The sequence below is a fragment of the Rouxiella sp. Mn2063 genome, from assembly GCF_049319665.1.
Lineage (GTDB): Bacteria > Pseudomonadota > Gammaproteobacteria > Enterobacterales > Enterobacteriaceae > JBMOUD01.
This window is the reverse complement of record NZ_JBMOUD010000001.1, coordinates 1-57671: the sequence shown is the minus strand read 5'-3', so window position 1 is coordinate 57671 and position 57671 is coordinate 1. Positions and strand designations below refer to the sequence as shown.

The 57671-nt window shown below is 48.4% G+C and carries 53 protein-coding genes, 1 tRNA gene and 1 pseudogene; 10 read left to right on the top strand and 45 right to left on the bottom strand.

Annotated elements, in window-relative coordinates:
* Positions 1–176: 176 nt before the first annotated feature.
* The 11 genes from ACL9RG_RS00275 to ACL9RG_RS00225 form a co-directional block, all read right to left on the bottom strand.
* Positions 177–749 carry a UbiX family flavin prenyltransferase gene (locus ACL9RG_RS00275; RefSeq protein ID WP_422790569.1) on the bottom strand — a complete coding sequence of 191 codons (573 nt, stop codon included), beginning with the start codon at positions 747–749 and terminating at the stop codon, positions 177–179.
* Positions 750–923: 174 nt separating this feature from the next.
* Positions 924–2441 carry an amidophosphoribosyltransferase gene (gene purF, locus ACL9RG_RS00270; protein WP_422790568.1) on the bottom strand — a complete coding sequence of 506 codons (1518 nt, stop codon included), beginning with the start codon at positions 2439–2441 and terminating at the stop codon, positions 924–926.
* A 30-nt stretch (positions 2442–2471) separates the two neighbouring features.
* Entirely contained in the window at positions 2472–2963 is a 492-nt protein-coding gene (gene cvpA, locus ACL9RG_RS00265; protein WP_422790567.1) for a colicin V production protein, read from the bottom strand.
* 478 nt (positions 2964–3441) lie between these two features.
* Positions 3442–4371, bottom strand: coding sequence for a cell division protein DedD (gene dedD, locus ACL9RG_RS00260; protein WP_422790566.1), 930 nt, complete (start codon positions 4369–4371; stop codon positions 3442–3444).
* Positions 4361–5647: a bifunctional tetrahydrofolate synthase/dihydrofolate synthase gene (gene folC, locus ACL9RG_RS00255; RefSeq protein WP_422790565.1), complete on the bottom strand. Its 1287-nt coding sequence runs from the start codon at positions 5645–5647 to the stop codon at positions 4361–4363. The genes dedD and folC overlap by 11 nt, the downstream gene beginning before the upstream one ends.
* A gap of 169 nt (positions 5648–5816) precedes the next feature.
* Positions 5817–6731 (bottom strand): acetyl-CoA carboxylase, carboxyltransferase subunit beta, encoded by a 915-nt coding sequence (gene accD, locus ACL9RG_RS00250; RefSeq protein WP_422791149.1) that lies wholly within the window; start codon positions 6729–6731, stop codon positions 5817–5819.
* 279 nt (positions 6732–7010) lie between these two features.
* A complete protein-coding gene (locus ACL9RG_RS00245) occupies positions 7011–7670 on the bottom strand; it encodes a DedA family protein (protein WP_422790564.1) in 660 nt (219 codons plus the stop codon).
* A 106-nt stretch (positions 7671–7776) separates the two neighbouring features.
* On the bottom strand, positions 7777–8607 hold the full coding sequence (gene truA, locus ACL9RG_RS00240; RefSeq protein WP_422790563.1) for a tRNA pseudouridine(38-40) synthase TruA: 831 nt from the start codon (positions 8605–8607) through the stop codon (positions 7777–7779).
* Complete coding sequence (locus tag ACL9RG_RS00235) at positions 8607–9617, bottom strand: aspartate-semialdehyde dehydrogenase (protein ID WP_422790562.1); 1011 nt, start codon at positions 9615–9617, stop codon at positions 8607–8609. Before ACL9RG_RS00235 ends, truA begins: the two co-directional genes overlap by 1 nt.
* Positions 9618–9787: 170 nt before the next feature.
* Positions 9788–10915 (bottom strand): 4-phosphoerythronate dehydrogenase PdxB, encoded by a 1128-nt coding sequence (gene pdxB, locus ACL9RG_RS00230; protein ID WP_422790561.1) that lies wholly within the window; start codon positions 10913–10915, stop codon positions 9788–9790.
* 129 nt (positions 10916–11044) lie between these two features.
* Entirely contained in the window at positions 11045–11821 is a 777-nt protein-coding gene (locus tag ACL9RG_RS00225; RefSeq protein WP_422790560.1) for an AraC family transcriptional regulator, read from the bottom strand.
* 133 nt (positions 11822–11954) lie between these two features.
* On the opposite strand from ACL9RG_RS00225, the gene ACL9RG_RS00220 reads away from it, so the two are divergent.
* Positions 11955–12863, top strand: a complete 909-nt coding sequence (locus ACL9RG_RS00220; protein WP_422790559.1) for a DMT family transporter — start codon at positions 11955–11957, stop codon at positions 12861–12863.
* Positions 12864–12926: 63 nt separating this feature from the next.
* On the opposite strand, the gene ACL9RG_RS00215 is transcribed toward ACL9RG_RS00220, so the two are convergent.
* On the bottom strand, positions 12927–13775 hold the full coding sequence (locus tag ACL9RG_RS00215; protein WP_422790558.1) for a LysR family transcriptional regulator: 849 nt from the start codon (positions 13773–13775) through the stop codon (positions 12927–12929).
* Positions 13776–13944: 169 nt separating this feature from the next.
* On the opposite strand from ACL9RG_RS00215, the gene ACL9RG_RS00210 reads away from it, so the two are divergent.
* Positions 13945–15471 (top strand): MFS transporter, encoded by a 1527-nt coding sequence (locus ACL9RG_RS00210; protein ID WP_422790557.1) that lies wholly within the window; start codon positions 13945–13947, stop codon positions 15469–15471.
* Positions 15472–15680: 209 nt separating this feature from the next.
* Positions 15681–16715, top strand: a complete 1035-nt coding sequence (gene flk / locus ACL9RG_RS00205; protein ID WP_422790556.1) for a flagella biosynthesis regulator Flk — start codon at positions 15681–15683, stop codon at positions 16713–16715.
* Between the two features lie 20 nt (positions 16716–16735).
* Here flk and ACL9RG_RS00200 read toward each other — a convergent pair whose 3' ends face one another.
* The 4 genes from ACL9RG_RS00200 to ACL9RG_RS00185 form a co-directional block, all read right to left on the bottom strand.
* Complete coding sequence (locus ACL9RG_RS00200; protein ID WP_422790555.1) at positions 16736–17191, bottom strand: rhodanese-like domain-containing protein; 456 nt, start codon at positions 17189–17191, stop codon at positions 16736–16738.
* Between the two features lie 72 nt (positions 17192–17263).
* Positions 17264–17899, bottom strand: coding sequence for an HAD family hydrolase (locus ACL9RG_RS00195; RefSeq protein WP_422790554.1), 636 nt, complete (start codon positions 17897–17899; stop codon positions 17264–17266).
* Entirely contained in the window at positions 17896–18363 is a 468-nt protein-coding gene (locus ACL9RG_RS00190) for a nucleotide triphosphate diphosphatase NUDT15 (protein ID WP_422790553.1), read from the bottom strand. Before ACL9RG_RS00190 ends, ACL9RG_RS00195 begins: the two co-directional genes overlap by 4 nt.
* Positions 18360–19628: an FAD-dependent oxidoreductase gene (locus ACL9RG_RS00185; protein WP_422790552.1), complete on the bottom strand. Its 1269-nt coding sequence runs from the start codon at positions 19626–19628 to the stop codon at positions 18360–18362. The genes ACL9RG_RS00190 and ACL9RG_RS00185 overlap by 4 nt, the downstream gene beginning before the upstream one ends.
* 113 nt (positions 19629–19741) lie before the next feature.
* Between ACL9RG_RS00185 and ACL9RG_RS00180 the strand changes: the two genes are divergently transcribed.
* Positions 19742–20353 carry a TetR/AcrR family transcriptional regulator gene (locus ACL9RG_RS00180; protein WP_422790551.1) on the top strand — a complete coding sequence of 204 codons (612 nt, stop codon included), beginning with the start codon at positions 19742–19744 and terminating at the stop codon, positions 20351–20353.
* A gap of 135 nt (positions 20354–20488) precedes the next feature.
* Here ACL9RG_RS00180 and fabB read toward each other — a convergent pair whose 3' ends face one another.
* A complete protein-coding gene (gene fabB, locus ACL9RG_RS00175; RefSeq protein WP_422790550.1) occupies positions 20489–21712 on the bottom strand; it encodes a beta-ketoacyl-ACP synthase I in 1224 nt (407 codons plus the stop codon).
* Positions 21713–21881: 169 nt separating this feature from the next.
* On the opposite strand from fabB, the gene mnmC reads away from it, so the two are divergent.
* Complete coding sequence (gene mnmC / locus ACL9RG_RS00170; RefSeq protein WP_422790549.1) at positions 21882–23909, top strand: bifunctional tRNA (5-methylaminomethyl-2-thiouridine)(34)-methyltransferase MnmD/FAD-dependent 5-carboxymethylaminomethyl-2-thiouridine(34) oxidoreductase MnmC; 2028 nt, start codon at positions 21882–21884, stop codon at positions 23907–23909.
* A 258-nt stretch (positions 23910–24167) separates the two neighbouring features.
* On the opposite strand, the gene ACL9RG_RS00165 is transcribed toward mnmC, so the two are convergent.
* The 6 genes from ACL9RG_RS00165 to prmB form a co-directional block, all read right to left on the bottom strand.
* Positions 24168–24455: a YfcL family protein gene (locus ACL9RG_RS00165; RefSeq protein WP_422790548.1), complete on the bottom strand. Its 288-nt coding sequence runs from the start codon at positions 24453–24455 to the stop codon at positions 24168–24170.
* Positions 24456–24495: 40 nt separating this feature from the next.
* The gene (locus ACL9RG_RS00160; protein WP_422791148.1) at positions 24496–25053 is read right to left on the bottom strand and encodes an elongation factor P hydroxylase; all 558 of its coding nucleotides are present in this window, start codon (positions 25051–25053) and stop codon (positions 24496–24498) included.
* 40 nt (positions 25054–25093) lie between these two features.
* Complete coding sequence (locus tag ACL9RG_RS00155) at positions 25094–25897, bottom strand: sulfite exporter TauE/SafE family protein (protein WP_422790547.1); 804 nt, start codon at positions 25895–25897, stop codon at positions 25094–25096.
* 54 nt (positions 25898–25951) lie between these two features.
* Positions 25952–26788 (bottom strand): penicillin-insensitive murein endopeptidase, encoded by an 837-nt coding sequence (gene mepA, locus ACL9RG_RS00150; RefSeq protein WP_422790546.1) that lies wholly within the window; start codon positions 26786–26788, stop codon positions 25952–25954.
* A 4-nt stretch (positions 26789–26792) separates the two neighbouring features.
* Positions 26793–27878, bottom strand: coding sequence for a chorismate synthase (gene aroC, locus ACL9RG_RS00145; RefSeq protein WP_422790545.1), 1086 nt, complete (start codon positions 27876–27878; stop codon positions 26793–26795).
* 108 nt (positions 27879–27986) lie between these two features.
* On the bottom strand, positions 27987–28919 hold the full coding sequence (gene prmB / locus ACL9RG_RS00140; RefSeq protein ID WP_422790544.1) for a 50S ribosomal protein L3 N(5)-glutamine methyltransferase: 933 nt from the start codon (positions 28917–28919) through the stop codon (positions 27987–27989).
* Between the two features lie 188 nt (positions 28920–29107).
* Between prmB and smrB the strand changes: the two genes are divergently transcribed.
* Entirely contained in the window at positions 29108–29653 is a 546-nt protein-coding gene (smrB, locus tag ACL9RG_RS00135) for an endonuclease SmrB (RefSeq protein WP_422790543.1), read from the top strand.
* A gap of 113 nt (positions 29654–29766) precedes the next feature.
* Here the strand turns inward: smrB and sixA are convergent, their stop codons facing one another.
* The 4 genes from sixA to ACL9RG_RS00115 all read right to left on the bottom strand — a co-directional run bounded on the left by sixA (position 29767) and on the right by ACL9RG_RS00115 (position 34912).
* Complete coding sequence (gene sixA, locus ACL9RG_RS00130) at positions 29767–30261, bottom strand: phosphohistidine phosphatase SixA (protein ID WP_422790542.1); 495 nt, start codon at positions 30259–30261, stop codon at positions 29767–29769.
* 362 nt (positions 30262–30623) lie between these two features.
* A complete protein-coding gene (gene fadJ, locus ACL9RG_RS00125) occupies positions 30624–32891 on the bottom strand; it encodes a fatty acid oxidation complex subunit alpha FadJ (RefSeq protein ID WP_422790541.1) in 2268 nt (755 codons plus the stop codon).
* The gene (gene fadI / locus ACL9RG_RS00120; RefSeq protein ID WP_422790540.1) at positions 32888–34201 is read right to left on the bottom strand and encodes an acetyl-CoA C-acyltransferase FadI; all 1314 of its coding nucleotides are present in this window, start codon (positions 34199–34201) and stop codon (positions 32888–32890) included. Before fadI ends, fadJ begins: the two co-directional genes overlap by 4 nt.
* Positions 34202–34588: 387 nt before the next feature.
* Complete coding sequence (locus ACL9RG_RS00115; RefSeq protein WP_422790539.1) at positions 34589–34912, bottom strand: YfcZ/YiiS family protein; 324 nt, start codon at positions 34910–34912, stop codon at positions 34589–34591.
* A 400-nt stretch (positions 34913–35312) separates the two neighbouring features.
* On the opposite strand from ACL9RG_RS00115, the gene fadL reads away from it, so the two are divergent.
* A complete protein-coding gene (fadL, locus tag ACL9RG_RS00110) occupies positions 35313–36590 on the top strand; it encodes a long-chain fatty acid transporter FadL (RefSeq protein WP_422790538.1) in 1278 nt (425 codons plus the stop codon).
* 102 nt (positions 36591–36692) lie between these two features.
* Here fadL and mlaA read toward each other — a convergent pair whose 3' ends face one another.
* From mlaA to ccmA, 10 genes and pseudogenes are all read right to left on the bottom strand, one after another.
* Positions 36693–37460: a phospholipid-binding lipoprotein MlaA gene (gene mlaA / locus ACL9RG_RS00105; protein ID WP_422790537.1), complete on the bottom strand. Its 768-nt coding sequence runs from the start codon at positions 37458–37460 to the stop codon at positions 36693–36695.
* A 30-nt stretch (positions 37461–37490) separates the two neighbouring features.
* Positions 37491–38705 (bottom strand): c-type cytochrome biogenesis protein CcmI, encoded by a 1215-nt coding sequence (ccmI, locus tag ACL9RG_RS00100; protein WP_422790536.1) that lies wholly within the window; start codon positions 38703–38705, stop codon positions 37491–37493.
* Positions 38702–39178 carry a cytochrome c-type biogenesis protein gene (locus tag ACL9RG_RS00095; RefSeq protein ID WP_422790535.1) on the bottom strand — a complete coding sequence of 159 codons (477 nt, stop codon included), beginning with the start codon at positions 39176–39178 and terminating at the stop codon, positions 38702–38704. The genes ccmI and ACL9RG_RS00095 overlap by 4 nt, the downstream gene beginning before the upstream one ends.
* Positions 39175–39726 carry a DsbE family thiol:disulfide interchange protein gene (locus ACL9RG_RS00090; protein ID WP_422790534.1) on the bottom strand — a complete coding sequence of 184 codons (552 nt, stop codon included), beginning with the start codon at positions 39724–39726 and terminating at the stop codon, positions 39175–39177. Before ACL9RG_RS00090 ends, ACL9RG_RS00095 begins: the two co-directional genes overlap by 4 nt.
* On the bottom strand, positions 39723–41696 hold the full coding sequence (locus ACL9RG_RS00085) for a heme lyase CcmF/NrfE family subunit (RefSeq protein WP_422790533.1): 1974 nt from the start codon (positions 41694–41696) through the stop codon (positions 39723–39725). Before ACL9RG_RS00085 ends, ACL9RG_RS00090 begins: the two co-directional genes overlap by 4 nt.
* 98 nt (positions 41697–41794) lie before the next feature.
* A pseudogene (ccmE, locus tag ACL9RG_RS00080) lies at positions 41795–42271 on the bottom strand (cytochrome c maturation protein CcmE); the annotation flags it as partial.
* Entirely contained in the window at positions 42268–42534 is a 267-nt protein-coding gene (gene ccmD, locus ACL9RG_RS00075; RefSeq protein WP_422790532.1) for a heme exporter protein CcmD, read from the bottom strand. The gene ccmD and the pseudogene ccmE, both read right to left, overlap by 4 nt.
* Positions 42531–43268 (bottom strand): heme ABC transporter permease, encoded by a 738-nt coding sequence (locus ACL9RG_RS00070; protein WP_422790531.1) that lies wholly within the window; start codon positions 43266–43268, stop codon positions 42531–42533. The genes ccmD and ACL9RG_RS00070 overlap by 4 nt, the downstream gene beginning before the upstream one ends.
* A gap of 231 nt (positions 43269–43499) precedes the next feature.
* A complete protein-coding gene (ccmB, locus tag ACL9RG_RS00065; protein WP_422791147.1) occupies positions 43500–44159 on the bottom strand; it encodes a heme exporter protein CcmB in 660 nt (219 codons plus the stop codon).
* Positions 44159–44785 carry a cytochrome c biogenesis heme-transporting ATPase CcmA gene (ccmA, locus tag ACL9RG_RS00060; protein ID WP_422790530.1) on the bottom strand — a complete coding sequence of 209 codons (627 nt, stop codon included), beginning with the start codon at positions 44783–44785 and terminating at the stop codon, positions 44159–44161. Before ccmA ends, ccmB begins: the two co-directional genes overlap by 1 nt.
* 200 nt (positions 44786–44985) lie before the next feature.
* Between ccmA and ACL9RG_RS00055 the strand changes: the two genes are divergently transcribed.
* The 3 genes from ACL9RG_RS00055 to ACL9RG_RS00045 all read left to right on the top strand — a co-directional run bounded on the left by ACL9RG_RS00055 (position 44986) and on the right by ACL9RG_RS00045 (position 47767).
* Positions 44986–45060, top strand: a tRNA-Arg gene (locus tag ACL9RG_RS00055).
* 160 nt (positions 45061–45220) lie between these two features.
* Complete coding sequence (locus ACL9RG_RS00050) at positions 45221–46369, top strand: tyrosine-type recombinase/integrase (RefSeq protein WP_422790529.1); 1149 nt, start codon at positions 45221–45223, stop codon at positions 46367–46369.
* A gap of 267 nt (positions 46370–46636) precedes the next feature.
* Positions 46637–47767 (top strand): acyltransferase family protein, encoded by a 1131-nt coding sequence (locus ACL9RG_RS00045; protein WP_422790528.1) that lies wholly within the window; start codon positions 46637–46639, stop codon positions 47765–47767.
* Between the two features lie 36 nt (positions 47768–47803).
* On the opposite strand, the gene ACL9RG_RS00040 is transcribed toward ACL9RG_RS00045, so the two are convergent.
* The 8 genes from ACL9RG_RS00040 to ACL9RG_RS00005 all read right to left on the bottom strand — a co-directional run bounded on the left by ACL9RG_RS00040 (position 47804) and on the right by ACL9RG_RS00005 (position 57316).
* Positions 47804–49753: a hypothetical protein gene (locus ACL9RG_RS00040; protein ID WP_422790527.1), complete on the bottom strand. Its 1950-nt coding sequence runs from the start codon at positions 49751–49753 to the stop codon at positions 47804–47806.
* Between the two features lie 59 nt (positions 49754–49812).
* Positions 49813–52266, bottom strand: a complete 2454-nt coding sequence (locus ACL9RG_RS00035) for a host specificity factor TipJ family phage tail protein (protein WP_422790526.1) — start codon at positions 52264–52266, stop codon at positions 49813–49815.
* The gene (locus tag ACL9RG_RS00030; protein ID WP_422790525.1) at positions 52226–52645 is read right to left on the bottom strand and encodes an NlpC/P60 family protein; all 420 of its coding nucleotides are present in this window, start codon (positions 52643–52645) and stop codon (positions 52226–52228) included. The genes ACL9RG_RS00035 and ACL9RG_RS00030 overlap by 41 nt, the downstream gene beginning before the upstream one ends.
* Positions 52646–52650: 5 nt before the next feature.
* Positions 52651–53121: a DUF1833 family protein gene (locus tag ACL9RG_RS00025; protein WP_422790524.1), complete on the bottom strand. Its 471-nt coding sequence runs from the start codon at positions 53119–53121 to the stop codon at positions 52651–52653.
* The gene (locus ACL9RG_RS00020; RefSeq protein WP_422790523.1) at positions 53121–53615 is read right to left on the bottom strand and encodes a hypothetical protein; all 495 of its coding nucleotides are present in this window, start codon (positions 53613–53615) and stop codon (positions 53121–53123) included. The genes ACL9RG_RS00025 and ACL9RG_RS00020 overlap by 1 nt, the downstream gene beginning before the upstream one ends.
* A gap of 35 nt (positions 53616–53650) precedes the next feature.
* A complete protein-coding gene (locus ACL9RG_RS00015) occupies positions 53651–53884 on the bottom strand; it encodes a hypothetical protein (RefSeq protein WP_422790522.1) in 234 nt (77 codons plus the stop codon).
* Positions 53881–56721 carry a tape measure protein gene (locus tag ACL9RG_RS00010; RefSeq protein ID WP_422790521.1) on the bottom strand — a complete coding sequence of 947 codons (2841 nt, stop codon included), beginning with the start codon at positions 56719–56721 and terminating at the stop codon, positions 53881–53883. The genes ACL9RG_RS00015 and ACL9RG_RS00010 overlap by 4 nt, the downstream gene beginning before the upstream one ends.
* A 76-nt stretch (positions 56722–56797) precedes the next feature.
* A complete protein-coding gene (locus ACL9RG_RS00005; RefSeq protein WP_422790520.1) occupies positions 56798–57316 on the bottom strand; it encodes a hypothetical protein in 519 nt (172 codons plus the stop codon).
* Between the last annotated feature and the right edge of the window lie 355 nt (positions 57317–57671).

Here is a 57671-nt window from a genome sequence, read left to right as displayed (position 1 = left end):
CAGCAAATGCTCAGCCAAAAGATTATCTGCACAAAATTCGCTCAGAAAATCAGTCAGCTGAAGGTGTTGTGGCGCTAGCATGCTAAAAATTGCACCAAGATAAAACCAAACAAGATCACTTTTGGTGCACCGCTATCATTTCTGAACAATTTTGGGGCATCTTTAGCAAACTTGGTCTAGTGACTGCCCTGCCAACGAACAAATAAATCTTTTGGCAGTTCAATATCAAATTGGTCAATGACCCGGTTAACCGTTTGGTCAATCACCTCTTCAACGCTGGTCGGCCGATGATAGAAAGCCGGAACCGGTGGCATAATAATGGCCCCTAATTCCGCGGCTTGAGTCATCAACCGCAAATGCCCTAAGTGCAGCGGCGTTTCCCGCACGCACAGTACCAGGCGACGACGCTCTTTGAGCACGACATCCGCTGCGCGGGTAATCAACCCGTCGGTATAACTATTGACGATGCCTGAAAGGGTTTTAATTGAACACGGCAAAATAACCATGCCATCAGTCTTAAAAGAACCGGAGGAGATGCTGGCGGCAATATCACGCGTGTCGTGCACAACGTCGGCTAGCGCCTGGACATCACGCAACGGGAAATCGGTTTCTAGCGCCAGCGTTTGCCGCGCGGCATTACTCAACACCAGATGTGTTTCTATTCCCTCTACGTCACGTAAAACCTGTAGCAGACGAACGCCGTAAATTGCGCCGCTCGCGCCGGAGATCCCGACAATAAGTCGTTTCATAAAAACTACCTCTGAATGGGTCGTGACCTGCGTGACAACCTAAAAAATAATTGGGGGTGACTTTGCCGTAATGATAGCGCATTAGCAAGCCAAGCAGCGGGGAAAGGTGGGGATAATCATAACAATGAAGGATGTGCTTACGCTGACAAGTTGCCAGCGTAAGCACGCGAGGGGTTAGCCCTCGTTATGGATTTCTAGATTTTCAGCTTCTTGCTGGCCACGCAAAGCCTGCGCATCGTCGTTGCGCAGTGCTTCGAGGTATTCCAAGTAATCTTGATTGACGTCTTTAGTGACATAGATACCGTCAAATACCGAACATTCAAACTGCTCAATATCTGGGTTTTCTTCTTGTACCGCTTCAATCAGATCGCCAAGATTCTGGAAGATTAATGCATCTGCACCGATGATTTGGTTGATTTCACTCACTTCGCGACCATGAGCAATTAGCTCATTAGCGCTAGGCATATCGATACCGTAAACATTCGGGAAACGCACTTCTGGTGCCGCTGAAGCCAGATAAACGCGTTTAGCACCGGCTTCACGCGCCATCTCGACGATCTGTTGTGACGTGGTACCACGTACAATTGAGTCATCAACCAGCAATACGTTTTTATCACGGAACTCAGCGCGGTTAGCATTGAGTTTGCGGCGCACCGACTTACGGCGCTCCTGTTGACCAGGCATGATAAAAGTACGGCCGACATAGCGGTTCTTCACAAAGCCCTGACGATAAGGCTTATCCAGAATACGGGCGATTTCGAGTGCGATATCACAAGACGTTTCTGGAATAGGGATCACGACATCAATGTCCAAATCTTCCCAATCACGGGCGATTTTAGCACCTAATTTCTGTCCCATCCGGCGACGTGCGCTGTAGACAGAAATTTTATCGATGAAAGAGTCTGGACGGGCAAAATAGACAAACTCGAACAGGCAAGGGTTATATTGCGGGTTCTCAGCGCACATACGCGTGAACAATTGCCCTTGCTCTGTCACATAGACGGCTTCACCTGGTGCAACATCACGCAGGAATTCAAAGCCCAGCGTATCTAACGCCACGCTCTCAGACGCCACCATATATTCATTGCGACCGTCGGCCAATTGGCGTTTGCCAATAACCAGCGGGCGAATACCGTGCGGGTCGCGGAAGGCCAACATGCCGTGACCGATAATCATCGCCACACACGCGTAAGCACCGCGAATCTTCAGATTAACTGCTGAAACAGCAGCGAAGATGTTGTCAGCTTCCAGCGGGTAATGCTGGAAACGATCTAGCTCACTGGCCAGAATATTCAGCAGGACTTCTGAATCTGAAGAGGTATTAACGTGGCGACGCGCCCCTTCAAACAGCGTGTCTCTTAATTCATGCGCATTGGTCAGATTACCGTTGTGGGCCAAGGTGATCCCAAACGGTGAGTTGACATAAAACGGTTGTGCCTCGGAAGCGCTGGAACTACCAGCTGTAGGATAGCGAACATGACCCAGGCCCATATTGCCCTGCAAACGTTGCATGTGCCGAGCTTCGAATACATCTTTCACCAAGCCATTCGCCTTACGCAGACGGAAGTGGTTGTTGCTATCAATGGTGACGATGCCTGCGGCATCCTGCCCACGGTGTTGTAACACCGTTAACGCGTCATAAATCGACTGGTTTACCGGCATAAAACCGGCGATACCGACAATACCGCACATGTTGTCTTTTCCTCATCAGCGCTGCCAAAACTAAAGATGCTTTGGCAAGAAACTCGACGTGCTCTGCAGGTAGTCAAAGAACCACCTGATGATATAACTAAACTGCGGGATCAATTGCGACTGTTTCCAGTCTTCACTTTGTGAAAAGCCAGTAAACGTATCCAGGAAGAACAGCAGTGCTGATACGATCAACACGCCGCGCAGTGCGCCGAAACACACCCCTAACACCCTATCGGTGCCAGATAATCCGGTACGTTCTACTAACGACCCAATCACATAGTTCACAATCGCACCTACGATCAACGTCGCGATGAACAAGATGGCGATGGCGATCCCGTTTCGAACGACTTCATCTTCGAAACGCGTGAAATAGATGGCGAGGTAACTGTAATAATGACTGGCAACAAAAAAGGCACAGCCCCAGGTTACCAGTGATAAAGCCTCGCGAACAAAGCCCCGTATCAGGCTGACTAATGCAGAAAACCCGATAACCGCAATAATGACGTAATCAATCCAGACCATGACTTATTCCAGTAAAAAACGACTGAGCAACTTAATCCTTAACAGTCCTTAAGTGCAAAATCGCCTCCCGGCATCCGATTCGCGGCGAATTCTAACAGAAAAAGAAAACGTTTGCGTAGCGGAAATCTGCCGGTTGTAGAAATTAATAATGACGATGAAAAAAACATCAATCGCCGCAAAAACATAAGAAACATGACCTCTTGCTTCTTACGAAAAAAGGGCACAAAAAGTTGTGCCCTGATTAACTTATGTTCCCCCCCTACGAACGCAAAAGTCCCCAGGAGCTTAGATAACTAAGTGACTGGGGCAACTAAGGACAGCCAACGACCCTGCATCTCGAAAAATAACGGGGAAATCCCCTATAGCATTCGAGAGGCAGGTAGGCGGCAACCGAACGCCTCCCCAGGAGCTTAGATAACTAAGTGACTGGGGCAAGTAAGGGCAGCCAACGCCCCTGCATCTCGAAGGATGACGGGGATTAGTGAGCTGCGTTATAGGCGCGTATCAACCCACCATTCAAACCGCTCTGACTCTGCAACTCTGGTAGTGAGGCTTCCAGTTTTTGCTTGTTGGCTTCTGGACCGACAAACACGCGGGTTATCTCGCCTTGTACCGGTGTTGATGGCACCGTATAAGCACGGAAACCTGATAAACGCAGCTTGGCAACAATTTCCGTGGCTCTCGTGGCGTTCTTCAGCGCACCGAGTTGTACAATGTAAGCCTGTCCTGCCGGCGCTTTTTCTGGCTGCGTTTTTTCCTGCTGCTGCGGTTTTTCCGCTTGAGGTTTACTTTGCGCAGTAGATTGAGCTTGTGCAGCCTTAAGTTTCTGCTCCTCAATCTTTTGCTGCTCAGCGATACGCTGTTCAACTAAACGCTGCTGCTTCGCCGCTTTTTGTTCCGCTGCTTTCTGCTCAGCCAAACGCTGTTGGGCGGCTTTTTGCTCCGCCGCTTTCTGCTCGGCCGCCAAACGGTTTTGCGCAGCACGAGTATCAGCAGCTTTGGCATCCGCTGTTTTCTGCTCTGTATGCTTCGGTGGTGTGACCGGTTTAGATTGCGTTTGGCGAGATGTCGTCACCGCTGGCGGAGCTTGCGTTGAGGCGTTCTGGCTATCGTCAGGCGCATCATCAACGTCATCAGCACCATTTGCTGGCGCCGTGGTTGATGCCGCAGGATTACCCGCGTTAATCGCCTCTTTGGCTCCTTCAGGCGGCTGTGCCGGTAGAGATTGTGTCACAGACCCCGATGCATCTTGCTCGTGAGGATCACCCGGCTTTGGCACTAAAGGTATTGACGCAAATTCATCTTCATAATGCTTTTTTTTGCCGTCCAGTAATCCTGGCAAAATGATGACGCCCAGCGCCACCAAAATTACGGTACCCACCAGACGATTTTGAAACTTACTTGCCACTGGTATTCCCCGTATCTATTGCAGCCATAACCTGCGCTACCGTGTGAAAAGATCCGCAAACAATCACAATATCCTGACTATCAGCATCCTGCATCGCCTGTTGCCAGGCACTCAGTACATCATCAAATTGATAGCAGTTTTCCAGATGTTGTGCCAACTGCGCAACATCTGCCCCGCGCGGCCCGTCTAATGGCGCGCAATACCACAGATCAATCTGCCCCTTGAGAGTAGACAAGGTACCCGCGATATCTTTATCAGATAACATCCCGACTACCGCACGCACTTTCCCGCCTTGTTTTGGCAACGCCGCCAAACGTTCGGCCAAATAAGCCGCCGCATGGGGATTATGCGCCACATCGAGAATCAGTCTAGGCGAGGTACTGACCGTTTGGAAACGTCCAGGGAGTTGTGCCTGGCGTAATCCTTCTCGGATAGCCTCGTCACTAATATTCAATTCAGAATAGTGCAACGCAGCAAGTGCGGTAGCCGCATTAGCCAATGGAACATTAGGAAGAGGCAAATCGCTTAGTATGCGCGCCTCAGAAGCCGAGATGTCACACTCCCAACGCCATTGGTCATTGTTTTGGCTGTAGCGCCACTGCACGCCGAAGCGCCGCAAGTTTGCACCTTTTTCTTCGGCTACTGTGGCGATAGAGACTGGCATATCCGGGTCACCGACGACCGCAGGTCGGCCAGCGCGGAAAATACCCGCTTTTTCACGGCCAATGCTTTCGCGATCCTTACCCAATAAATCGGTATGATCCAGCGCAATGCTAGTCACTACGGCAATATTGGCATCAACGATATTGGTGGCATCTAACCGACCGCCTAACCCAACTTCGAGGATCACGACATCCAGACTAGCCTGTTTAAATAGTTGTAACGCAGACAGTGTAGCGTATTCAAAATAGGTCAGAGAGAACTCCCCTCTTCCCTGTTCAAGCAGGGCAAAAGCACTGCTGTGCTCGGCCTCACTTAATTCCTGACCTTGAATTCTGACTCTCTCGGTAAAACGCACCAGATGCGGTGAACTATAAACACCCACGCGAAAACCGGCGGCCAGAAGGATAGCTTCGAGTGTGCGGCAGGTTGTCCCTTTGCCGTTAGTCCCGGCAACGGTGAACACTTGAGGTGCAGGAGCGAGCAAATCCAGCTTTTTGGCTACGGCGCTAACGCGATCCAGCCCGAGATTGATGACTTGAGAATGCAGATTTTCAAGATAACGAAGCCACGTGGCCAAAGGCGACGTGGCTTGAGGAGTAGGTTGATTTTGCATAAGTTACGCTACCCAGTTTAGGCTTTAAGAAATAAACAAAGCATCACCAAACTTTGACAAACGGGCGATGTCCTTTTGTCAGAACAGCCTGTTTTGACGCCGTGCCGAGAATGGCACGGCGTTGAGGCAGCGAAATCGCCGCTTTTAATGCAAATACAGGCTGCGTAGATTACGCATCTTGATGATTATCAGCTGCACTATCCGGGGCTGGTGAAATTTCCACTACCTTCGGCTCTGGGCGGCCAGTCAATTTCGACAGTACGCTACCCAGTTTATTACGCAGCTCAGGACGACGAACAATCATATCAATCGCCCCTTTCTCGATCAGGAACTCACTGCGCTGGAAACCAGCAGGCAGTTTTTCGCGAACGGTTTGCTCGATAACACGCGGACCCGCAAAGCCGATCAAAGCTTTAGGTTCAGCCACGTTGATATCACCCAGCATTGCCAGACTCGCCGATACGCCCCCCATGGTTGGGTCGGTCAGTACGGAGATATAAGGCAGGCCACGCTCTTGCAGTTTGGCCAGAGCCGCACTGGTTTTCGCCATCTGCATCAGCGACATCAGTGCTTCTTGCATACGCGCACCGCCACTGGCAGAGAAACAAACTAGCGGGCAGTTGTCTTCCAACGCTTGTTCGACGGCGCGAACAAAGCGAGCACCAACAACAGAACCCATTGAGCCGCCCATAAAGGAGAACTCGAAAGCAGCAACAACAATCGGCATACCGTATAAGGTGCCTTTCATTACCACCAGCGCATCTTTTTCGTCGGTTTCTTTCTGAGCCGCGGAAATGCGATCTTTATATTTTTTCGAGTCTTTAAACTTAAGCACGTCTTTTGGCTCAAGTTCGCTACCCAATTCAACTTCGCTGCCCTCATCCAGGAATGTGAACAGACGCATACGCGAAGACATACGCATATGGTGATCACATTTCGGACAAACCATCAGGTTACGTTCCAGCTCTGCGCGGTAAAGCACCTGACCGCAACTACCACATTTCGTCCAGACGCCTTCAGGAATGCTCGCCTTACGGGTTTGCGAAACGTTGCTTTTATTAAGAATTCGTTCAATCCAGCTCATCGATGACCTTTCTGTTTGAACCTGGCATAAGCCAGTTCGCTGTTCATGCTGTAACAAGTCCCCTGGAAACCTACCCAATACACCAGATTTTACGCGCATCGACTGATGACGAAAAATCTGGAACAGACGGGTTGTTCGCAGGAACAGACCATAAATGCCGCTCATTAAACCATAACAGCCCGACGCTGTGGACAAAAAAATGAATCAGGTCTATAGGTTTAATGTCTGTATATTTAACATTTTCATGTTTTCACTCTGACGCTATCGTCAAAGTGATGCTTATTGCGCCTTGCTTTTAGCTGCCGCGAAGCGGTGACGTAAAACCTCAATCACAGCTGGCAGTACCGATATCACGATAATCGCCAGAATCACATATTTCAGATTGTTCTTTACGACATCGAGATTACCAAACAGGTAGCCAGCGTAAGTCAGTAACAGCACCCAGAATAGCGCCCCAATCACATTAAAGACGGCAAAGTGCTTATAAGACATCCGTCCCATTCCGGCAACAAACGGCGCGAAGGTACGAACGATTGGCACAAAGCGCGCCAGAATAATCGTTTTACCGCCATGTTTCTCGTAAAACTTATGAGTTTGCTCTAAATAACTACGACGAAATATTTTGGAATTCGGATTGCCAAACAAACGATCGCCAAACAGGCGACCAATAGTGTAGTTCACCGCATCCCCCAAGACAGCTGCAACAACCATCAAAAACACCATCATATGTACATCAAGATTACTGCTCGTTGCGGCTAATGCACCTGCTACAAATAATAACGAATCGCCCGGTAAGAATGGCGTAACCACCAGTCCAGTTTCACAAAATAGAATCAGGAATAAAATAGCGTAAATCCAAACGCCATACTGAGCGACCAGTTCGGCGAGATGTACATCAATATGCAAGATAAAATCGATAATGAAGTGGATGTAATCCATGGGGTTTAATTATCCTATTGGCTAGTTGTATTAACCGTTCGGTTATTAGTCGATTTACGTTTTAAAGCAGCATTAATTTAAAAACACTATTCGTTTAAAAAGTGGCTTAATCGGCAAGAAATAGCGGGCCAAGGCTCACCTTAGGCAACGCAAATTTCTCTGGATAGTCCACCGAGACTAAATACAATCCCTCTGCTTTCGCGGTCGCTGCGGCTAAATTCCTGTCTTTCGCCGCCAGCAATTCGGCCATCCAGTTCTCCGACTGATTCCCTGCCCCAACTTCTACCAAACTCCCCACGATATTACGCACCATATGATGGACAAATGCATTGGCTTTAATATCCACCACCACGTAGTTGCCGTGGCGGCTAACCTGCAAATGCATCATATAACGCCAAGGCGTGCGCGACTGGCACTGCACAGCACGAAACGAGGTGAAATCGTTCTCGCCTAGCAATGCCTGCCCTGCTCGTTGCATCTTTTCAACATCCAACGGCATGTGTACATGCGTGATCCCCGAACTGAGGATCGCCGGACGATAGCGATGGTTGTAGATAACATAACGATAGCGACGCGCCGTTGCGGTAAAACGCGCATGAAAATCATGCGGCACGTCTTTCACCCAACGCACGCCGATATCTTTTGGCAGATGGGTGTTCACTCCCATCGTCCACGCCGCATCTTTACGCTTAACCGGCGTATCAAAATGCACCACTTGACCTGTAGCACTGACGCCCGCATCTGTACGTCCCGCGCACTGGACAGTAATTGGCGTATCAGCAACTCGGCTTAAGGCCTGTTCCAAACAGGCCTGCACGCTGGCAACTTCCTGCTGACGCTGCCAGCCATAATAGTGGCTGCCATCATATTCAATCCCTAATGCGATACGGCTCACGCCGGGTGCTGCCATATCCTCAGGGGTTAACTCAACTGACATTAGTACCAATACTCCTGAATCAATTTCTCAGCGGTTTCAACCGCCATCAACGCACCACCAAAACGCACGTTGTCGGCAACTGACCAGAATTGCAGTAATTCAGGGATGCCATAATCATTACGCAAGCAGCCAATACTCAATGACGCATTACCAGACGCATCGCTGACCTGCGTTGGGAAATCATCTTCTTCGCTGAGGATAATATCGTCAATCTGCTCTAGCTCAGTACGCGCTTCTTCGGCAGATAATGGACGTAACCCTTCCAGATGAACGACCTGCGCATGGCCGTAAAATACCGGCGATTGCACACAAGAAACCGATATTGGCAACCCATCATCTTGCAGTACTTTACGCACCTGATCCACCAAGCGGCGCTCTTCTTTCACGCTGCCTTCGTTGTCGCTCAACAGTGGAAGCAAGTTAAATGCCAATTGCTTGCTAAAAATGCCCTCTTCAGCAGGGATACCGTTGAGCAAGCGTGCACTTTGGCCCGCCAAATCATCCACCGCTGCTTTGCCTAAAGCAGAGACAGACAGCAACGATGTCACATGCAAACGCGCCAGACCCGCTTGTTCGGTCAAAGGCTTAATTGCCGTCAGCAACTGGCTGGTCAGGCTATCAGCTACCGCAACGATATTGCGATTACGGTAGTGGGATAATGCATCCGGGTTAACGCCAGGTACTACCAGCGGTACGTCGTTTTCCAGTGCGAACAGGCCGCTGCTGTCAATGACCAGGCAGCCTTGACTGGCCGCTTCTTCGGCATATTTGGCTGAAGCTTCAGCTCCGGCGACAAAGAATGCCAACTGCACCTGTGACCAATCGAAATCGCTCGCATCCTGTACGCGCAGGCTTTTGCCGTTATAACGGATCGTTTGACCTGCGCTACGTTCGCTAGCTAAAGGGAAAAGTTCACCAACCGGGAACTGACGTTCAGCCAGCAGTTCCAGTAACGCATCACCCACGGCACCCGTGGCACCGAGCAGTGCGATATTCCAGCCATCAGACATGTTGGTATTCTCCAGAAAATGGTAAGACAAAATGCAAAGGGGCGATTATTCACCGCCCACAAAAATGGATGTATTGATTAGGCCCGTTCGTCGCCAAAGCATGGCGGCCAAGAATCTGACAGCAAAGAATCTGACAGAAAAGAGTATGGCAGCGAATGCTTAACGCGAACTTAAGATAACTGACTCGTAAAACCGAGTTGTTGCAGTAACTCGACAGTGGCCTGGTTATCACAGTTCACCCGCAGCGATGACCATTCGCGACGTTCTTCGTAGAACTTACGTAGTCGGTCAAACTCACCTGCTATGGCGGCAACCCGACGTAATGGCGCATCGTCGCGGCGCACATCATACACTAAGTGGATAAGACGTAGCAGTTTCGCTTCGCTCAGTTCACCGCGTAGCGTCACTTCAGCAAATTCTGGTGGTGGTAACAGTGTATCCAGCGGCACCTGCTGCGGCTGGCCGATAAACTGGCTAAATGCTTCAAAGACTTGCGTGGTTCCACGCGCTTTACCTTCCAGGCTGTAGCCAGCAATGTGTGCGGTACCGATAGCGACTTTTTCGAGCAACTCCAGTGACAATGCTGGCTCTGGCTCCCAAACGTCGAGAACAGCAGTCAGTTTTTTCGGCCCGTTAAGCGCAGCCAACAGCGCCGCGTTATCGACCACTTCGCCACGACAGGCGTTGATCAAAATACGGCCTTCCGGCAATGCATCCAGCAATTTAGCATCCGCCAGATGATGCGAACGATAAGGGCCGTCAACATTTAATGGCGTATGGAAGGTCAGTACATCAGCTTCGGCCACCAGCTTTTCTAACGGCCAAAATTCCCCGGCATCACCACGATCGGCTCGCGGTGGATCACACAGCAATGTGCGTACCCCCAAGGCATTCAGGCGCGCATTCAGACGGGAACCCACATTACCGACACCGATAATCCCCACGGTTTTGTCACGCAGTTGGAAACCATCGCGCTGGGCCAAAATCAACAGCGCCGAGAAAACATATTCCACCACAGCAATGGCATTACAGCCAGGTGCCGCTGAGAAACCCAGTCCTTGCTGCGCCAGCCATTGATCGTCAACGTGATCGGTCCCTGCCGTCGCGGTACCAACGAATTTTACTGGCGTTCCACTCAGTAAACCTTCATTCACTTTGGTGACAGAACGCACCATCAGGGCATCCGCCGTGGTCAGCGCATCTTGCGGGATTGGGCGTCCAGGCACAGCTTGAACCTCGCCCAATCGGCTAAACAGCTCGACCGCATAAGGCATATTTTCATCAACCAGGATTTTCACGTTGTTCTCCGCCAGCAGAAGTTAGGAACAAAAAGTTAGAAACGAATCGAAAATAGAGAGGCCAGTATTCTGGCATGAATTACCCCGGTTATGCCCGAAATAATTGGCGTTGGGTCAAGGTCCTAAACCTTACTTCTGTTGTAAATAACGCTGGGGCGTTGTGCCAGAGAGTTGCACAAACATGGCGATAAAGGCCGACGAGGAGCTATAGCCAACATCCAAAGCGACTTGTTGTACCGTTTTTCCTTGCTCTAGTAGAGAAATCGCATACAGAAATCTCAGCCGCTGCCGCCATTCGCTAAATCCCATACCGAGCTGCTGCTGGAAGCGGCGCGCTAATGTCCGTTCAGTGGTGTAGATCTGGCTGGCCCATTGTGCCAAAGGCATATTGTTAGCCGGTTCTTTCTCAAGAGCCTCTAATATAGGTGCCAAGAGCTTGTCCTCAGAACCCGGCAGATAGTTGCTTTGACACGGTGATAGCAGAATTTGATCTAACAGCACCTGACATAAACGTAGGTCTGCCTCGGTTTGCGGTTCGTGCATATTACGGGCAAAGCAATCATCTGCAATCGCATTAAAGATGGGTGTTGGCGTCAATATGCAGGGTTCAACAGGCAAACCAAGGCTTAACTCGGCGGAGATATCTAATGCGCAAAAACGCGTAGATTTACGGTTGTGGCTAGAGTGCTTAATTCCCGCCGGTATCCAAATTGCCAATTCACTGGGGGCAAGATATCGCTGCCCCGCGACGGTCATCGACATCACGCCAGATTTGATACAAATGATCTGACTCCAGTTATGGCAATGTTCAGCATACTCAGTATTGGCACTGATCGTTTCGTCACGAAATAGCAGTGTTTTTGGCGCTTGTGTTGGCGGTTGTGAAAAGGATCGCTCTGGAGTCATTAGTTCTGTAATTCTCGTGTATATGACGATTAAAAATGTCAGAATGTCGCCTGTTTTTGTCTGTTTATCACTATATACAACAAATACGACAAAGGTACACTAGCGTCATTATTTATACTTGGACGAATCACTAATGAATTTTCTCTTCCCTCTGCTGGCGGTATTGATCTGGTCAATCAATGCAGTGGTCAGTAAAGCATCAGCCGGCGCTATCGATCCCGCCGCTATCTCTTTCTATCGTTGGCTGTTGGCCTTGATAACTCTGACACCTTTTGTGCTGCCGGGATTGCTGCGTAACGTAAAAGAGGTCAAAAAATACTGGTGGAAGTTATTAGTACTTGGTTTGTTAGGCATGGTGTTATTCCAAAGCCTGGCCTACTACGCTGCGCATACCGTTAGCGCACTCTTTATCGGTATTTTGACATCGCTTATCCCGTTGTTGACGGTATTAATTAGCCTCGTTGTGCTAAGTGTCGTGCCGACAGTCGGCATCGCCGTCGGAGGCATATTATCTTTAGGCGGGTTGATATGGTTGATTAGCGCAGGCGATCCAGGTCAGTTATTGCAGCACGGCATTGGTCACGGAGAAGCCATGATGCTTGTTGCCTCCGCCGCTTACGCCTTATATGGCGTACTGACCAAGAAATGGTCAATACCATTGCCTAACTGGCAATCGCTATACGTGCAGATTATGTTCGGCGTACTACTGCTGTTGCCTAATTTCTTGATGACACAAGATGTCCATCTTAATGCACAGAATATTCCGTTAGTTTTATTTGCCGGGATCCCAGCGTCTATTATTGCGCCGTTCTTGTGGATTAAAGGGATGCATCATCTGGGGGCCAATACGACATCGATCTTTATGAATCTGTCGCCAATCTTTACGGCCATTATTGCCGTGCTGTTCTTGCATGAACAGCTGCACAGCTACCATCTGATCGGGGGTGGCGTCACACTCTTTGGCGTTATTCTGGCACAACGCCTGCGTAAACCGCTGTATGCGTCGCGATCGGTTGCCGAAAAGACCGGCGCTGAACAATAAGCCAACACTCGCCGCCTTCTTAATAGTAGAAGGCGGTTTTCTTTGATAATCGATAAATGTCTCTTATTGCCGCCGCTGATTAAATTCACTAACGATAGCCTTGAGTACTTCTCGCGTTCGGCTATCCGATAGAGAAGAGTAAACCGCAATAGACGCCGCCGGTAGTTCAGGCAGACCATACTTAGCCCCAACATCAATGAGTCCGACTGGCGCTAGCCGGCGAGCGAACACACCAACAGCAAATCCGGCGGATATCGCCGCAATCACAGCCGGCGCGCCACCGCCAATAAAAACTTCTATCCAAGGCAGAGACGCTTGCTCTAACGCGTGTTTGGCCGGTGCTCTCTCTTTGCAACTAGGGGAAAGACTCGCGAGTGGCAAAGGCTCATTCACATCATGCTCAAAACTCGGAGCCGCGTACCAACCAAAATCCTCAGCACATAATAGGGTGCCACTCTGCCTATTATCTTCACTACGCGCGATAACAACATCGAGCAACCCATTGTCCGACGCCTCCAGCAGTTCCCTTGTACTATCGAAGCGTACTTCAATCAGTAACGTGGGGTCGATAGCCTTCAGCTTAGACAAAAGGCTAGGCATCTCCGGCCCCATCACATCATGGGCGATCCCCAGCGTAAACCGTCGGCTCACCGTTGACAGGCTGGCAATCGCTCGCTCATGCGCTTTAAGGAAATCTCGTGCAGGCTCAATGAAAAGCTCACCTTTCAAAGAGAGCCTAACCTGCCGCGGTGTGCGCTCAATCAGGCGCTGCCCTAGTTTTTCTTCAAGCCGCTTGAGTTTCACACTCAGCGCTCCCTGAGTGGTGCCTAATTCTTCAGCCGCTCGTGAGAAACTTTTTAAATCGGAGATGGTGATAAACGCTCTCACCGCGTCGACATCCAAGGTCAGCATGCGAACTATCCTATTTTGTTGTGACTGATATACGAAACCGCCTGGTTATGCAGTCAGTCAGCGAATGTTACGATAAATCCTTAATAGCTATGTCGCTAATTATTCGGTTATTAGCCGGGTTTAAGCAACATAATTTGCTGCCAGTTGACACCGTAGGGCTAGATAAAAAATGGAAATAGTTATCGTCAAATCATCTAGAAACAACATAGCACTTGCCGCCGTATGTTTATCAGCGGTTATGCTTGGGTTGGAGATTACTAGCATCCCTTCCATCCTACCCACGATTGAACGAGTCCTACCGGCCGATTTTAAGCAACTGCAGTGGATCATGAATGCTTATACGCTAGCAATGTGTTCCACCCTCATCGCGATGGGCGCTTTGGCAGATAGCTTCGGACGTAAACGCATTTTCATCATCGGGATCAGCGTTTTTGGTCTCTCATCTCTGATTTGTGGGCTGGCTTTCAGTGCTCCACTACTTATCGCTGCACGATTCTTACAGGGTATCAGTGCCGCTGGCATGCTTGCTTGTCAGGTTGCCGTGCTCTCCCATCAATATCGAGAAGGCAAAAATAGGGTGACGGCTTTCGCTTGGTGGGGAATTGTCTTTGGTTTGGGATTAGGGCTTGGGCCAATAGTCGGCGGAGCAATTATCGCGTTTTTAAGTTGGAAATGGGTCTTTCTAATTCATGTGGTGATTGCCATTATTACGGTGATACTCGCACGTATTGGCGTTTCGGAATCGGTCGATCCTCACGATGGCAAAACGGATATTGGCGGCATGGTGACATTGCCAATTGCCGTTTTTGGCTTAGTGTATCTGATTACTCAGGGCCAAACGTTAAGCCTTAGCAACCCGCTAGGGTTAGCAGTGCTTTGCATCAGCTTGAGTAGCTTGCTGCTTTTTGTCTTTATAGAAAATAAAGCGACACGCCCAATATTCCATTTAAAAGCCTTTCAGATCCGCAATTTCTCAGGCGCTCTGCTTGGGGCAAGCGGTATGAACTTCAGTTTTTGGCCGTTTATTATCTACTTCCCTATCTATTTACAATCCGTTCTTGGCTATAGCAGCGTCATGGCTGGCTTGACCGTGTTGGCTTATACCTTTCCCACGGTGATCGTACCGCCTTATGCTGAGCGTTTGCTGGTAAAACGAGGGCCTAAATTTGTTATTCCCTTGGGACTTTTAGTGATTGCAGGCGGCTTCATGTTTCTGCATCTGATTGCCATCAGTGACTATGCGAGTTGGATAACACTACTGCCAGGATGTTTACTGGCCGGCATTGGCCTGGGTTTAACCAATACCACCGTTACAAACACCACCACGGCTTCCCTGCCCCCTGAGCGCGCAGGCATGGCATCGGGTATGGAGTTCAGTGCCAGAATGATTTCACTCGCGATTAATATCGCCATTATGGGCTTTATATTACTCAAAGGCGTTCAGGCTGGGCTGACTCATTTAGCATCGGACTCGCTTTCCGTTTTAGATATTGCCAAGCTCGCTGATGTTATTGCAGCAGGCAACCTGAACGACGTTCAATCAGTCGGGATAACAGCCTCTGTTGCCCGGAATGCTCTAACCCATGGATTCGAATGGGTAACGCTTTATGGTGCAATTGCTCCGGCAATTTTGGCCGTTATTGCCAGATGGATATTTAGCAAAAAAAAGAAAATGGCCTGCCCCGCAGTAAACTAGACTCAACCTCGACAAATTGACATAAGACGCCATCATCCTCGATCAGGATGATGGCCTGCCCTTCATGAATAAAAAACCGTAATTTATCCGCCTTCATGCAGCATTCACTGTGTAGATCGCTGACAATTACAGGTATGATGTGCGGCATCTGCGCCCCGCGGTTTTATCTTATACGCGGTGTTTTACACCCCAATGAAGGACTGGTCATTATGCAACCTTTAAGTGGCCCAAGCTCGCCAGTTGGTAACAACCGGGCACAACCGAATGATCCAGTCCCTGCCGGCAATGCTGATAAACAACCGCTTAGCCCTGCCCAGCGCACAACGCTCGAGAAGCTGATCGTTAAACTTATCGCGCTGACGCCGATGAAATCTCCTGAGATCTGGGCCAATTTGCGCCACGATCTTGGCTTGCCACATGACGCGGAACTTAGCGCGTCGCAATTTCCGCAGGCCGAAAACCTGCTGCAAGGCAAACTTTCGCAGGCACAAAGCAGTCACGCGACCAGGCAATTGCTGCAACAACTCACCGAGCTGCTGCCGCAGGGTAATAATCGTCAGGCGGTGAGCGATTTTATTCGCCAAAATTTTGGGCATACCGTATTAAGTCAACTGAGCCACGAGCAGCTACAACAGGTGCTGGTGTTAATTCAGTCGCATGAGATGTCAATCCCACAACCTCAGCAAACACCGGTTACCGACCGCCCATTACAGCCAGCAGAACACAACAGCTTGCAGCAGTTTGTCACTAAGTTAAGTGCCGCGACTGGTGAAGCGCCTGCCAAGCTCTGGCACGCACTGTTTGAGTTAGTAGGGCTGAAAAGCGGCGAACCAATCCCTGCTAAACATTTCCAGCTGCTTAGCCAGTTTTTGCAGGTAAAAATTGCAGTTAATCAGCAAACGGCACCGACATTAACTAGCCTGTTAGGGGCTCTAAAACAGCCGGCAAGCAGCGAAGAAGTCCAGCAGCTCAGCCAACATGCACAGGCACAATTTAGCGCCACGTTAACCACCCCGCTCACGCAATATCAGGTAAATGAAATGATTAGCCTGTTATTCCGCCAACGGGTCGAACGTATGCCGCACGAGCACGATGAATTCACCGTTACCTCGCGCACTGTGCCACAGCCAATCGTTAATCCCTTGGTGGCGATGTTGCCCACCTCCATGCAGGCCATGGGCGGAAAACCGCTGATTGCGATTTCCATCATCGTGGTGATACTGCTGCTGTGGGCAATACTATAACCACACGCAATAACCAGCGTTTAATCACATCCACAATCTTGTGCGGCAAATTCGGTTGGATACTGTCCAACCGCGTTTCCGGTTGCTTGTGGATGACCATCTCGAATCCAGAAATCTAATCCGCCAATCAACTCTTTAACGCGAAAACCCAGTTTCGCCAATTTATAAGCGCCTTGCGTCGAACCATTACAACCAATGCCATCACAATAAGTGATATACACTTTGCTACGGTCAAGCTCGGCGGTGCTATGTGCATCCATTAAGCGATGCGGAAAACTAATAGCACCAGGAATATGCCCTGCCTGATAGTGCGCTTCTGAACGGGTGTCGATCACCACAATGTCACTAATTTGATGGCGCAGATCCTCGGCAACATCCCAAGCATCGGTATAAAAACTCAGCTTATTGGCTAAATAGACTTCGCTGATTTCAGCCGCAGGTGGCAATACGGCTAATACTTTAGATACATGGTTCATCAACACTCTCCTGGGGGATGGAAAACAGAGTTATCTTGGCATAACAAGCGTCTATTTATTACCCCAGGAATATTACCAGAAACTTGAACGGGCCAATTGGTAGGCATCCCACAGGTTATCGCCTTGATAACTGACTTTCGCCAGCGAAACGATACTGGCAGAACCGTTGATGGCGAGCGTATTTTGCATCATCTGGAAGAGGGGAATATCCGAACCAGAATCACCATACGCAACGCACTGTTCAGTACTAAGCTGCAACTGTTCAATAAACGCCGTTGCGTGAGTGATTTTATCCTCGGGTGTCAGGATATTTTCAGGCAGCGGTAGCGTTCGGAAAGGTAACGCTGGGAATATCGAGCCAACAACTCGATCGGCCCCTTGCGCTAACAAGTGATTGGCATAGAAATCAGGGGAAAGTGTAATAACCAGCGAATGCTCACCGCGAAGACGAATATCCGCAAAGACTTGGGGCAACTGTTGCATCCAAGGCGAGGCAGCAAAGACCTGCGCGGCTTGTTCTACCGTTAACGACTGCCATAATGCGCAAACGCCAGCGGCAAACTGCGCGGTGGTGATATCGCCCTGGGCGAACTGCACTTCCAACGCGTTTACCTGCGGTACACAATCTAATGCGCGGGCAATCTCTAAACTGGCGGTGCTGCCATGCAGCAGCGTACCGTCCATATCAAAGATGTGTAGTCGACTCATGCGCCAGCCGATTCAGCGACCGGATAAGCTATCCAACCCGGCGCGCTACGTTTATGTAACCAGAGTTCGATCAGTGCTTCTGTTGCTGGAAACAGATTCTGTGGCAGCGCATCGGGGGAGAACCAACGCCACTCGTCAAAGTTATGCGGTTCACAGACTTCAGTGACCAACTGACTCTCGGCTAATTTCAGCATCACACCGCCGGTCATCAGGGTTCTCGGCCCGGTTAATTGCATTGCAAAGCCAAACACCTCCCCGCCTTCATCCAGCGAGACACCGGCTTCTTCCTGCAATTCACGTCGCGCAGCCTGCGGTAAGGTTTCGTTAGGTTCAACGTGGCCGCCGGGAAAACACCAGCTTGGTGTCTCCCCTGCTTTAATACGATGACCTAGCAACAACTGACCATTTTCACGCGTAACTAACACCCCGACGCCGACAATCGGCGGGGCGATTTGCTTATTCATATTGTTGGTGATCTCAAGCTTTGTTCTACATTGGCAGCAGCATAATAGCCGCTGATCATCGCCGCGATAATACCACGGAATAATCCGCAGGCATCGCCAATGACCCAAGCCGGGTAATCACGTAGCTTCAAATCTTCATCCAACTGCGGATACCAGCCAACGCCTTCAAGTGTTGGGCCGATAAGCTTAGTTTGCGGATCGTTAATCTCTGGGAATTTATCCATCAGTTTAAGCAAGCCCTGACGCATAATTTCACTCAATTCATCGCCATACGTTTTTTGCAATTGCACCAAAGCCTCTGGCTCTTTCGCCGCCACAGATTGCGCGGAGATGCTAAAGCCAGACTCAGGATCACGCAACGCAGCAATCACTTGCGGTATATTTCGTTTAGCGATGTTTTCATCAAGAATACGAGTATTGAAACCGGCATTCGACAGATCGGTTGATGGGCCATCTGAGTGCCCAGAAACGGTCCACAATCCCTGTGTCCGGGTCATTACCGTTTCGCCGTCACGACACACGCAGAAAGTACGCCATTCAACGGTGCTATCCTCTGCTGAGAATTTTAATTTCGGATCAAGCTGTTTCATATTTCTGAAAAATGCTTTTTGCTTAGGCTGCTCAATCCTGAATCCGACTTCTAAACGACGGAAAGCCGCTTCTTGTTCATGTTCTACTATGGCGATCGGGGCAAAACGTCCCCCGGCTAATACCAATCGTTTAGCTTTGATCAGCACGGATTCTTGTTGTTTGCTTTCTAGCTTGATCAAAAATAAATCGAGCTGCTGGTCATAATGGTAAGTAACCAGTCGATGCTCAGAAATAATTTCAGCGCCGCAAGTGTTCACCAGTTCAGTCACTAAACTGACGCGTTTTTCCAGCGACAGATAATCCGAAGGATAATCTTTTAAGATCCACTCACCCTGTCCAACCGAAAAAGCATCTGGGTTTTCTGGATATGGTGGCGTGTCTAAGCCGTAGCTGCTCAAAACATCGCAAGTCCAGCCGTAGGCTTGTTTGAGATTGTCTTGAGCAGGTAAATGCCATAACGCACTGGCCGATGGGAAAAAGGAAAATTTACCATCAGAGAAAAGCCCGGCACCGCCGTGACCTTGTGTTAAATCAACTGCGTCGTCGTGTTTTCTATTCTCAATTGATGTACCTTCATCAATCAAAGCAACTCGATATCCATGACCTTTTATTCCCTGAGCGAAACTCAAGCCAGCAGGGCCTGCTCCGATGACAGCAACATCGTATAATTCCATGGATTGTCCTTCGATACCTATCAATGCTAAGTTAACTATAATTGATTATGAGATACGCTACGGAGCGTTGTCAATTGGCTGAGTAAGACATTATCAATATGGGAATCAAGAGCATGATCAATGACGATATGCCCAATCAGGATGTGCAACGTGGGCGACGTCGTAGCCATTCAGCGACGAAATTAATTCAGAAAGCTGCATTAGAATTAGCGTACGAACAAGGCATCAGTTATGCCACCGTTGAACGAATTGCAGCACGTTCCGGTGTAGCAAAAACAACTATTTACCGCCGTTGGCCCAACTCCACGGCCATTGTAATGGCGGGTTTTCTTGATGATATTACGCCATTAATTGCCTATAAGAAAAATACCACTGTCGTTGAAAGCATGATTGACAGTATGCAACGATTTTTAAAAGCCTTGGAAGGACCACGCGGTAAGCTATTACGCCATTTGATGGGCGCAGCACAGCATGACGCCGATCTGATGGAAATCTTTAGTAGTCAATGGATTGAACCACGTCGTCAACAGGGTAAGGCAACACTAGCTAAAGCAGTAGAAACCGGAGAGTTAGCAGCAGATACCGATATTAATGTATTGCTGGATTTACTTTACGGTGCGGTGTACTACCGGCTAACAGTTTCATTTACGCCATTAACGCCAGAATTTGTTGAGCAAAGCGCTCGGATTGTTTTTAAGGGTGCAGGCTTTAACGCGAAGAAATAAATCCCCCGATAGTAGCAAGTTACTTGGCAGTTATTACTGTTGTCGTACTGCTATTGCGTTTTTTTGGCGGGAAAACACGAAAAAAAACCCGCATTATGCGGGCTTTCTTATTATTAAAAATTTGTAGACGAACGATTAACGATCGTTTTTCAGCTTGCGCATCACCAACGTAGCGTTAGTGCCACCAAAACCAAAGCTGTTTGACATAACGGTAGTCAGTTCGCGCTGAGTAGGCTCAGTGATGATATTGATACCTTCTGCCGCTTCGTCGAGTTTCTCAACGTTAATGCTTGGCGCAATGAAGTTGTGCTCAGCCATCAACAGGGTGTAAATCGCTTCCTGTACGCCGGCAGCACCCAGAGAGTGGCCTGTCATCGCTTTAGTAGAAGACAGCGCTGGCGTGTTATCACCGAAGACTTCACGAATTGCACCGAGTTCTTTCACGTCACCAATTGGGGTTGAAGTACCGTGCACGTTGAGGTAATCAACCGGGGTATCAACGCCCTGCATTGCCATCTTCATACAACGCACTGCACCTTCACCAGAAGGAGCAACCATGTCAGCACCGTCAGAGGTTGCGCCGTAACCGACGACTTCAGCATAGATATGCGCGCCACGAGCCAGCGCATGTTCCAGCTCTTCAACCACGACCATACCGCCGCCGCCTGCGATGACGAAACCGTCACGATCGGCGTCATAAGTACGGGAGGCTTTTTCTGGCGTATCGTTGTAGCTACGGGACATCGCGCCCATTGCATCAAACTCACAAGCCATTTCCCAGCACAGCTCTTCGCCGCCGCCAGCAAAAACGACATCTTGCTTACCTAACTGAATCATCTCAACCGCATTACCGATACAGTGAGCAGAAGTTGCGCACGCAGAGCTGATTGAGTAGTTCACACCACGAATTTTGAACGGCGTTGCCAGACAAGCGGACACACCGGATGCCATTGCTTTGGTCACCATATAAGGACCAACGCCTTTCAGGCCACGCGGAGAACGCATCGCGTCAGAACCAGCAACCTGGTTACGCGGTGAACCACCGCCAGAACCTGCGATCAGGCCGGTACGTTCATTAGAAACCATTTCTGGGGTTAAGCCAGAGTCAGCAATTGCTTGTTCCATTGCCAGGTAAGCGTAAATAGAAGCATCACTCATGAAACGCACAATCTTGCGATCGATAAGCCCAGCGGTGTCCAGTTTTACGTTGCCCCAGACTTTGCTTTTCATCCCTGCATCTTCAAATTCTTGCGAGAAAGTAATCCCTGAACGTCCTTCTTTCAAAGACGCCAGTACTTCCTGCTGGTTGTTACCGATGCTGGAGATAATGCCCAGGCCAGTGATAACTGCACGTTTCATCTAATACCTCTTTTACTATTAACCATTCGGGATTTCGTCACGCACTTTAGCGTACAGTTGTACGCCGAACAAGTCCGATCAGCAAATCCTTACATAAATACATGAAATTTGCGCCTGCGCCATCAGCTCGTTAAACTTCCCGCATCGCCTTGAACTAAGAGAGTTTCACGTGGATCACTCCCCAATTCAGTCAGCCGAAATAAGTTGGAACGATCAGGGTACACCTGTTTCCCGACATTTTGATGACATCTATTTTTCGGATCAGGATGGTCTGCAAGAAACCCGGCACGTTTTCTTGAACGGCAACCATTTCCCACAGCGTTTTCACCAACATCCTCGCGCGCTATTAACCATTGCTGAAACCGGTTTTGGTACCGGCTTGAATTTTTTAACATTATGGCAAGCATTCGATAGTTTTCGGGCCGAAAATCCGCAGGCAATATTGCAACGCCTGCATTTTATCAGCGTCGAAAAATACCCATTATCGGCACTCGACCTTAAGGCAGCCTTAAACCAGTGGCCAGAGCTCGCGCCATACGCCCATAAATTGCAGCAACAATGGCCGTTACCTTTTGCCGGTTGCCACCGTTTATTACTCGATGATGGCCGTATTACGCTCGATTTATGGTTTGGCGATGTCACTACATTATTACCTGCTTGTGATATCAGCCTGCACCAGCAAATTGATGCCTGGTTCCTCGACGGATTTGCCCCCTCTAAAAACCCAGACATGTGGACGGATGAATTGTTCCGCGCGATGGTAAAAATGACCCGACAGGAAGGAACCTTCGCCACCTTCACTGCCGCTGGTTTTGTGCGCAGGGGGCTACAGCAAGCCGGGTTTAGTGTGAGTAAGGTTCCTGGGCACGGACGCAAACGCGAAATGCTTAGCGGAGTGTTATTATCCAATGAGCCACTTAACCACCCTGCCCCTTGGTATCATCGCCCTGCGGCTCAACACCCTGAAGACACGGCGATTATCGGCGGCGGTGTTGCCAGTGCGGTCTTAGCACTAGCGCTATTGCGCCGCGGCTACCGCGTTAGCTTATATTGTGCCGATGATGCCCCGGCACAAGGAGCATCGGGTAATCGCCAGGGCGCGTTATATCCGTTGCTCAGCGGTAGAGACGATACGCTTGAGCACTTCTTTGCTCATGCCTTTACCTTTGCTCGCCGCCAGTATCAACAGCTAGCAGAAAATGGCACGACCTTTGACTATCAATGGTGTGGCGTTAGCCAGATTGGCTATGATCCGAAAAGCCAGGGGAAGATTGATAAAATTGCTGCCGCTAACTGGCCTGAACAGCTGGCCACAGCCTTAACGCCACAACAGCTAAGCGAGTTAGCAGGCGTGAACTGCGGCGCAGGCGGCATCACTTATCCATTGGGCGGCTGGTTATGCCCAGCGCAATTAACCGCAGCGCTTATCGCACAGGCAGAACAACAAGGCCTAACCGTCCACTACCGGCATAAAGTCAGCGAGTTACGCCAACAGCAAGAGGGCTGGCAGCTGCATTTTAGCCATCAACAGACACAGGTACATGCCACGTTGGTTCTGGCCAACGGCGCGGATATTAACTTGTTTAGCCAAACCCAAATGCTGCCAGTTTATGCGGTCGGCGGTCAGGTCAGTCATATTCCGACCAATGAAACGCTAGGCGTACTCAAACAAGTATTGTGCTACGACGGCTATATGACACCGGTCAATCCTGCAAATCAGCATCATTGTATTGGTGCCAGCTACCGTCGTGGCGAAAGAAATACTGATTACCGTGAAGATGAGCAGCAGCAAAATCGCCAGCGATTGATTGATTGCCTGCCAAACGTCGACTGGCCAACTCAAGTCGATGTTAGTGACCAACAGGCACGCTGTGGCGTGCGCTGCGCCACGCGCGATCATTTGCCGATGATTGGCAGCGCCCCGGATTATCATCAACTGCTAGCCGATTATCAGAGTCTGCCGCAGGCCTTGCTTAAGCAGCAGGATATTGCCCCGGCGGCCAGTTATAGCAATCTATATTTGATGGGCGCATTAGGTTCACGCGGATTAAGCTCAGCACCATTAAGCGCCGAAATACTGGCAGCACAAATCAGCGGAGAACCCATACCACTTGATAGCGAGACGCTAGCCGCCATCAATCCGAACCGGATGTGGGTAAGAAAATTACTAAAAGGACGACCAGTAACGAACGAATGAGACTCATCCGCCCGAAAACCAGAAACTAATGACAACGTGTTGAGTTTTTTGGCGTTGATCTCGCCGTTGATTTTTAAGCTGTTGATCTTCGATAGCGGGAAGTCGCAACGCGACCCGACGAGCTTAAGCGTAAGGCGATCTGTAGTGATAAGCGACCGAATCTGCACAACACTGACATAATCAGCCTGATGAAGCCAAGCCGTTGCTTGGGCATAAAACGCAACAGGGTCAATTGGCCCTGTTGCGTTTTGGTGACGATTAAGCGTTGATACTGGCCAATGATGTATCGTAGAGGTTTTCCCACATTCCCAGTACCAAGATCTGGTCTCGCGGTGATAACTCCCCGGCTTGAATAGCTTTATCCAGACTGTGTTGCACCCGCACTTTTAATTGCTCAGCAGTATTTTCACCGTTCTCTTCAGCATCAGCCACTGACACCGTCAGATGACCACGCAGATAGCCGCTGGCAAACAGTTCATCGTCGGTTGCACTTTCAACCATCTCGTCAATTAGCGTCAAAATACGCTCTTCAAATTCAGCGAGCATCAAACTTCCTCTATTACTTACAGTCGATCACCAGACTATTTCAGTCTAGTGATTGCGGATATGGGAACGACTCAGCGCTCAATGGCGGCGTATTGTAGAACGATTGCAGTGCCGCAATAAAGCGTGCCGGTCTTTCTGGAATACCTTGCGCCAGCGTAGCCAAGACTTGCTCGCGGACTTTACGTTGAAAACCAATACGGTCTGGCTCGCATTCGCCACTCAAATTGTCACAGCTGACATTAAAAGGAAAACCGGCAGCGACACAGAATAGCCATTCATAAGATTGTGGCTTGATTTCAACCTGTTCGAACTCGCTTTGCGTTTGTGCATCGCGTCCGTCCGGACAATACCAATAACCAAAATCCACCAGCTCACGCCGGGCAGCACCTGCCACGCACCAATGCGAGATCTCATGCAATGCGCTGGCATAATAACCATGCGCGAAAACAATGCGGTTAAAATCTTCCTGCTCATCAGCGGGCAGATAAATAGGTTCGTCATCGCCGCGAATCAGGCGAGTATTGTACGTTTCACTAAAGCAGCCATCAAAGATATCAATCAGTTGCTGATAATGATGTATTTCTTGTTGTTGTGGCATAAGCTTTTGTTGCATAAGCTCTTGTTGCATAAATAATAACTCAGGAAAAATGTGTGCTGAACCAATGGGCAATATCAGCACCGTGATTATCGTAAATTAGCTTGGCACTCATCACCAGTGAGACTAAAACCACCATCGGACGAATCATCTTTTGCCCGTGACTTAATACCATTCTGGCGCCCAAACGCGCGCCGATAAACTGACCTATCATCATCACCAATCCCAAACTCCACACCACTTTGTTGCCGATGATGAAAAATAACAGGCCACCGCAGTTGGAGGTGAAATTGAGTAGTTTGGCGTGTGCCGTCGCTTTGGCGAGGTTAAAACCGCATAGGGTGACAAAAGCCAGTGCATAGAAGGAGCCCGCTCCCGGGCCAAAAAATCCGTCATAGAAGCCTACGCAACCACCGCCGACCAAAGCGTAAGGTAACGCTGATAAACGCCGCTGGCGATCGCTCTCCCCCAGACGTGGAGTCAGCAGGAAATATAAGCCAATACAGATAATGAGCAACGGCAAAATCTGGCGCAGAATATCCGCACGCAGATGCTGGATTAATATCGTCCCCATGACTGCGCCGATAAACGTGCAGGCAATATTGAGTTTTTGGTCAAGCAGGCTTACCGCGCCACGGCGTACAAAATAGAGCGTGGCAGAAAAACTGCCGCCAATAGATTGCAGCTTATTGGTCGCCAGTGCCTGCGCTGGGCTCACGCCCACCGCAAGCAGCGCTGGCACGGTGATTAACCCACCGCCACCGGCGATGGAATCAACAAATCCAGCCAGAATCGCCACAAAGAACAGTACGGCGTAAATCCAAGGTTCAACAATCAACCAATCCACTTAATGTACCGCTCCATATCGAGACTCTGCCAAATGTAATCGCCAAACCGGCGTTTAAAGTGAACCTACGTGATTATCGAGCAAAGCCTGGCAAGTGGCCGGTAACGGCGGTGGCTCACGCTTAACAGCAGAACCGCTGCCCGGTTTTGGCGGCAAGAACCAGCTTTGCAATTCAGCACCACAACCGTCTCCCGGAGGCGGCGCATCCTGATTCTCGCATTCACGATTACCTACTGGGCAACGTAAGCGAACATGCATATGCGCTCGGTGACCAAACCACGGGCGAACTTTATGCAGCCATTGGCGGTCGCTGCCAGCATCCAAACAAAGCTGCTGTTTGATAGCCGGGTTAACAAAAATACGCACTACTTCGCTATCTTGGGCCGCCAGTTTGATCAACGACTCGATTTGCGGCTGCCACTGACTTTTGACAATGCCTTTGCCGTTAGCCGTCACCAAATCGATTGGCTGTGGTTTCAGCAATTGTTGCTGCGTCCAGCGCTGGCGAGGGAGTTGCAGCCAGATATCGACATCCAACCCTGACTGGTGGCTGGCATGGCCGCTGCTAAAACGTCCACCCGCTGGCATCGCCATATCGCCAATCAGCATAATACCAAGCTTTTGGTTACTGGCTTGGGCACCCAGACGCTTGATGAAAGACAGCAATTCTGGCTGGCCGTAAAAGCGGCGTTGATCGGGGCGCATCACCTGATAATCAGCCGCATTTTGCGGCAGAGGCTGTGCCCCAATCTGGCAACCATTGGCATAACCGCCAATGGCCTGCGGTGAACCAGCAATCGGCTGTTTAATGGTCTGCCATGGCGTTGCCGCCATAGCAGAAGAACAGCCAAGGGCCAGCAGCAACGCGCTATAGATAGCGAAATGTCGCATTAGATTACCAACGTGGTACAGAGGAATTTACATCACCGCATTGCGCACGCTGGCGTAACAGATGATCCATCAACACAATCGCCATCATGGCTTCAGCAATAGGCACCGCGCGAATCCCCACGCAAGGATCGTGACGACCACGCGTGATCATCTCAACTTGCTCACCTTCACGGTTAATGGTGCGCCCCGGCACGGTAATACTGGAGGTCGGCTTTAACGCAATGTGGGCAATGACCGGCTGACCGCTGCTGATACCCCCTAAGATGCCGCCAGCATGGTTGCTGTCAAAACCGTTAGGGGTGATTTCATCTCGGTTTTCGCTACCGCGCTTGGTGACAACCGCAAAGCCATCACCAATCTCAACGCCTTTAACAGCGTTAATGCTCATCAGTGCATGCGCCAAATCAGCATCAAGACGGTCAAATACCGGTTCGCCCAAACCTGCCGGCAGGTTTTCTGCAATCACAGTGATTTTTGCGCCGATAGAATCGCCCGCTTTTTTCAGCTCACGCATCAGTTCGTCCAGCGCTTCAAGCTTGGATTCATCCGGGCAGAAGAACGGGTTGGTTTCGACCAGATCCCAATCTTTCAGCTCGCAACTCACATCGCCAATCTGCGCCAGATAACCGCGAATTTTTACGCCGAATTTTTGTGCCAGATATTTCTTGGCTACCGCGCCTGCCGCTACGCGCATTGCGGTTTCACGCGCCGATGAACGGCCGCCGCCGCGATAATCACGCACGCCATATTTTTGTTCGTAGGTGTAATCGGCATGGCCCGGACGGAAAACGTCTTTAATTGCGCTGTAGTCTTGCGAACGCTGATCGGTATTCTCAATGACCAAACCAATGCTGGTACCGGTCGTCACGCCTTCAAATACACCAGAAAGAATTTTAACTTCGTCAGGCTCACGGCGCTGTGTGGTATAGCGTGAGGTTCCCGGACGACGACGATCGAGATCGTGCTGCAAATCAGCCTCGGTCAGCGCAATACCTGGCGGAACGCCATCGATAATGCAACCTAGTGCCACACCGTGGGATTCGCCGAAGGTGGTGACACGGAAAAACTGCCCAATACTGTTCCCAGCCATCACGGCTCCTTAACCATTTGTAATGTAATTGGTAATAGCGTCACGCCGTCAATAAAACGACGTGTTCAATGTTCGTTTGCCGCAAGAAAACGACTTACGGCAAATAGCTTATTTGCGGTAGCTGCTAAACAACTCAGCGCAGTCCAGCAGTTGCTGTTTACTCAGCATAAAGATGCCATCGCCGCCGTTTTCAAACTCTAACCACGTGAAAGGCACATCAGGATATTGATCCATCAGATGCACCATGCTGTTGCCTACTTCACAAATCAGCACGCCCTGCTCGTTCAGGTAATCCGGTGCATCGGCCAAAATACGGCGTACCAGTTGCAGGCCATCATTACCGGCAGCCAGACCCAATTCTGGTTCGTGACGATATTCATCAGGCAGATCAGACATATCCTCAGCGTCAACATATGGCGGGTTAGTCACAATCAAATCGTATTGCAGCGGCGGCAACTCATTGAACAGGTCAGAGCGAATTGGCGTGACCCACTGCTCAATGCCGTGTGCTTCGATATTACGTTCGGTCACGGCCAGCGCGTCGGTTGAGATATCAACCGCATCGACTTCGGTTTCCGGGAAAGCGTAAGCGCTAGCAATAGCGATACAGCCGCTGCCAGTACACATATCGAGAATATGCTGCGGGCGGTGGCTGAGAATGCCTGAGAAACGGTTGTCAATCAGTTCACCGATTGGTGAACGTGGTACCAGCACACGCTCATCGACATAAAACTCCATGCCGCAGAACCAGGCTTTGTTAGTCAAATACGCGACAGGGATGCGTTCGTTAACCCGGCGGATTACTCGCTCCACAATACGGTGGCGCTCACCAGAGGTCAGGCGTGCGGTATGCATATCTTCAGGAATATCCAGCGGCAGATACAGGCTCGGTAAAACTAGCTGTACAGCTTCATCCCAAGGATTGTCGGTGCCGTGGCCGTAATAAACATTAGCGGCATTCAGGCGGCTGACGGTCCAGCGCAACATGTCCTGAATGGTATAGAGTTCACTGACGGCTTCGTCGACGAATATTTTGTCCAATTTCTTCTCCTGGGGACGGTGGGCTGGCTTACGCAACATCGCCCTAAATTTGCCGCCTAGTTTGCCACGAAGCCCGCCATAAATCAGCAGTTAGACGCGGCTGGGAACATTTTTACCACGACTTTTCTTTAGTAAGGCCGCCATCAACGGGTACACTGTCAAAATGACCTAAGAACGATGAACTGCCAATGAAAAATAAATCCCCGCTCAGCAAAGAAGAGCTGCAACTATTTCGCGAGGCCGTACCTGGAACTAAGCGTTTGAAAAATGACACAATAACGCATAAACCTGTGCGCAAGAAAGTCTCGGAGATATCACCGAAAAAGCTATTACAGGAACAGGTTGATGCCAGTTATTATTTTTCTGACGAATTTCAGCCGATGCTCGATGATGAAGGCCCAGTGCGTCACGTTCGCCCAGACGTCAGTCATTATGAGTTAAAAAAATTACGCCGCGGCGACTATTCGCCAGAGTTCTTTTTAGATTTGCACGGTTTGACACAGCTCGAGGCTAAACAAGAACTCGGGGCTTTGATTGCCGCCTGCCGCCGTGAGCATGTGCATTGTGCTTGCGTGATGCACGGTCACGGCAAGCATATTCTTAAACAACAAACGCCGCTGTGGCTGGCGCAACACCCTGAAGTATTGGCTTTCCACCAAGCGCCAAGAGAATTAGGCGGCAACGCCGCGCTACTTGTACTGGTTGAACTTGATGACAAACGCCAGGAAGGCTAATTCAAGTCACAATAGACAGCAAAAAGCCCAGCATATGCTGGGCTTTTTAGATCTCACCGGGCTTATCTTGCCAAGCCGCCGTTGAGATAATTTAGATCATCTGCCAATTACAATTAATTGGAGGCGCAGGCTTTTGCCACAACTTGTGACGGGCTGAATTGCCAGTTCAACGTACCGCTGCCGGTTTGGTCGTTGATCTCAACGTTGGCAATAGCAGAAGTAGCAAACATTGGCGGGCAAATGCCCGGACAAAGCTCAGCAACCAGATAACCCACCAGTGGCAGGTGTGAAACCACCAATACCGCACTGACACCTTGTTTTGCTAAAGTCTGTAAATCACAGGCCACCATCGCAGCATCGCCACTCGGCGTTAAGGTTTTCAATACCTCGACATCTTGTGGTAAAGGTAACGCCTGACGCACCTTTTCTAATGTCTGCTGTGCCCGTAAATACGGGCTCACCAGAACCTGCTGGATCTTGACGCCGCGCGCGTTAAGCCACGCCGCCATTTGTACTGACTCGTCACAGCCGCATTCGGTCAATGGTCTTGCTGAATCGCTGGCTGCCTCAAGTGCTGCCTCACCGTGACGCATGATAAAAACTTGCATATTGCACCGTTTTGTTAACAAAAATAGCGCTATACAGAAACGACAGGCGTTCCGTATGACCCTCTGCCTCACGTCCTGGCAAGGCACTACATCATCAAAACACGCCGTGTCTTCATAATAGCGGCCGCGCATTTTGCCTTAAAGTTAACGTAAATAAAACGCTGTTTTTTACACCAACCGTATAAAGATGTAAATAGCACTGTTCATTTATTAACCAAATTGACGATTTATCAGGGTGTTACTATTTAGTGACTCAAGCGCCAGGCCAGGAAAATCAGGCTACAAGTGGCGCTCTCCTTGTTCAGTGGTCTAGGGTTACGCTAAAACTAATATTTAGCCGTGATGCAGATCACAACTAAAAATTAATCACTTTCCTGCTCAGAATAAAAACGTTCTCCACTTTGCGCTCGCTCGACTAATGCCGAACAAGGTGCAAAATGTTCACCGTGTAACTGTCGCAGTTTTTCCAAACGCGCCACGACCTGACTGGCACCTAATTGATCAATATAGCGGAATGGCCCACCGAGGAACGGTGGAAAACCTATACCAAAAACAGCGCCAATATCGCCATCACGCGCACTACGAATAGTGCCTTCATCCAGACAGCGGACCGCCTCGTTAAGCATCATCATCACGCAACGCTCAGCAATATCGAGCGGCGATTGCTGGCGTCGCGGTGTGACGTGTAATAACGAATAAATCGTAGTATCGGCTTGTTTACTTTTACTCTTGAGCTGAAGTTTGGCTTTTAGCCCTTTTGACTCATAGAGATAAAAACCTTTGCCGTTTTTGCGCCCTTTCCTCTCATCTTTTAGCACAGCATCAAAAGATTCTGGTGCTGAGAAACGCGCCCCAAAGGCATCAACAAGAATAGGCACGATTTTGGTGGCAACATCAATCCCCACCTCATCAAGCAATTGTAATGGCCCTACCGGGAAACCAAAACGCACTAAAGAATAATCGATATATTCGATAGGTTCGCCATTGAGCAAACAGCGAGCGGCTTCATTAATATAAGGGGCTAAAATCCTATTTACATAAAACCCAGCACTGTCTCCAACTACAATCGCCGTTTTCCCTTGTTTCTTGGCTAAAGAGACTGTAGTCGCAATAGTTTGCGCACTGGTTTTTTCATGGGGGATCACTTCCACCAGCGGCATTTTATCTACCGGGCTGAAATAATGTAATCCGATAACCTGCTCAGGGCGACTCGCCTGCGCCGCAATTTGGTGAATAGGCAAAGAAGAAGTATTTGAAGCAAAAATAGTATGCTCAGCCGCATTTTTTTCTATATCGGCGATCATCTGTTGCTTCAGCGATAAGTCTTCAAATACCGCTTCAATTACCACATCAACCTGCTTAAATCCGCTGTAATCTGTACTGCCAGAGATCAACATCATCTGCTTTTGTCGTTCTGCCGGCTTCATTCGCTTACTACGAACCCGCTTGCTCAACAAATCCCAGCTATATTTCAGCGCATGGTTAATACCCTGAGGATTAATATCTTTTATTCTAACGGGTAGCCCAGCACGGGTAGCCGTCACATTGGCAATACCCCCGCCCATTAAGCCACCGCCAAGAATAGCGACCTTTTTAACTGTCAGAGGCTGAGCATCTGCTCCAAGCTCTTTTTTTAGTGCTGTAGAGGCAAAAAATAGGCTGCGAAGTGCCGCAGATTGCGAGGTCATTGCCAACTCGCCAAACGCGTTGGCCTCTGCCTGATATCCCTTACTGCGACCTTGCGTCACTCCCACGTGAATGACATCAAGAATTCTCTCGGCTGCCGGATAATTACCCTGCGTTTTTGCCAAGGTTTTTTTGCGTACCGCCTTAAATACTAGATCTCTTGCCAATGGACCAGAGGCTACGCGAGCAAAATAAGGCAGTGGTGGCCGTGCTTTCACACCTTGCTGTACTCGCTCAATTGCCGCTTGCAACAAAATAGAGTGCGGAACGGCATCATCAACCAATCCCATACGCAAAGCCTGTTTAGCACGTACGCTGCGCCCGGTCAGCATGAGATCTAGCGCATTCGGTAAACCAATAAGGCGGGGTAAGCGTTGCGTTCCACCGGAACCAGGCAATAAACCGAGCTGAACTTCTGGCAATCCAAGCTGGGTTTTGTCATCCAGAGAGCAGACGCGGCTGTGACAAGCCAGCGCCAGTTCCAATCCGCCACCAAGGCAAGCGCCGTGAATAGCGGCAACAACTGGGATATGTAATCCGGCAATACTCGCCATCACCTGTTGCCCTTTAGCCGCTAAATCAGTTGCTTGTTGAGCGGTTTGGCAACGGGCAATCATGGAGATATCCGCTCCGGCAATAAAGGAGTCTTTTTTGCCAGAAATAATCACTAATCCGGATAATTGAGGATTACGCTGTGCTTTTTGCAATATTTGCGTAATTTGTTCAACAAACTCAGCCTTTAAGGTATTAACCTTTTCGTCCGGCACATCAATGGTAATCACACCGATATTGTCGGCGGTAAACCGCAACGTAAATGCAGAAATAGCCCCATTTGGTGCCAAGTGATCCGCCTCTTGTTGGCCAGGGTCTTGCGCCGTTAAATCTTGTGGCGTTGGCGTTATTTCTATTGGCGCCGCGCCTGCCACTTCATTGCGTTGACTCATTCTGCCCCCTCAAGGATCATTGCGGCCCCAAGTCCACCCGCGGCACAAGCGGTTGTCAGCCCATAACGCCCTCCACGCCGACGCAATTCGTGCAACGTTTGAGTGATCATGCGCGCGCCTGTTGCCGCAAAAGGATGGCCATAGGCTAATGAACCACCAAGTACATTGAGCTTTTCCCAATCAACCTCACCAATAGCCTGCGCACGACCGAGTTTTTCTTGGGCAAATTGTGGGCTGGCAAACATTTTTAGATTAGCCAGTGTCTGGGCAGCGAAAGCTTCGTGGATATCAATTAAATCGAGTTCTGCAAGCGTTAAGCCTGCGCGCTCCAGCGCCAGTGGTGTCGCATAAGCCGGGCCCAATAACATGTCCTGCCACACGTCGATAGCAGAAAACGCAAAGCTTTTCAGGTAACCCAATGGTTTCAGACCTAGCTCCCGCGCCCGCGATTCACTCATCATCAATACAGCGGCCGCGCCGTCAGTCAGCGGAGTACTGGTCGCGGCGGTTACGCTACCGTGTTTGCGGTCAAATGCCGGACGCAATTTGGCGTACTGTTCAATGCTGGAATTAAGTCGAATATTATTATCGATTTGTAGCGCTTCGCGGTAAGGCGGCGCATAAGTCGTCATCACCTGTTCTTTAAGCCACCCTTGCTCCCAGGCTTTGGCTGCTAGCTGGTGAGAACGATGCGCAAATTCGTCTTGCTGTTCGCGGCTAATTTGATGAGATTTTGCCATTTGCTCAGCGGTATCGCCCATACGCAATCCGGTTGAATACTCAGCAACAGCAGGCGGCACCGGCAACAAATCACGTAATTTAAGCTTGCTAAATAGCGCCAGCTTTTGAGAAAACGTACGTGCCTTGGTTAAATCAACCAACGTTTTTGCCAACGCTTTGCTCACACCAATTGGCAATACAGAAGAAGAATCCGCGCCACCGGCAATACCAATCTGAACGGTGCCGCTAATAATACTTTCAGCGACGTTAGCCACCGCTTGAAAACTGGTCGCACAGGCGCGAGTCACGCTATAAGCATCGGTAGATACTGACATACCCGTACCGAGCACAATTTCGCGCGCAATATTCGGGGCTTCTGGCATTTGCACCACTTGCCCAAAAACTAATTGATCAATGAGCTGCGGATCAATACCACTTCTATCAAGAAGTTCGCTTACCACCATTTTTCCCAAATCTACAGCGGGAATGCCATGAAAAGCAGTCGCCTGTTTCGCAAAAGGTGTTCTTAGCCCTTCGACGATAGCAATACGATCGCCTTCTCGGGTGATCAAGGGAATTACCTTATTCATACAGGCTCCATATAAATACGCATCATCAATTTATAGTGATAACAGCTTATTGCGCTGCTACTGTCGCTAAGCCATATATCCCCTTCATACTTAAAGATGTATCTGCGTTAGCCGCTTTGACACACCGCCAATAACTTTGGAGATAACATTAGCTATACAAATATTCTTATATTTAAGAAACGCTAACAGGTCTGACCTGATGAATGAGTGTTAGCCATCTGCTGACATTTAGCAAAGTGTAGAATACCGAAGTGCGAGCAACAGCAAATTTTCAGGTGGGATAAACGGGAAATAGCGCTGAGTCGAAGAGAGGTAAGAAAATAAATACAATAATAACGGAATAAGCATCCCGCCGTTTCTCAGGTTTGAAACAGCGGGTTATTTTTATTAACGCAGACCGAGTTGGAAGATCATGGTTTCTGCCTGGCAGCAGAAAGTGAAATCAATGTTGAGTTCAACACCATCACCGACAGGTTTAGTACTAGCAGCAATGGAACAAGGTTCAGATTCCACCGCGCGGGCTTTATCTGTCAGCACCCGCAGCATTTTTTCAGCATCCTCAATCGTATTGAAAACCTGGCTGTAAGAGGCGGTGCAATCGGTATTATCCATAATGGTTCCCACATCAACACAGCAGCAAGCCGCCGTTTCCTGTGCGCTGCACTGATTAATGGCATGAACAGGTGTTGCGGTTTTCGTGAGCTCAGACATGCTTCCTCTCCCGGCCATGTGATGGTTTCCCACCTAGCCTTAGTCAATGATGAAAGATATTTCTGTCAGTATTTTACCCTAGCCAAATAGGCTGCCAGCACTTTTATCATCCTTCTATTGATGCAAATCACAGAGTCTCCCCAAATAAATTCTTAATTCCGCTAAAAAATTTCTTATCACCCATTTTTAAGAATGAAAATGTATATTTTTTGTTAAGGAGATCTAATTTTCAGCATCAAATCAGAAATATTGATTAGACAATGTTGCAACATGTGTACAGGTCGGACCTATACTTCGCTCACTGGTCTGATTTGTCAGATCACTATCGGACCCTACAATCCCGCGCTCATTGTTACGGCATGTAACATTGTTTGATAAAACATAATATGAGGTTTTGGTTATGAACCAGAAAAACCTGTTAAAAAAATCAGCTTTGGCAGTAGCAGTGGCCCTTGTTTCTTCTAATCTTTATGCGGCTGGCTTTCAATTAAACGAATATACTGCTGCCGGTCTCGGCCGTTCGTTTTCAGGTGAAGGTGCGATAGCGGACTCTGCCGCATCGGGCAGTCGCAACCCGGCGACCATGAGTATGTTTGATCGCCCTTCATTCTCCGCTGGCGCTATTTTTGTTAATCCAGATGTTGATATTACTGGCAAATCACCGGTAACCGGTCATAGCACCAATGCCAATAATATTGCGCCAACGCAGTGGATACCTAACTTACATTTCATTATGCCATTGGATGACCAATGGTCTGTGGGTACCTCAGTGACCTCTAACTATGGTCTGGCAACTGAGTTTAATGATGGTTATACCGCAGGTACGCTGGCGGGTAAAACCGACCTGATGACTGCTAACTTCAATTTAAGTACCGCCTATAAGTTTAATGAACACTTCAGCTTCGGCGTAGGTTTTGATGCCGTTTACGCCAGAGCCAAAATCACGCGTACCGGCGGTGAGTTGCTACAATTACAAAGTCGCGGCGCATTGCCAGCGGATACTGAAGTTGCCTATTTGAAAGGAGATAAATGGGGCTATGGCTGGAATGCCGGTATTCTGTATCAAGTAGACGAAAATAACCGTTATGGCTTTACCTATCGCTCCAAAGTCGATATCGACTTTAAAGGCGATTACCATAATGATCTCCCAGTTCAATTGGGTGGTACTGGTGGCAGCACTATTCCAGGTGCTCTGACTTTGAACCTGCCTGAGATGTGGGAAGTGTCTGGTTATAACCGCGTTGCGCCTAAATGGGCGGTGCATTACAGCATGACCTATACCAGTTGGAGCCAATTCCAAGAGTTGAAAGCTACTGGCAATAACGGTCAAACGCTGTTTGAAAAACACGAAGGTTATAAAGACGCTTATCGCCTCGCGCTTGGTACGACCTATTATTACGATGACAACTGGACATTCCGTACCGGTGTCGCCTTCGATGATAGCCCGGTTCCTGCGCAAAACCGCTCAATCTCCATTCCTGACCAAGACCGCTTCTGGGTAAGTGCCGGTACAACTTATGCATTCAATAAAGATGCATCCGTTGATGTAGGCGTATCTTACATGCACGGCAAAAAAGTACATATCAGTGAGCAATCAGCACCTGGCGGACCTACCTATGAATTTGATGCCAAGGGTACCGCGATGCTTTATGGTATGAACTTCAACTACGCATTCTAACGAGCTTAAGCTCCCATTGCTCACCCATGCTCGGTGAACATTAATACAAAAGCCCCTTACGGGGCTTTTGTATTTGATGGCAAACAATCACGAACGTGAACCTTAGTTTGCTGAGTCGATGCTCTGCAAATCGCCTTGGATAAGCGCGGCGTTCGGGTTTTCTTGCGGAATAAGTTTGCCTTCGCTCGCCAGGAAATCGTGATGCTGATAGTAAGCAGCACGAACAAACTCATAAGGATCGGATGAGTTTTTCAGCAAGCCATCTGAATCAAGCAACTGAGCACGTGTTTCAATGCCTTCTAATACCCACTTACCGACGGAGAACCACGGCGTGACATAGGTCATTGGTGAATAGGCCATATCGACAGCGCCGCCTAAATCTTCACGCGGGGTAAAGTTGCCATACGCCGGCAGCATAACGTAAGTACCATAACCCACATCATAGTGCGCCAAAGTACTACCGAAACGACGCGGTTGCTCCTTCGCCAACTGCGGGTTAGCCATTGAAGCCACGTCAATCAAACCGCCCATCCCTAACAAAGTGTTAAGGAAGAAACGGTTAAAACGGATAGCCGCTTCGCGAGGCTTGCCTTCAAACAGGTAGTTAACCATTGAAGCAGGCTCACTCCAGTTATCAAAGAAGTTAGTCAGGCCATTACGTGCCGGTTTTGGCACATAATCACGCCAACCCACTGCAACTGGGCGCAATACATACGGATCAAGCACGTCATAGTTAAAACTGAACATGCTGCGGTTGAAACCTTGCAACGGATCGCTGTGCGCCTGTTGATCATCTTTATTAACGCTATTCCCTGCGCAGCCTGCCAAAAATACTGTCGCTAACGCCAACCCAGTAAGGCGATAGTCCATAATGATCTCCCTATTTTTCTTCGCTACCTTTTAAGGTATCTGCTTATTAATCTCAATGTTAACCTGACCGCCTGAGGAAAAATCGATCAGAGGACTGTCGCCAAACCAGTCACCAGCAACTGGGTTAGCCAAACCATTCTGTGAAATACGCACACGTACTTTTAACTGATGCAATGAAGAAAGCAATCTTTCGGGCATCATTGCATTAGTATCATCGACAGTGACCGATAATGGGAAGCGGCTCAAAGGTAATTTTTTGACCGCAACGGGGACAGGATTACTGCCATCAGTCACAGAGATAAATACCATTCCTTGCTGAGGTAACTGCTGAGCAGCAAGGGCAGAAAGAGTAACATTTACACTAAGTTTTGCCACATCTTGCCCAGACTTAGCTTTAGCCTGTTCAATATTAGCCTTAACCATTTCCGCGCGCTGGTCACCCGCTGGCAAAATCTTCAAAATGGTCTGCCAGGCGCCAATCGCCTGCGCGTAATGGCCTTGCTCTGATTCATTGTAAGCCAGCAGGCTGAGCACACGTAAGTCACCTTGCTTGTTCTCGAGCATACTTTTCAATATATCACCGCCAACAACATTATCTTGCGGGTTGTTCGAGCGTGTTAGCACATCAGCATAGCCGAGTTTGACGTCCATGTTATTCGGCTCAAGCTCGTAAGCTTTGGCAAAAGCTTGTGTTGCCGTACTCGAATTGTTCAAAGCGATGCCTACTCGCCCTAACATCTCCCATTTCTTAACATTTAATGGGTCTTGTTGTAATTCAGTACGCAGCCCCAAGCCGAGATCCTGCACGTCCGTAATATTGAGCTGTGGCGCGTGCTCATCATTAAGGTTTTTCAACAGCGCAGGCATGCGATCTATCACCTGCTGCCATTTGATGATCTGCACCAATCCACCCGCATATAGATAGAAACCGACAGAAATCACCACCAGCAGCACAACGCCAGGGATCAGCGTCCAACGCCCTATTGGCCGACTCGCCGCAGCTTGTTGCGTTGGGATATCAGTCAGCAGATTCTCTTGCAGCTCCTGAATAAATTGCGAACGCCCGGCAACAACGCCCTGCTGTTCGTCTTCTTCCAACTCCGATAAACGGTGATGATAAAAAGCCTTGTTTAAGCTATCGCGTGAGGTTCCCTGCACACGACTATCGTGACGCAACACCGGTACAACAAATAGTGCGCAGGCGATAACCAACAGCACAATAATGACAACACCCAAAGCAATCATGATTCTTTCCTGTCAGCAGCATCGCTGAGCAACTGTGCTAAACGCTGCTTTTCGGCAGGCGTCATCTCTTCCCCACGGCTTTCGTCACCAGGGTGACGCCGACGCGCGCGCAAGATAATCACCAACGCTCCGACTATCACAAACAGTGCCGGCCCTACCCACAAAATCAACGTAGAGGGTGTCACCGGTGGTTCATAGGTCACAAAATTACCATAGCGAGCAATCATGTAATCCATGATCTGCTGACTGGTTTTCCCCTCACCAAGCAACTGATACACCTTAGTACGCATATCAGCGGCAATAATTGAATCTGACGCAGCAATATTAGTATTTTGGCACTTGGGACAGCGCAACCGCTCGGTCAAATAGCGGTATTGCTGCTCCTGTTCGGGCGATTTGAATTGATAAGCATCGATGGTCGCCCATACGCTAAAGCTCAGCATCACCCCCAAAAATAGGGCAAAAGCTCTCATGGCTGGCCTCCGTATTTAACATACAGCGGCTTAACTTCTTTCTGCCACACTTGCTCATTGAGATCTCCCGCGTGGCGGTAGCGAATAATCCCATTACCATCAATCAGGAACGTCTCCGGTGCGCCATAAACGCCGAGATCTAAGCCCATCATGCCATCCCCGTCATACAGGCTGATAGCATAAGGATTTCCTAACGTATTCAGCCAGTTCACTGCTTTATTACGGTCATCTTTATAATTGAGGCCGATAACGTGCACGCCTTTTACTGCCAAGGTATTAAGATACTCATGTTCGGCACGGCAAGTTGGGCACCAGGTCGCCCACACGTTGAGTAAAATAGGCTTACCGCTATGAAAAATGTTCTGCTCATAAGTTTTGCCCGGCTCAAACAGAGATTCCAGCTTAAATACCGGAACCGGCTTCCCCAGCAGCGCTGACTCAAGCAATGTCGGATCATCGCCATTGGCATTACGCGTCAATTGCACTAAAAACGCCGCCGCTAAGGCTAAAAACAGAAACAGAGGGATAAATAATATCTTGCGACTCATGCTTGTTCTGCCTCCGATTTCCCCTCACGTTTGAGCTTTTTGGTCATACGGTAGCGCGGATCGAGGATGCAGAGTACGCCGCCTACGGCCATAAAGATGCCCCCTAACCATATCCAACGCACAAAAGGTTTATAATATAGGCGCACGGCCCAAGAGCCATCGTTCATTTCTTCACCCAGCGCGGCGTAGAGATCACGAGCGAGGTTTCCGTTGATTGCCGCTTCAGTCATCATCGTTTGCGCGACGCTATAGAAACGTTTTTCCGCATGCAGCACCGTCACTAATTCGCCGTGACGTGTCACTTTAATATTGGCTTCACCACCGGTGTAGTTTGGACCGGTAATATCGCGTAGATTCAGGAATTCAAAATGGTAGTCGTGAATATCAACCGTATCACCAGTTTTCATCCGCACGTCACGCTCGACGCTATAATTCTGGCTAAACGCGATACCAATAACAGTTACTGCAACACCCAAATGCCCTAGTACCATTCCCCAATGGCTGCGCGATAAATGCGTTAAACCGCGCCAGAAACTGTGACGATGAGTCGCACGTTCATGCAGCTCCATCAGCGTGAGTAAAATCACCCACACCGACATCAACATGCCGACCACGGTCATTGCTACAATCTTATCCTGTAGCCACCAAGGCAACAGAATAGACAGCGCTAAAGTGACGACTAATCCAACGCCCAAACGACGCCAAAGTTTGCTTGGCTCATCGCGACGCCAGCGCACTAACGGACCAATACCCAGCAATAGCGCCATCGGTGCCATCAGCCAGGTAAACATAGTATTAAAGAACGGCTCGCCGATAGAGATGCTGCCTAACCCAAGCTGTTTGTGGATCAGCGGCAACAGCGTTCCGAGTAACACCACTAACATGGCGGCAATCAACAATACGTTGTTGCCCAACAGGAAGCTTTCGCGAGAAAAAGGCTCATGGCGGCTTGGCGCACGCACCGAATTTCCTTTGATAGCGTAAAGCAGCAGCGAGCTACCAATAACAATCACCAGGAAGGCCAGAATAAACATGCCGCGCGCCGGGTCAGAGGCGAAAGAGTGCACCGAGACTAAAACGCCGGAACGCACCAGGAAAGTCCCCAGCAGGCACAGAGAGAAACAGGTGATCGCCAGCAATACCGTCCAGGCTTTGAAGGTCCCGCGCTTTTCTGTCACTGACAGCGAGTGAATCAACGCCGTCCCCGCCAGCCAAGGCATAAACGAGGCGTTTTCTACCGGGTCCCAGAACCACCAACCGCCCCAGCCAAGCTCGTAATAAGCCCATGCCGAACCGAGCACAATACCGATGGTGAGGAAAACCCAAGCGGCTAATGTCCACGGGCGCGACCAACGCGCCCAAGCGGTATCCAAACGTCCGGCCATTAATGAGGCAATGGCAAAAGCAAAGGCAACAGAGAATCCGACATAACCCATATACAGAATCGGCGGGTGGAAAATCAAGCCAGGGTCTTGCAATACCGGATTAAGATCGCTGCCATCTACCGGGAAGTTCGGCAAAGTGCGCAGGAACGGGTTAGAGGTGAGCAAAATAAACAGCAAGAAGCCGGTAGTAATTAACCCCAACACCGCCAACACGCGAGCGATAGCATCATCTGGCATCCGACGGCTGCATAACGCCACCGCAAAAGTCCAGGCGCTAAGCAGTAATACCCACAGCAGCAGTGATCCTTCGTGTGCCCCCCAAGTGGCCGCTGCGCGATAATAGACCGGCAGATGCGTGTTTGAGTTATTGGCAACATAAGCCACGGTAAAATCGTTAACGACAAACGCGTGGACTAAAATCAGGAAGGCCAAAGCAATACAGGCGAACATGCCATAAGACAATGGACGCGCCATCGCCATCATGCGGCTATCCTGGCGTGCCGCCCCCCACATAGGGTAAATACTAAGCAACACTGAAATTCCCAGCGCCAGACAAAGTAAAAAGGTACCGATTTCAGGGATCATGGCTGAGTCTGTCCTTGTTGCATGGCTGGCATAGCAGGCCGCAGGGTTTGCGAAGCTGGTTGCATAGCTTGCGAAGCCGGTTGCATAGATTGTGCAGCTGATTGCGCAGAAACGTCGGCCGGGGCAGTATTTTGATGATTATCTTTCATGGCATCTTCAACTTCCGGTGGAACATATTTTTCATCATGTTTCGCCAATACTTGCTTGGCCATAACCACATTGTTTTTTTCCATCACACCTTGCGCGACTACGCCCTGCCCTTCGCGGAAGAGGTCCGGCAGGATGCCAACATAGACCACAGGGATCGCGCCACGGGCATCGTAGATCTTAAAATGCACTTCGAGCGTTTTAGGATCGCGCACCACCGAACCTGGCATCACCATCCCGCCAATACGCAGACGCTGACCGACAAACGGCATCTCATGGTTTTCGCCTTTGCCGTTGAGGATTTCAGACGGGGTATAGAACAAATCAATATTTGAGCGCAATGCATACAGCACGAGGCTGACCGCCAAACCAAGGCCAATCAGCACAACCAGCGCTAAATACATGCGATTTTTACGACGAGGATTCAAGATAAAGTCTCCGGAGAATGACCCGATGTTGACGGAGCATCGGTAGATTCTCCTGCAGCCGCAGCCTGCTTTTTTGACTGCATAATACGTTTCTCACGAGATTGACGACGGCGAATATCCGCCAGTAACTCGCGACGTTGCCAGAAGGTATGTATCACTAAGCCCAACAGCGACAGTAAAGTGGCCGCCACTGATAGCCACACATAAAAGGCATAGCCGCCCATAGCAAAGAAAGCCTGCCAGCTGGAAAATGCAGCATTCATCCGCGACGCCCCTTATTGAGCAATCCGGCAACCCAAGGACGTAAACGCTCTTGGTTGAGGATGAGATTACGTAAACGCATCAATGTGAGAGTAATAAAGAAGAATAGGTAACCGAAGATTGACCAAAAGAGCGGATAGCGCATGCTCGGGTCGATGGTTTTCCCCATATCGGTAGAACCTTGGTGCAAGGTATTCCACCACTGGACCGAGTAATGAATGATTGGAATATTCACTACGCCAACCAACACCAGAATACCCGCTGCACGCCCGGCGGTACGGCGATCGTCAAATGAGTTGTATAACGCGATAACACCTAGATACAGAAACAGCAACACCAGTTCAGAGGTTAGTCTGGCATCCCACACCCACCAGGTTCCCCACATCGGTTTACCCCAAGCGGAACCTGTGACCAGTGCAATAAAAGTAAAGACTGCGCCCACAGGCGCCATCGCCGCCATCGCTAACTCCGACATCTTCATCTGCCAGACCAGACCGATAAACGCCGCGACCGCCATTACGCTATAAATTCCCATCGACCACATAGCCGCAGGAACATGAATGTACATAATGCGGTAGCTTTCGCCCTGCTGATAATCAGGCGGCGCGAAGCCAAAGCCCCAAACCCAGCCGATGAGTAAACAAGCTGCGCCAGCGAGACCAAGCCAGGGAATAAAATAACCACAGACGTGATAAAGCCGCTCTGGCCTTGCAAGTTGGTGTAACCATTTCCACATACTAAAGTTGCTCACATTAAAATTATGGCTGCCGACATGCCGTTTATATAGTTATATTGGTGTAGCCTGCCGATGGACAGCAACCCTACTTTTTATCGGCCAATCCCTATTGTTCATGATCAAGAATTGTGATGCTAGTCAAAGATTGCGGTTTTAGCGGCCTTTTGTAACCTGAAGTTAACTGGCTCGACTTTTCTTAAAATTTTGAAATATCTGCAATATGCTCAAAGGTTAATTCACGCTGATGCGCAGTGCGGCTGCCGTAGCGAAAGGGGCCAAGGTGGCGCTGCCTGCGAGCATTGCACCTAAAATAGCTAAATACCCGGAAATCGGCATCGCCATTGATGCCGCATCAATAGCACCGGTGGAAAATATTAACACCGGAATATATAGGGGTAAGACTAGCAGACTCAATAGCACGCCGCCTTTGCGCAACCCGACAATTAGTGCGACACCAATCGCCCCGATAAAACTTAACGTCGGTGTGCCGAGCAACAGAGTCAAGGCTACCGCCTTCCAGGTGTCGAAATCGAGCGACAGCAGCAGCGCCACCAAAGGGGAAATAATCAATAAAGGTAATCCTGTCACCACCCAATGCGCACATACCTTCGCCAATACCGTTAAGGTAAGCGGAGCTGGCAGCAACAGCAATTGCTCAAGCGAGCCATCAAGATAATCATCACGGAATAAACGCTCTAGCGATAATAGTGATGAGAGCAAAGCCGCCACCCAAACAATCCCCGGTGCAATACGTGCCAACAGTTTAGGTTCCGGGCCAAGCCCGAGCGGGAACAGAGTGATAACGATAATAAAAAACCACAGCGGGTTAATAATTTCAGCACTTTTGCGAAAGGCAATTTTTAGCTCACGGCGCAATACTTTTATAAACATCATGCCAACTCTGTACTGGTCAAACGAATTTTACGCACCACACGATTCTCGGCGGGCAAATCCTGATGCGTCGTCAACAACACCATTCCGCCTTGCTGCGCATGCTGCTCAAACAGATTCATTAGCGTCACCACGCCTTGCTTATCAATGGCAGTCAACGGCTCATCAAGTATCCATAAAGGTGCCGCACTTAACCACAAACGCGCCAGCGCCACGCGACGCTGCTGCCCGGCGGAAAGCTGCGCTACCGCGACATCTTCATACCCTAGCAACCCGACCTGTTCCAACGCCTGATAAATCGCCTCCTGCCCTACCGTTCCATTTACTGGCTGATAAAACACCAGATTTTCATAGGCAGTGAGCACAGATTTGATACCGGGAAGGTGCCCGAGAAACAGCAATTGCTGATGAAATTGCTCGCGCTGACGGCGAATGCTCTCTCCAAGCCATTGCACTTCACCAGATTCAGGAACCGACAGCCCGGCTAAAATACGCAGCAAACTGGTTTTACCGGCACCATTCTGGCCTTCAATCTGCACAATCTCGCCTGGTTCAATGGTAAAGCTTAAGCCACTAAACAGCGTGCGCTCATCACGAACACAACTGAGGTTAAGCGCTGCAAACATGGGCAGTTCCTTAGAGCATGAAAGCGCGCATCATATCATAAGCCCAGCGCTGCACGCAGCCAGAGCAATCAGCGTGTCGCGCCGAGAGGATATAAGCAATAACAGAGAGAAATGCACAAGGATTGAGCGAACAGACAAACAACGCCTTATTTTTCAGACAAAAACGAGTATACTAGCGCCTCGCCAAAGACTGGCGCCGTGTCTCCTTAGTTAAACGGATATAACAAGCCCCTCCTAAGGGCTAGTTACAGGTTCGATTCCTGTAGGGGACACCATTTCACAGTTCACCTCAGTTCTTCCTAGTTCGCAAAACCCACGTCACTCCTGAATTCATCTTTGCTGCCAGTTCGCCATAGTTCGCAATGGTTCGTTGACAGCCGCATGTGTTAGCGGGTAAAAAACGGGTAAATAAATTTACCCACCGGAATTTTACCCATGCTAACAATCAAGCAAATAGACGCAGCAAAGCCAAAAGAGAAGCCGTATCGCCTGCTTGATTCAAATGGCCTGTATCTTTACGTCCCCCCTTCCGGTAAAAAAGTTTGGCAACTTAGATATAAACTAGCGGGCAAAGAAAAGATTTTAACCGTGGGTAAATACCCATACATGACCCTGCAAGAAGCTAGAGATAAAGCGTATGAAGCCAGAAGGAACCTATCTGAAGGAGTTGATCCGTCAAAGTCAAAAAAACCAAGCGTGGCCGATGATTTTGAATCTATATATAACGAGTGGTACAGCAACAAAAGAAAGGTATGGTCTGAGGGGTATGCTTTAGAGCTTTCAAGAATGTTCAGTGATGACATACTTCCATATCTTGGAAGTAAAAAAATGACAGAAATAGAGCCAATGCATCTTTTATATGTCATTAGAAGGTTCGAAGAACGAGGGGCCATGGAGAGAGCAAATAAGGCCAGGCGGAGATGTGGCGAGGTGTTTAGGTACGCTATCGTTACTGGAAGGGCGAAATACAACCCAGCTCCAGATCTTGCAGATGCAATGACTGGGTATAGAAAAAAGAACTTCCCGTTTCTTCCAGCAGACCAGATCCCAGAATTCAACAAAGCGCTTAGGGCATTCTCTGGCAGCATAGTTTCTCTGATTGCAACGCAGGTTTTGCAATACACCGCTCTCAGAACAAAAGAGCTTAGGTCCATGCAATGGTCAAACGTCGATTTCGAAACAAGGATTATATCTATTGACGCAGAAGTAATGAAAACAAGAAGAACTCACATAGTACCGATGTCAAAACAGGTATTTGATTTACTGCAAAAACTTAGACCCATAACCCAGTCAGTTTCTGATTTCGTTTTCCCCGGCCGCACTGATAAAAAGAAACCTATCAGTGAAAATGCAGTATTGCTTGTTATTCGTCAAATAGGGTACGAAGGGCTGGCAAGCGGCCACGGATTCAGGCATCAATTCAGCACAACGCTTAATGAAAATGAGTGGCCTCATGACGCTATAGAGCGGCAATTGGCGCACTCAGATAAAAACTCAATTCGCGGTATATACAATCACGCTCAGTACATCGATAAGAGAAAGGAAATGATGCAATGGTGGGCAGATTGGATTGATGCGCAGTAATTGCGAGACATCGCGCACAAACAAAAAGAGCAGCTTTATCCCGTTCGAGAACAAAGCTACTCTTCACATCAGTTTAAAATGAACCCCCCAATCCCGTCGAAAGCTTTCAGTATAAATTTCGTTCACTTATCACCACACCAAAGAGACATGAATAGGATTTAACCTAAAATCTTTGTTTGTGACTGTTAAGTTAGGTGATAGAATCGCGCACGAAAAAAATCATACAAATTCAGTAATTTTCCTATATAAATTCTAATTGGGGTTAGCATGGGCTTTCTAAGAGCTTTCTTGGCCATATCAGTTTTGATAGCGCACGCAAGGGAGATTTTCTCAACGCATGGGGTTGTTTGGAATTCAATCATATCAAGGGAAAATACGCATATATATCCTTGGTCTGGGCATGCAGTATTTGCTTTTTTCATAATATCTGGATTTTATATGTCTATGGTTATAAATGAAAAATACAGCAAATTAGAAAATGGGAAAATTAAATTTATATCAAACAGACTTTTAAGGCTCTATCCAGTTAACTTCGTTTTGATAGCTTTGTATTTTATATTCTACATGGCAACAGGAACCAAATCATTCTTGGTTTTCAATGACCCAAACCAGACTGTTTTCATGACGATAGTGGCTTATTTTTGCAACTTATTTTATCTTGGCGCTGAAATTATACCATTTTCTAATGAATCAAATTGGTCCTATGTGATAGGCCCGGTATGGAGTCTTAGTCTTGAATTGTACTTTTATTTATTAGCACCTTTTATCGTAACAAAAAAAATAAAATATATAGCAATCATGGCGGTAGCAGGACTAGCCATCAGAATTGCAATGGAAATGAATAATATACCATTAACCCCGTGGAGATATTTTTTCTTCCCATCTGATTTTGTTTTCTTTATTCTTGGTGTTATTTCATACAGAACAAAGGATTTTAAATTAAAAATAAAAGGAATTGGTTTGATTACAATGATTAGATGGGCGTCATTGGCATCATTAATACTTATGCTTTTCAATGAATATTTCTGGAGCATATCTGGAAATATTGATTCATATTCAAGCTGGGCTTTCTACGCTTGCGTAGCGATAAGCTCACCACTTTTGTTTGAAATAACAAAAAACAGCAAAATTGACAATTACATAGGCCAGCTGTCATACCCAATTTATATAAGTCACATGCTAGCAATTGCTCTTGTTTATTATTTCACAAGAGACGGAATTGATAGAGGGGCCGCATCACTTATTGTGACGCTTTCTATTTCCGTGATGCTTTTTCATTTCATTGATAAACCAATTGAATCAATAAGAAGAAAAATAGCAAAGAATAATAAAGGAGAAAAAAATAATGATTTACAAGGAAAAATCATAGTGAATCAAGGCATAATAAAAGACGCATAACATTATTTTGAAAAGCGCCATCCGTGGCGCTTTTTACTACCTTATCAACCAGCTTGCATTTATAGATACTTCTTTTATTGAAGCTGGAAATTGCTTCTGATCGCTTAAGTACGGAAAATAGACGGCTCCAGCAGCATTAACAGCACCGAGCACAGAGATTGGTGCATCAGTGGGTGATACAAAACCCAGGCATGGAAAGAACACCCCAGCCAATGGCCGCAGGCCTTCATTTGCTTGCATGAAAAGCTCAGCCCCCTGCCTTTGGCTTGGCACCGTTAGATGCGCGTTAATTACTGCATAATCTCCGCTCAAGCGTATAGATGAGCTGGTATTCCTAGCTGAAGCCCATCCATTTCTCATTGAAGTAGAATTCATCAGTAGTCGGCCAATGTAGCCTCCGATCCACCAAGCCGTCGTAGCTGCTGGTGTTGGGACAACTTTAATTCCAGCGGGCTTCCCAGGAATGTATGCCTCATTCGTTGATATGCATCCAACAGAAAATACACCTCCAAGGTAAATACTCTCATCTGAATTGACCCCAGAAACCGATGCCGCCTGTATTGATGTAATATTAATTCCGAGGCAATCTTCGTGAACATGAACAGCCTTGCCTGTTGTCGCATCGGAAGAAACGATAGTGCCTATCGATGTATTAATGATTGCGCCGTAGCATGTAAATCCAATGTTGGCAGGTCTTTCTATGAGAACTGTGTCGATGTTTATGTCATTTATAACAGTTCCTGGTGATTGAAGGATTCCAAATCCAGTATCAAATCCTTTTGAATAAAAATTACCTCCAGATAGCCTCTGCAACTGTGAGTCTTCAGCATAAATAAATATGCCAACTGAGTTTTTAACTGCAAGCCCTTCGTCATCGGCATAAACAAATCCGACCTTGTTTCTTGCAAACTGCGCGTATGAGTTTGACTTAAACTGCACTGCTGACTGGGTATTTCTGTACCCTGAAACTCGATCTATTTCGCAGTCCTGTAATTTACAAACAACACCAACAAACCCACCATATGCCTTTACATCGATCACGGAGCCTCGTTGGAAATTTTCAAGCAGGCAAGAGTGCGCGGTTGAGTTTCCGAGATATGCAAGAGTTATTACTTTATAAATGTGATTATTTGAATTTGGAACTGTTGAAACACCAACATTGCTAACTACAAGCGCATCATCAATTTTCCCCCCGTTATCCCCAACGACTTTATTACCGTTGTCTACCCCAAGTGATTCAATGGTTATATTTGATCCGGTAAATGCAATTTTCCTCTGAATTATCGTTCCGCTATTCTTAATTAATTCAGTTCTGTCACTATTTATTCCCGGAACTCCGCACCCGACTATTGATATATTACTTCTTGATGTTGTAAACCCCGCCTTGTAAGGGCCTACCCCAAGCTTGAGAACCCAACCATCTGGAGTTCCTGAAATTGCTCGCTGAAGCAGAGTGTCATCAGAAATCAACGGATCTCTAAAATCATCTATGTGACAAGTTTGGGCGAACTTACTATGAGCAGTTTGTTTCCCAGCCCCGGAAAATGATTGCTGCACAGCAATCATGGAATCTCCCTTTCCAGCGTCATAACTTGATAAGTTACCTCTTAAAGTTGCATCTCCGACACTTAACCATTTTCCGATGCCAATTCCACCGCTATTTTCTGGAGTAGAATTTGGCGGAACAATTTTTGGAATTTGACCATCCCATCGATAATATTCACCCGTCGTTGTATCTCTGAGCGCCTGGTTTGGTAGTGTTATTTGAGCGCCAATCTGAAATGAGTCAATGGTGATATATCCGAATTTCGATATGGCATCCTTCGCCAAATAATTTATACCTTCAATTGTGTGATGCAGCCCACCAAATCTATCTGCATAACTAAGATTTCTCGACGTGACAAATTCATCTATTTTTCCGGAATTAAATTTAAGGTCGCGAGGTGATTCACTTGGTACAGGGTTATTTGTAGGTATAGTCGCCATATTTTTTCCAATAAAAAACCCGGCACAATGGCCGGGTAGGGTTGGTAATAAATAAAAGTTTAAGGGTAAATCAGATCGCTATATTCAGCGAGGGTCAGAGAGGTTGTGCCGTCTGAGTTTGGTTTCTTCTCAGAGATAGTCCATAGCGTAGAGTCCATCTCTTCCTGAGTGGCTATCACGTATCGAGATGGCGACTGGACGTCGTAGCCATCAAAGATGTTAAGCGGAACATTTGGTACAGTTGCGGTGAAGCCGAAGGCGGTGTCCGACCGCTGAGATGCTCTTACCCGCGACGTTGGGTTGCCAATAGAGTCCGTAACCGTAACCCACATTTCCCCCAGCCAGTTTATTCGCTCGCTTGTATCGAAGTCGTTTCCTGTTCGGTTGGTGATGTAGCCAGCCTGCTGATTAGTGTCGTACGTGTCAGCGACCTGAATCATGTCGCCTGGTGAAACATACTCGCCATCAGCTAATACCTTACAAGCCATTCTCATGCGAGAGTAAAGCAGTCGCCTAGCCTCCAGTATTGCCCTGTCGCGAGCCTGAGTTTCGTTACGGCAACCCAGGAGTGATATTTTCATCGGTGTCTGAGCTTCCTGCTCAACGATTCCAGCATCAGTAAGTCGGTATCGAATGTACGACTTCTTATTAGTCGCTGGGCTAACATACTCAACTTCAACGCCGTCATACTGCCCCGGCATGCGCATGTCATAAGTCAGGCGAAAATCTTCTGCAACCATATTTGCGCGGTTGAAGATGGTTGCCGGGCTGCTTCGCCGCTCATCCCGACTGAACGTCAGCACGCCAAATTCCCAAAAAGCGCTTACCCGGGCAACGTTGCAAATCGTCTCCATGCGTGAGCCCAGAGAAATATCCTCATCGTCAAACGTGTAGTCGAAATAGCCTAGTTCTGCTGTGATGTTCTGACCAATGCGGTAAAGCTCGTAAAGGTCTATTGAGCTTTCCGGCTGCTCTCCCATAACTAACCACGTATGTGCTACTGCGTCAGCGAATGACCGAGAAGGCCTGAGTGTGTAGTCAACCTTCCGCGTCGCCATGTCATAACTTATCGTGTGCCGGGTAATAAGCGCGTTATATTTGCGCTCACGAACGCTGGTAGCCTGCTCCGTTGCACGGACGGTTACTCGAACCAGCGTATCGTCAGCGTGAACTTCATTTGTTCTGACCCTGACAGAGTGAACGGCCTCAAGTTTCAATACACTCTGATCGTTGCTATTTTCTCGCCTGGTGAACTGAAGCGCATACCGGCCATAGCCGGCCGATGGGTTTATTTTTTTTGTCAGATAATAGTTATCTGTTCTGCCTGCTGTCGAGAACTCTGCTGAAAACTCCTCCCTCGTCCCTGGAATTTGATTGTTTTCATCATCAATCTTCCAAATATCAATCTTCGTTGATGCCCAATTCCCCTCGCCAAGCTGCGCGTTAAGATGAACCCATAATTGTTCTCCAGGGATTGGTGAAAATACAGGGCCAATAGTCACACCTTGATTATCATTCAGAATGAATTTATCAGTGTTGAAAATTGCTGATTGTGGGATATTTGAGGCATCTGAGCCTGATATATTATTAAAATAAAAAATGTAATAGCTTTGCGGAGCAATTACCGACCCGTCGCTAGTTATCTCTGCATCAAAAAGATCCGCGTCAATCATCACATCTCTGGTTACTTGCCCACTGGCTGTATCGTAAGTAACATTTATAATAAAGCTCACGGGGTGTGGGCGAGTGAGTCCGTAGAAATAATCGAACTCAGCCTGCTTTACTATTTTTACACTAATCTGGCCGCCCGCATATTCGCCAGCCGCAACGGTATTCGCGGTGGCGGTTTCAATTGGTAAATCATCGCTTTCGTTTGGGCCGGGTAATTCTTGCCCGTCAACATCATCGAAAGAGAAACCTTCATAGATGATCGGGATATTCTGTCCTGGCTGGAATATTTCATAGCTAGCACCGGCTAGCGAGCCGAGACTTGATTGTGAATAACGAACACTCTCGACGTTATAAACCCCGATACCGAAGTTCATCCATTCAGTGACGTATTTCAAGTTGTCAGTGTACTCAAACATCGACTCTTGAATAAGATCAGGGTAAGACCGAACCTGTCCGTAAACATCGGGCCTGGCCTGATAAGTTCGAGCGACATTTGTTTGCCCAGTCAGCTTATTGTTTGGGGATTCTTTGGCGTTAGTGTCTGCAGCGGTGAACTTCTGCTTCGGCATCAGGAAGCCAAAGACTTTCTGGACAAGCTTAAAGGCCGGGCTCAATACTTTCCCGATCACCCCTTTCGGCTGAGAGAATATCTGGATGCTGTGCATCTCGGTGAGCGGAAAATCAAGCTCACCACTTTCATCAAGCGGCTTGCCGTTCACAACAATCTCAATGTCGCTAAAGAAGTTGCGACCGCACAGCCACTGATAAAAGCTCATGCCTGCAGGCACAATTACGCGCTCTTTAGGGCTGCCCGGAACATGCTGTATTTCGATTATCGGCATAGGTTAAATACTCAATTCGTGTGAACATCCGTTCAATAACTCGCAACCGGTCATGCCTGACCGACCCGCCATCTCCGCGGCTGTGCAGCGCTGCGCCATCGACTATCACGCCGACATGCTCAGCCCTGTCGCCGATATACCCGACGAAAATCCCTCCCTCTACCGGGATTTCTGACACCTTCCAGAAAACGACTTCATCCTGATAACAGGTCAGAAAGTCGCTTCCAGCCTCGTAACCCGGTGAGTGGTGCAATTCAATGCCGAGAACGTGCCGGTAGTACAGGACGCACAGCCCCCAGCAGTCGACAGCATCAAAACTGCAGGCGCGGTTAACCCACGGAACGCCGAGCATCCGTTGAATGAATTCAGTTTTTTGCATGGAATTTACCCGTTTACGAGGCCTGGCCAGTCTGCCGGGTCATACAGCCGGCCGATGTTTCTGTTGAGTGGATTTGTCATTGAAAGGCCAACGCTAACGTCTGTACCGTCCATGTTGCAGTCACTTACATAGAGTGACCAGGAGGCAATAGCCATCCAGGGGTTGATAGAGTCAAAGCGCCTGATTGTGCAGACAATCGGCTGGATACGAGCGTTACCACGCCACAGCTTCAGCTTCTGCTTAAAGTCGGTAGCCAGCTGGCTGAACTTCAGCGTGCTGTCGATTACCGGCGTGTTGCTCTGCTGACTCTCCGTCAGCTCAAACCGGCAAGGCTGGTACTCAGCGCCACCGAGCTGCTTGGGGAATATCTGATCACGCACGAGCTTCACGCTTCCGAAGGACGGGTGAGAGAATTCCACAGTTTCGTACAAGATGCGATTAGGCCGCTGAGCCTTAAATTCTCTGTATGTTGGCATTATGACACCCTTGGCAGAGACTCGGGGTCGCGGTTATCTGGATACCCGGTGGCGATGATATCCAGCCAGCTACTCCAAGGCTTAGGAAGCTCTACAAGGATATCGTCGAACTCGTCGTCTGAGTTATTCAACTTACTGCAGATAACATCTCCGCTCCATGTGAAAACCGAACCGGATTGAGACCACGAAGGAAAGGCGAGGAAGTGTAACTCCTGCACCTCCACTCCCGTATCGCCAGTACCTGTTCCCACTGGCATCGTGAACCACTGATTGCAGTTATCAAGGTAGTTAGGGCTCCGCAGCCACTGCATGAAAGCGCGATGCTCATCAGCCTTGAAAATCCACTGTAGCGAGAATGCCGTTTTCAGATCGTCGGTTAAACGCTGAAATATCGGCGCTCCCACTTGCGGATTATCGACACGAAAACCGGTGTCAGTTGTCGGCGTCTTTGCCTTCTGCGCTAACGGCAGCCATTCTGGGTATGGTATTGCCATTTTTTCTCCTGCAATAAAAAACCCGCCGAAGCGGGTTAACCTTTAACTATTTCAGTTGGGCCAGAAGGGGATTCGAAAACGCTTATATTGATATTTGAGATGTCACCGTTACTAATCACTCTAATTTCCACTCCAGCAGGAAGATCCACTTCAATTGTCGATCCATCTCTCGTGAAAAACTGATAAGTAACTGGCTTGTTTTGGCTGTATCTAATCAATCGACCATTTTCAACTTTCATTGTTCCGGTTTTTCCTGGCTCGATATTCATGATCCCCTAGCTCTCCTTGGCGCTTGGTGGTTGTTAGAGATGGCTTGGCTAAGTCTTCCGCCGTTATTTATATCAGCAATAGCCAACTCTAACACATCATTACCATTTGAATCTTTTGACATCTGGTAATCCTGAACTCCGGCGGATGAAGAGTAATTATGCACAATAATCGTTGGGCTTCCACCGCCTCCAGCTTGCATATCCTTATTACTTATCACCTTGCCGTTATCTCCGGGTACCATGTACTGCTTGCCGGTGCTGGCCTTGGGTATCACAGGCGAACCAGTCACATCATCATTGCTGAATACACGCCCATTGTTCCCAGGAAGCATGTAGCTTTTCCCACCCATTTGAAGAACCTCAGGTAGGTTTCCTTCTCCGAATTCGTAAAGTGAGTCAGCCGATACAGGGCCGCCATTTTTACGCTTACCAGCCAAAGCGCCAACCCCAAGAACTGCAACAGCAGCAAGCCCAATTTTTGCGGCCGTACCCATTGAAGCAATAGATGCCATGATTGCAGCTGGAGTCCATGCAGCCGTAGTTGCCGCGGCTGCACTTGTCGTAACGGCAAGTTGAGTCCCTACCGCTGCTGTCTGAACGGCCGTAGTTGCTGCGATTTGTGTTTGCTGAACTGTAGCTCCAAATATTGCAGCTTTTGCTTGCTCGATACCCATTTGAACGAATGAGTTAATCACGCTGTTTAACACTGTCGCCCCAAGGGATCGCATCGCATCGCTAGCGCTCATACTCCCCGTTATGATGCCGGTTAACGAGTTCGATACGTTGCCAGCAAAGCTATCAAAGGCTGCGGCAGCAACTTCATTGCCGATACTTTGCTGTCGCCAAAGTTCATACTGAGCCTCAACTCGCTGCTGCTCAAACTGACGATTTGCGGCATTTCTAAGCGCAATTCCTTGCTGCTCAGTTATTGTCTTATCAGCTTCAAATTGCTTGATTAGCGCTAATTTCTGCGCGTTCTCATTAGCTAGTTGTTGGACTGGGTCAACAAGGCCCGCTGATTGCTGCTTAGGGCTTACTGCGGAATCTGCTCTTATCTTGGCTAAGTTGGCCTGGTGCTCTTGCTCGGCATTTTCTGCTGCTGCGTCATACTGCTCTTTTTTAATCAGCCCCGCTTTCAATGCAGCATCGAGGGATTTCATGGACTCGGAGTAAGATTTGTTCTCAGCAGCCTCCGGTATCAGCTTCATGGCCTCCGCAACGCCTTTTGCAGCATCAGCCGCATCAAGCGCCGCCGCCTTATACTCCATTGCTTTTTTGCGTTGCTCATCCGTTGCTGCAGAACCCAAAGATTGCGCGGCCTTTAGTAACTGCTGCTCTCTAGTGAGGTTTTTTATAGAATCAGCGGCTAACTCTGACTCCTGCCGATAATTCTCAAGTTTCTGATTTATTGCCTCCGCTTGAGCATCTGATTTCTTGCTTTCTGCATTACTAGCTTTTTGACCTTTAGTGTTCCTCTCGTATTCCGCATACCTATCCTGAAGGGTTTTAACCACCGGGTCTTCTTTGTTGAATCCCGCGTCCTCAGCATCGTATTGAGCTTGCAGCCTAGCTCTAGCCTCTCCTTCGAGCTTTGAAAGCTCCACCCTTCTCTTTGATTGCTCGATTAGTTTGTCTTTTTTGGGATCAGAGGTAGATGATTTAATCTGGATTGGCTTAGATGCATCTTCTGCGTTTTTAGCTGATTTCGCACGTATTGATGCAATTTCTTGCTCTACACGCTTCAGCTCAAAAGCGGCTTGCCCCCGTCTTTGCTGATAAACATTGTCAGACTCATACCATTGCTGGCCTTCTTTTAGAGCATCATTGTACTGCTTTTGCAGATCAACAAGCTTTGGCATCCTAGCCGCATCACCAGCGTTTTTATTGTAGAAGTTAAGATTATTAGATACAGATTGCATCAATCCAGCCAGGGTCTGGGTTAGCTGTATAGACGTATTAAGATCACTAATCATGTTCTTGAATGCAATATCAAGGCTATTTTTTGCCCTGTCTACAGTTACGGGCATCTTATCGAATTCGGTGTTTACATCCCCAGCCCGCTTCTGTATTGCATTCAGAGCATCTTCAGCAGTTAGCTTCCCTTCCAACATTTTCTTGCGCAAGTCACCAATTGAGATACCAAGACCTGCTGCAATCTGTCTTGCTAGCTCTGGCATCTGCTCTAAAATAGAGTTGAATTCCTCCGCTCGAACAATGCCGCCTGATATTGATTGACCGAACTGGCGTAGCGCATTAGCCATTTCTTCGGCAGATGATCCACCTACAACACCTATTTTTTGTAATGTGTCGGTGAGCATTAATACTTGGCTATTGGTTGCGCCAGCTTCCTTTAAGCTTGAAGTGAGCGTCTCCCATAGCTTCTCTGTTCCTGCAAGACTGCTGCCGGTGTTCGCGGCAATGGCAGATAATGATGCCATTGTCTCTTTTGCCTCAGCAAAGCTAGCGCTAAGTCTGGTAACTCGAGCTTGAAGCATGGTCATGTCGTCGGCGATTTCAATTAACTTCAACGCCGCCTGAATTGTTATATAACCTTTAACCAAGCTTGATAATTTTGTGAACCCACCACCTAAAGCATCAGCACCGCGACCAGCCACGCTCATTGAGTCGCTAGCGCTTTTTGCACCGCCAGCAACACCGTTTAGGGAGCCAGATGCCTTTCTGCCAGATGAATCCAACGAATCAAATCCACCGCTAGCACTTTGAGCTGTTTTCCTCATCTGCTCCAAGACAACGGATGCCTTTCTACTTCCTGTAAGCAACTTGGCTGTTTCAATTTCCACTTCGTACGTTAGCTTTCCGCCGTCTTGAACTGACATTTATCTTTCTCCGGTCAATAAAAAACCCGCCGAAGCGGGTGTGACTATGGAATTAAAAACTATTGAATTATGATGTTTAAATCTTTCCAGTCGCCTTATAAAGCAAATACCTAGCCTTCCACAAAAAGCCAGAGCCAACCTTTTCCCCAGATGAAGCAATCAAAACATCCGATGTGGGAAGTAATTTGTCATCTATAGTCACTGAATCAACCGGAATCCATGAGTCACCCAGCACCGTATATTCGCACATCGAAAACCCTTTCAATGAAACACCTAGCGAATTGCTAGCCTCAAAATCTATAAAAGCTTTCCCGGCCATCATTGAAGCATTATCTCTTTCAATTAAGTTCTTTATATCTTCATAACGCTCTGATTTAAGAACCCCGTCTTTTTGCTCCTGCGTCATTTTTATTAAAACTGCTGATAATGATTTCAATTTGTATGAATTTGGGGATTTCACACTTTTTTTTGTTATGTCACTGCAAATACTGGCCATCGAAGCCATTTTTGCTTCATCGTTAGATACTGAAAAAATAGATGCCAGCACTGCAATTGCAACTAACGAAAAAAACCCAACATAAACAATCTTCTTCACATTCATATCCCCATAGATAAAAGTTCGGAGTAATCCTAGCGTGTTAGCCGAGAAAGGCAACGCAAAAACCCGCCTAAGCGGGTTGGGATTTGCGTGGTCAGGGTTAAGCGGCGTCAGAACCTTGCAGAAGATGGCGCAATGCTTCCACGCCATTAGCGTTATATCGGAATGCCCCCACCTGCTTGTCTGAGTGCTTCGACTTGTCCAGGAAGAACTTTCCGTACTGCTCAGTCTTTAAGTTGTGCTTGTTAGCCAGTCGTCCGATTTTGTTTGCTGTGTGTTACCAACGGTGCAAAAGTGATCCACCCCAACGGTTGAAATCTGATCCAGGGGTTAATCTGCTCTCCTGAACAAG

Coding starts and splice junctions, on each gene's coding strand:
- ACL9RG_RS00275 (WP_422790569.1), bottom strand. CDS start 749: ATGAAACGACTTATTGTCGGGATCTCCGGCGCGAGCGGCGCAATTTAC.
- purF (WP_422790568.1), bottom strand. CDS start 2,441: ATGTGCGGTATTGTCGGTATCGCCGGTTTTATGCCGGTAAACCAGTCG.
- cvpA (WP_422790567.1), bottom strand. CDS start 2,963: ATGGTCTGGATTGATTACGTCATTATTGCGGTTATCGGGTTTTCTGCA.
- folC (WP_422790565.1), bottom strand. CDS start 5,647: ATGCAAAATCAACCTACTCCTCAAGCCACGTCGCCTTTGGCCACGTGG.
- accD (WP_422791149.1), bottom strand. CDS start 6,731: ATGAGCTGGATTGAACGAATTCTTAATAAAAGCAACGTTTCGCAAACC.
- ACL9RG_RS00245 (WP_422790564.1), bottom strand. CDS start 7,670: ATGGATTACATCCACTTCATTATCGATTTTATCTTGCATATTGATGTA.
- truA (WP_422790563.1), bottom strand. CDS start 8,607: ATGTCAGTTGAGTTAACCCCTGAGGATATGGCAGCACCCGGCGTGAGC.
- ACL9RG_RS00235 (WP_422790562.1), bottom strand. CDS start 9,617: ATGTCTGATGGCTGGAATATCGCACTGCTCGGTGCCACGGGTGCCGTG.
- ACL9RG_RS00225 (WP_422790560.1), bottom strand. CDS start 11,821: ATGACTCCAGAGCGATCCTTTTCACAACCGCCAACACAAGCGCCAAAA.
- ACL9RG_RS00220 (WP_422790559.1), top strand. CDS start 11,955: ATGAATTTTCTCTTCCCTCTGCTGGCGGTATTGATCTGGTCAATCAAT.
- ACL9RG_RS00215 (WP_422790558.1), bottom strand. CDS start 13,775: ATGCTGACCTTGGATGTCGACGCGGTGAGAGCGTTTATCACCATCTCC.
- ACL9RG_RS00210 (WP_422790557.1), top strand. CDS start 13,945: ATGGAAATAGTTATCGTCAAATCATCTAGAAACAACATAGCACTTGCC.
- flk (WP_422790556.1), top strand. CDS start 15,681: ATGCAACCTTTAAGTGGCCCAAGCTCGCCAGTTGGTAACAACCGGGCA.
- ACL9RG_RS00200 (WP_422790555.1), bottom strand. CDS start 17,191: ATGAACCATGTATCTAAAGTATTAGCCGTATTGCCACCTGCGGCTGAA.
- ACL9RG_RS00195 (WP_422790554.1), bottom strand. CDS start 17,899: ATGAGTCGACTACACATCTTTGATATGGACGGTACGCTGCTGCATGGC.
- ACL9RG_RS00190 (WP_422790553.1), bottom strand. CDS start 18,363: ATGAATAAGCAAATCGCCCCGCCGATTGTCGGCGTCGGGGTGTTAGTT.
- ACL9RG_RS00185 (WP_422790552.1), bottom strand. CDS start 19,628: ATGGAATTATACGATGTTGCTGTCATCGGAGCAGGCCCTGCTGGCTTG.
- ACL9RG_RS00180 (WP_422790551.1), top strand. CDS start 19,742: ATGATCAATGACGATATGCCCAATCAGGATGTGCAACGTGGGCGACGT.
- fabB (WP_422790550.1), bottom strand. CDS start 21,712: ATGAAACGTGCAGTTATCACTGGCCTGGGCATTATCTCCAGCATCGGT.
- ACL9RG_RS00165 (WP_422790548.1), bottom strand. CDS start 24,455: ATGCTCGCTGAATTTGAAGAGCGTATTTTGACGCTAATTGACGAGATG.
- ACL9RG_RS00160 (WP_422791148.1), bottom strand. CDS start 25,053: ATGCCACAACAACAAGAAATACATCATTATCAGCAACTGATTGATATC.
- mepA (WP_422790546.1), bottom strand. CDS start 26,788: ATGCGACATTTCGCTATCTATAGCGCGTTGCTGCTGGCCCTTGGCTGT.
- aroC (WP_422790545.1), bottom strand. CDS start 27,878: ATGGCTGGGAACAGTATTGGGCAGTTTTTCCGTGTCACCACCTTCGGC.
- smrB (WP_422790543.1), top strand. CDS start 29,108: ATGAAAAATAAATCCCCGCTCAGCAAAGAAGAGCTGCAACTATTTCGC.
- sixA (WP_422790542.1), bottom strand. CDS start 30,261: ATGCAAGTTTTTATCATGCGTCACGGTGAGGCAGCACTTGAGGCAGCC.
- fadJ (WP_422790541.1), bottom strand. CDS start 32,891: ATGAGTCAACGCAATGAAGTGGCAGGCGCGGCGCCAATAGAAATAACG.
- fadI (WP_422790540.1), bottom strand. CDS start 34,201: ATGAATAAGGTAATTCCCTTGATCACCCGAGAAGGCGATCGTATTGCT.
- ACL9RG_RS00115 (WP_422790539.1), bottom strand. CDS start 34,912: ATGTCTGAGCTCACGAAAACCGCAACACCTGTTCATGCCATTAATCAG.
- fadL (WP_422790538.1), top strand. CDS start 35,313: ATGAACCAGAAAAACCTGTTAAAAAAATCAGCTTTGGCAGTAGCAGTG.
- mlaA (WP_422790537.1), bottom strand. CDS start 37,460: ATGGACTATCGCCTTACTGGGTTGGCGTTAGCGACAGTATTTTTGGCA.
- ccmI (WP_422790536.1), bottom strand. CDS start 38,705: ATGATTGCTTTGGGTGTTGTCATTATTGTGCTGTTGGTTATCGCCTGC.
- ACL9RG_RS00095 (WP_422790535.1), bottom strand. CDS start 39,178: ATGAGAGCTTTTGCCCTATTTTTGGGGGTGATGCTGAGCTTTAGCGTA.
- ACL9RG_RS00090 (WP_422790534.1), bottom strand. CDS start 39,726: ATGAGTCGCAAGATATTATTTATCCCTCTGTTTCTGTTTTTAGCCTTA.
- ACL9RG_RS00085 (WP_422790533.1), bottom strand. CDS start 41,696: ATGATCCCTGAAATCGGTACCTTTTTACTTTGTCTGGCGCTGGGAATT.
- ccmD (WP_422790532.1), bottom strand. CDS start 42,534: ATGAATGCTGCATTTTCCAGCTGGCAGGCTTTCTTTGCTATGGGCGGC.
- ACL9RG_RS00070 (WP_422790531.1), bottom strand. CDS start 43,268: ATGTGGAAATGGTTACACCAACTTGCAAGGCCAGAGCGGCTTTATCAC.
- ccmB (WP_422791147.1), bottom strand. CDS start 44,159: ATGTTTATAAAAGTATTGCGCCGTGAGCTAAAAATTGCCTTTCGCAAA.
- ccmA (WP_422790530.1), bottom strand. CDS start 44,785: ATGTTTGCAGCGCTTAACCTCAGTTGTGTTCGTGATGAGCGCACGCTG.
- ACL9RG_RS00050 (WP_422790529.1), top strand. CDS start 45,221: ATGCTAACAATCAAGCAAATAGACGCAGCAAAGCCAAAAGAGAAGCCG.
- ACL9RG_RS00045 (WP_422790528.1), top strand. CDS start 46,637: ATGGGCTTTCTAAGAGCTTTCTTGGCCATATCAGTTTTGATAGCGCAC.
- ACL9RG_RS00040 (WP_422790527.1), bottom strand. CDS start 49,753: ATGGCGACTATACCTACAAATAACCCTGTACCAAGTGAATCACCTCGC.
- ACL9RG_RS00035 (WP_422790526.1), bottom strand. CDS start 52,266: ATGCCGATAATCGAAATACAGCATGTTCCGGGCAGCCCTAAAGAGCGC.
- ACL9RG_RS00030 (WP_422790525.1), bottom strand. CDS start 52,645: ATGCAAAAAACTGAATTCATTCAACGGATGCTCGGCGTTCCGTGGGTT.
- ACL9RG_RS00025 (WP_422790524.1), bottom strand. CDS start 53,121: ATGCCAACATACAGAGAATTTAAGGCTCAGCGGCCTAATCGCATCTTG.
- ACL9RG_RS00020 (WP_422790523.1), bottom strand. CDS start 53,615: ATGGCAATACCATACCCAGAATGGCTGCCGTTAGCGCAGAAGGCAAAG.
- ACL9RG_RS00015 (WP_422790522.1), bottom strand. CDS start 53,884: ATGAATATCGAGCCAGGAAAAACCGGAACAATGAAAGTTGAAAATGGT.
- ACL9RG_RS00010 (WP_422790521.1), bottom strand. CDS start 56,721: ATGTCAGTTCAAGACGGCGGAAAGCTAACGTACGAAGTGGAAATTGAA.